Raw genomic sequence first — 52,478 nt, 5'->3', positions numbered from 1 at the left:
ACCAACGGGCTGACGCTGCCCGACCACGTCGAGGCCATCGCACGGTTCAATGTCGATCACGTCACGATCACCATCAACATGGTCGATCCCGAGATCGGCGCGAAGATCTATCCCTGGATCTTCTACAAGCACAAACGCTACACCGGCTACGAGGCCGCCAAGATCCTCACCGACCGCCAGCTCCAGGGCCTGGAGATGCTCACCGAGCGCGGCATTCTCTGCAAGATCAACTCGGTGATGATCCCCGGCATCAACGACCAGCACCTGGTGGAGGTCAACAGGGCCGTGAAGTCGCGCGGCGCTTTCCTGCACAACATCATGCCGCTGATCTCCTCGCCCGAACACGGCACGGTATTCGGCCTCAACGGACAGCGCGGCCCGAGCGCGCAGGAGCTGAAGGCGCTCCAGGACTCATGCGAAGGCGAGATGAACATGATGCGGCACTGTCGTCAGTGTCGCGCCGACGCGGTCGGTCTGCTCGGCGAGGACCGCAGCGCCGAGTTCACCACTGACAAGATCATGGCGATGGACGTCAAATACGACGCCGAGACCCGCAAGGCGTATCAGGAGAAGGTCGAGGAGGAGCGCGTCGCCAAAGTCGCGGCCAAGCAGGAGGAGCTTGCAGAGCTCGCCGGTGCGTCCAGCGACATCAAGGTGCTGGCTGCGGTCGCGACCAAGGGCTCCGGTCTGATCAACGAGCATTTCGGCCATGCCAAGGAGTTCCAGGTCTACGAACTCTCCACGGCGGGCGCGAAATTCGTCGGCCATCGCCGCGTCGATCTCTACTGCCAGGGCGGCTATGGCGAGGAGGATAGCCTCGAGACCATCATCCGCGCCATCAACGATTGCCATGCGGTGTTCGTGGCCAAGATCGGCGGCTGCCCGAAGGGCGACCTGATCAAGGCCGGCATCGAGCCGGTCGATCAATACGCTCACGAGTATATCGAGAAGTCCGCGATCGCCTGGTTCAAGGCCTATCTCGACAAGGTCAACAGCGGCGAGATCGAGCATGTGGAGCGCGGCGATGCCGCCATCCGCCAGGGTGCTCTGATTTCGGCAGCCTGAGGAGAGATCGATGCCGTTCAAGATCATCGCCTCGCAGTGTACGAGCTGCTCGGCCTGCGAGCCGGAATGCCCGAATGTCGCGATCCGCGAAAAGGGCGGGACGTTCGTGATCGATCCGAAGAAGTGTACCGAGTGCCTGGGCCATTTCGACGAACCGCAATGCGTGGCGGTCTGCCCGGTCGACAACACCTGCGTCGTCGACACGTCGTTGCCGCGCTACCAGGCACCGGCCTGAGGGAGGAGAGAAATGAATTTCACGATCACACCGGCGGCGCAGAAATTCATGCGCATGATGCTGCGCGCCGACGGCGGCGCGGGCAGCGGCTTTCGCCTCGCGGTCAGCCCGGGCGGCTGCTCGGGTCTTGCCGCCGACATCAGCGTCCGTACTGAACCGCAGGCCGGAGATGCAGTGGTCGAGCGTGGGGGCGTCAAGCTGTTCCTGCCGGCCGAGAGCCGGCTGCTGCTCGACGGTGTCACCATCGATTTCGCGGATACGCCGACCCAGACCGGGCTCGTGTTCCACGATCCGAAGCAGGTCTCCTGCGGACATCACTGAGCAGGCGCAAACGATGCCGGACACGTTCGTCAGCCCGCAGGTCGAGATCAACGAGGCGCTCGTCACTGGCGCCTTGCTCGGGCGCGGGCTGCCGAGCGAGGCGGAACATCATTTGTGGGAAGCGGGTCTGTCCTATCACCTCGATGACATCGCGGAACGTCACTTACGTGAAGCCGAGGCGCTTGCCCCCGGTCACGCCGCCGTGCTGATTGGCCTCTATCGACTTTATTTCTACAAGGGCCGTCTCGCCGAGGCGCTCGATGTCGCACGGTGTTGCCTGCTCAAGGCGGCCGAGGAGAACGATCTTCCCGCCGATTGGCGCAGCGTGCGTGCGAGCGACGCCGAGTTCGGCCGCTACGAGAACATCCTTGCGCGCTTCTTCCTGTTCTCGCTGAAGGGCTACGCCTATTTGCAGATGCGTCTCGGCGAGACCGAGGAGGGGCGGCTCGCGGTCCTGAAGCTGCTGGAGCTTGATCCCACCGACAAGATCGGCGCCAAGGTGCTGCTGGGCGTGCTCGAGCGGATGGGGCAAGACGATGACTGACGACATCGACGAAGCCCGCGACTGGCAGGGCAACCAAGTCGACTGCACCGGCTGCACGCATCTGGCGCTCAACGGCGTCGGCGGCTGCCGGATCAGGCATGCCTGCGTCAACGATCGCTACGCGCGCCGCATCGACCGCTTCTTCAACTGGAATCCCGGCCTTGCCGATTTCTATCTCGGGCATCCGCATTTCGAGGTGCGAGCAATTGCTGCAAGGTCTGCGAATCTGTTCCTGCTTCCGTCGCTGCTCGGCGACGCCGACGAAACCGTGCGCTGGAATGCGGTCCGCCGCCTGCCCAGGCGCTATGCGTTGCAATTGCGCGCGGATCCTCATCGCGAGGTGAGGATGCGGGTTGCCACCCTGATCGACGGCGACGATCTGCTGCCAATGACATCCGACGAGGATTACTACGTCCGTCTCGTCGTCGCGCGCAGGCTGGCCCCGCTGCTGCTCGGCCGGATGATCAATGACGGGGAGGCGGAGGTCCGACGCGTCGTGGCCCGCCGTGTTCCCGATGAATGGCTGCTCGGCATGATCGCCGACAGCGATGCTGCCGTGCGGCTCGAGGTCGCGCAGCGCCTGTCGCCGGAGCCGCTGGCGCGGATGCGCCGTGATCCCGATTGGCGCATTCGATACGAGGTCGCAAGCCGGGCGGCGGCCGGCGAGCTCATGGGGCTCGTCGAGGACCAGGACGGGCTGGTGCGCGAAGTCGCGCGGTCGCGGGTCGCCGTGAGGCTGGAGCGAGGAACGGGAGCCTCCCTATGAGCAACATCGTGCGCGACAGCGACGTCGTCGAGCTGACGGCCCCGCCGTTCTTCTCCTTCGGGGAGAAAGTGCGGGCCAAACGCACCATCCGCAACGACGGCACCTATGCCGGCAAGGAGATCGGCGACATCCTCGCCCGGAAGGGCGAGATCGGCTACGTCGTCTCGATCGGCACCTTCCTGCAGCAATTCTACATCTATGGCGTCGAATTCCTCGACAGCGGCAACCGCGTCGGGATGAAGCGCAAGGAGCTCGACCCTGTCAGCCCGCGCGATGCGGTCGAGGATATTCCGCTGCCGGAGGCTGCATCATGATGTTCGAACCAAAATTGCCTAGATATCAATGGGGCCAGCGTGTGAAGGCGGCGGTGGACCTGCACAATGACGGCTCGTTTCCCGATACGCCGGCCGAAGGCCTGCTCGTCGGTGTCGGCCACACCGGAGAGATCGTCCAGGTCGGCCGGCATACCGAGGCGAACTTGCCGGTCTATCTCGTCGAGTTCGGCGAGCGGCTGGTGGTCGGATGCCTCGAAGAAGAAATCAGCCCGCTATAGGGGGTGCCACGATGAATGCCGCGGTCCTGAGACAGCCAGATGCGCGCTTGCCCGCGCATCCCAACGAGCTCGATCGCAGGCGGATCGAGCGCGCGCTCGGAACACGCAGGCGCTATCGCTACGTCTCGCCGGTCGTCAAGGGCGTGACCGGCGGCTATCTCGTCGAAAGTCCCTGCTGTTCGCGCAAGATCGACGCGGAGGGTGGCGTCATCGACGTCGCGTTGCTCCATCACGATGCGGCGAGTGCGAGCTGGAAGCTGTTTCGCAAGGATCACGCGACCGGCGCCTGGGAGCTGCATGGGGTGCATCAGCGGTTGGCATCGGCGACCGATGTCCTGAACGCCGATCCCGAGCGCGTGTTCTGGCAATAGCAGGAGTTGGGAAGATGGCGCTGGCGGCAACCGAATTGAGCGAAATCGAGCAGGCGCTGGCGTCGTCAGACGCGGCGCCGCAGGCCTATATCGAGCTGCGGCAGAAATTTCCGCATCTCACCTGGGTTCGCTGCGATGCCTCCGACGTGACGGAAACGCCGTACCGCAGTTTCGGCCTCTTCGACCTGCACCTGCTCGACAGCGCCGATCATTGCGCCGCGATCACCGACGATCCGGCACGCGCGACCGGCATCGTGCTGGCCAAGCGGGCGGCTGCGTCATGACGGAGCCTGCTCTCGCCTATGATGGAGTTGCCGACGCCGGCGAGTTGCCGGTCGAGGCCGGCCACGACTTCATTCCGCTCTCCGACCCCGACGTCACGCTGGCGGAGATCGGGGCGGTGGATGCCGTCCTGCGCTCGCCGCGGCTCTCCAGCGGCCGGCTGGCGGAGGAATTCGAGGCGGAATTTGCCGCTTATATCGGCCGGGCATATGCGATTGCGGTACCGAGCGGCACCATTGGCCTCATGCTCGCGCTGAAGGCGTACGGCGTCGGCGCAGGCGACGAGGTCATCGCCTCGTCCTATTCGTTCCGCGAGACCGCGCATGCGATCAGCCTCGCCGGCGCACGACCCGTGTTCGCCGACATCGACTATTGGTCGGGGACGCTGGCGCCGCAGAAGGTGGAAGAGCGCATCACGCCTGCGACGCGGGCCATTCTCGCAGCCAACACCAACGGCCACCCGGCGCCCTGGTCGGCGCTGCGCGATGTCGCGGCCCGGCACGGCATCGTCCTGCTGGAGGATTCCACCGAGGCGATCGGCTCGCGCTACAAGGACAGGCTGGTCGGCAGCTTCGGCGACATCGCCGTGTTCGATTTCGCGCAGCCCTCGCTGCTGACCTGCGGGGAGGGCGGCATGGTCGTCACCGACGACATCGACCTCGCGGTGACCTTGCGCCGCCATCGCTCGCGCCGGCTGAGCGAGCGATCTTCCGTCGTGGTGGGCTCAACGGCGTCCCATCAGGCCGGGATCAGCGATCTCGCGGCCGCGCTCGGGCTGGCCCAGCTCAGGCGTATCGACGAGATCATCGAGCGCCGCCGGCTGGTCGAGCAGCTCTATGCGACCCATGTGCAGTCGTTCGAAGGCATCAAGCCGCCCTATGTCGCGGCCGACGTGACCGAGGTGAATTGGTTCCTCTATGTCGTTCATCTCGGCACGCGCTTCACCCGCTCCAGCCGCGACGCCATCGCCGAGGATCTCCGGGTCGAGCAGATCGAGGCTGCGGCCTACAGCCAACCGCTGCATTTGCAGCGTCACTATTTCGATCTCGGCTGTCGCCGCGGTGATCTGCTGGTGACCGAAAAGATCGCCGATCGCGCCATCGCGCTGCCGTTCCATACCCATCTCACCGACGGCCAGATCGAATTCATCGTGGAGACCATGAAGGACGCCTCGATCAATGTGGGCGCGGGCGCGGCGATCTACTGAACCATGAATCCGTACAACTGAAAGGATTGAGATCATGACCACACTGACCGTCATGCCTGAGGGCAAGACCATCGAGGTTTCGGAAGGAACGACACTCCTGGCCGCGCTGCTCGGCGCCGAGATCGCGATTCCGCACAAATGCGAGGGCCAGGCCAAATGCGGCTCGTGCCATATCTTCGTGCACGAGGGGCGCAAGGGCCTGTCGAAGATCGCGCGGCTCGAGAACGAGAAGCTCGACACCATCGTCGGCGTCAGCTCGAAGTCGCGGCTCGCCTGCCAGGCGGCCGTGCTCGGCACCGAGGACGTCAAGATCGAGCTGCTCGGCTTCTCGTCGGGTCTGTGAGCGGGAGCGGAATGATGGAGACGCACAACGTCATTCTTCACGCCCGGTTTGCTCCGAACGGCACCGTGGTCGAGATCGGCGAGCGGCCCGAAGGTGTCACGCCGCAGGCCTGGTTCGATTTCCTCAGCGACAAGGCCGGCGACGTCTACCAGACGTTCGCAGGCGGGCGGGGCGTGTTCCGGCTGACGGGCGCCGAGCTCACGGCGCTGAAGCAGGCGGCCGCGCCGGCGGCGGCCTGATCGGCGAGGAGCCATGAGCTTGGAAGAGATCGACGTGTTCGTCATATGCGCGAGCGACGAGATCGAGCGCGGCAGCGCCAGGGCGTTCAACCTGTCGCGCATCGACGGGTCGGGCGAGGGCCGGCCATTCCCGATCGTCGTGATCCGGACCCATGGCAACGATTATGTCGGCTACGTCAATGCCTGCCCGCATGACGGGGTCTGGCTCAACATCGGCAGCGGCGACTTCTTCACGCAGGATCGCGCGTTCCTGAAATGCGGCCGCCACGGCGCCGCCTTCGAGATCGATAGCGGACTTTGCATCGACGGTCCCTGCAACGGCAAGAGTCTCCAGCCCATTGCGCTGGCGATGATTGACGGTGAAGTCTGCTTGTTCGGCGAGCAGCTGGTCGAGGACGATCGCCCGTTCGGCACGTTCGACGACCATGACGAGACCATGGACATCATGATCCATCCGGATTAGCGGAGGACTAGCCGTGACCGTCGCCCAATTGCTCGATCGACTGAAGGGATTGCCGGAGGACGCCGTGGTGCTGATGGAGAGCGGCGACGGACTATCGCGTGTGTCCACGCTGGAATTTGTCGCCGATCAAGGCCCCGGCGCGCCGGCGGAGGTTATCCTGTCTCCAAGCATGGACGAGTAGACGCGTGCAGCAGAAGGGACAGGCATGAGCGATACCTTAATCACTGTTTCAATGTTCGAGCGGATCGGCGGTTCGGTCGTCATCGACCGCCTCGTGGAGAGCTTCTATCGCCGGATGGATGCGTTGCCCGAAGCCGCCGGCATTCGCGCCATGCACGCGGACGACCTCGCATCGACCAAGCAGGTGTTGAAGCGCTATCTCTCCGAATGGACCGGCGGGCCGAAGCTCTATTCGCCGGAGAAGGGCCATCCGCGGCTGCGCCAGCGCCATATGGGCTTTCCGATCGGCAGAGCCGAGCGCGATGCGTGGCTGCTCTGCATGCGTGGCGCGCTGGCGGAGACCGTTGCCGACGAAGCGGCGCGCGGCGAGCTCGATGCCGCACTGACCAAGCTCGCCGATTGGATGCGCAACCAGGCGGGCAATCCGCACGATGCGCGCGGGAGGCAGGGCTGAGGCGGCCCGCCGTCAATCCGATAGCGGCAGGCCGAAGAACTCCTCGTCCGCGGCGCCCCACGCCTTATGCAAGGCGAGGCCGCTCCGCCACCGTCTCAACTCCGCGTCGTTAGCCAGCCGGTGCGCGATCTTGCCCTCGGGCTTCTCGGCCAGCAGAAAGCTCCTGCCGTTACGGATGAAGCGGTTGAGGTCCTTGGCGTCGGTTGGCCGTACGACGCAGCGCGGCGCGTCGTCGACGAGGATGGTGGTCGGCAGCATCTCGCGCGGGTCTCCCTGAATTTGCTAAAGCAGCGTGGCTTTAGGTTGAATCGATGGCCGCGGGTGGTTCACCTCTCCCGCTTGCGGAAGAGGTCGGCGCGAAGCGCCGGGAGAGGGCTTTCTCCGCTTGGGGATTGTCCCACTGAGGATACACCCTCTCCCCAGCCCTCTCCCGCGAGCGGGAGAGGGAGCGCACCTTCGTCGTAGCAGCGATCAAGCCTCATCCCATCGTGCTTAGAGTCCGTCGTGCTCGGAGATGGGCGTTCCATCGCTGTCGATCAGCTCGATCATCTGCATCTTCTCATCGGCGTGATCCTGACCATGCTTGCTAGAAGAGGCCGAGCTCGAGCTTGACCTCGTCGGTCATCCGCGACGAGTCCCAGGGCGGATCGAACACCAGCCGCACCGCCACCTTCTCGACGCCGCCGACCTCGAGCACGGCCTTCTCCACCCAGGTCAGCATCTCGCCGGCGACCGGACAGCCTGGCGCAGTCAGCGTCATGTCGACCTCGACCAGGCCGTCGTCGTTCGGCTCGATCCGGTAGATCAGGCCGAGGTCGTAGATGTTCACGGGGATTTCCGGGTCGTGAACGGTTCGCAGCGCCGCGATGATGCCCGCGATCAGCGTATCGGTGTCGGCAAGCTCGGTTGTCGTCATCGCCACCTCACTGGAGCCCCTCAGCGAGTGCCGCAACGACCGGCCAGCCGACGGCGCCCGCAGGATCGAGCCGGCGCAGGGCGGCGAGCAGTTCGCGCGCCTGCTCTTGTTCGTCCTTGCGCAGATGGATGAAGGCGAGCGCCTTCAGCGTGTAGAGCGCGAAGCGGCCGGCGCCATCGGGCAGTTCGGCCTGCGGCTGCCAGCTTCGCCAATTGGGGCTCCAGCCGGCCTGATGCGCGGCCTCGCGCAGGCCGCGCTCGGCGATGTCCTGGGCCTCGTCGAGCCGGCCGCGATAGGTGTGGGTCTTATAGAGACAGAAATAGACGGCGAGCTCCGTCGGCGCTGCATCCAGAGCCTGGCGGAAGATGCGGTCGGCTTCGAGAGGGTCGCGGCGATAGCTGACCACACCTTGCTGCAGCAGCGAGTCGATTTCGGGTGCGAGCTCACCGAAATTGATGCCGTCGGAATCGACAAGGACGGCTGTCATGCGCCGCTCGCCATCGTCGGGACGCGGCATCGATTGCCATATCTGCTGCAATCTGTGTGGGACAATTCGAGTTCCTCGCTGGCGTATCGGAATACGGGTGCTGTCCTTGCAAAGCAAAAGCCGGGCCGGACGAGAGATGCCGCGAAAGCGCATGGTTTCGAGGCGCTGCGAGGCGACGTCCCTGCGCCCGGAGCGGGGCGCGTCGTGTTCGTCACGTCGTCGACACGCACGGACGCGGCGTTGTCGCAAGTCGGACATCGCGGCGGTGTCAGGCGCCCAAGTCCCTCTGAACGCACGTGTTGCGGAACTGGTTTGACGCTTGCATGGAGTGGGGAGCGGAGCAGGAGTGCGCAACATGGCAATGGCGGGACCGGACATTGAGCAACTGATCAGAGAGGCGTTTCCGGACGCCCATGTGATCGTGACCGACCTCGCCGGCGACGGCGATCATTACGGCGCGCGCGTGGTCTCGCAGGCGTTTGCGGGCAAGAGCCGGATCCAGCAGCACCAGATGGTTTACGCCGCCCTGAAGGGACAAATGGGCGAGGCGCTGCATGCGCTCTCGCTCGAAACGGCAGTGCCGAAATGAATGTGGAAGGATGAAAGCATGAGTGAACCGACCGAACAACGCATCAAGGACATCATCGCCGGCAGCGACGTCGTGCTGTTCATGAAGGGCGTTCCGGCGGCGCCGCAATGCGGCTTCTCCGGAGCCGTCGTGCAGATCTTGAACGGTCTTGGCGTGCCGTTCGTCGGCATTAACGTGCTCGCCGACCCCGACATCCGCGAGGGCATCAAATCGTTCTCGAACTGGCCGACCATTCCCCAGCTCTACGTCAAGGACGAGTTTCTCGGTGGCTGCGACATCGTCCGCGAGATGTTCAAGCTGGGTGAGCTGGCCGCGGTGCTGAACGACAAGGGCGTTGCGGTGGCTGTGTCATGAGCGACGGTATGACCGAGCAGTTCGAGCTGCCGCAGCTCTATCGCCATCACGTCTTCGCCTGCCACACCCAGCGGCCGCCAGGCCATCCGCGCGGAAGCTGCGGCGCGGCCGGCGGCGGGCCGTTGTGGGAGCGGCTCGGCAAGGCGATCGAGGCGAAGGGGCTCACGGACGTCGGCTTCACCGCATCGGGCTGTCTCGGCTTCTGCGGGGCCGGCCCGCTGATGGTCGTCTATCCCGATGGCGTCTGGTACCGGCCGACGATGCCGGAGGACATCGACGAGATCGTCCATGAGCATCTGGCGCACGGCCGGCGCGTCGATCGCCTGGTGATGGTGCTGGCGCGGAGCTGAGCTTCATGGCTCCGCGCAGCGCGGCATCGCCTCCGGCCGCGTGCAGCCTTGAAGGTCGCTTCGCGCGCCGCCGAGCAGCGAGGGAACCGGCTCGCGGTCGAAGCCGGCGCATCTGGCGCCGTCAACGTCGATCAGCGGGCGCCGGATCAGCAGGGGATCGTCGAGCATCAACGCGATCGCGTTCGCTGCGTCGATCTCTGCCGGCTTCACTTCGCCGGACTTGATCCGCGGCGCCGCCGGGTTGAACCAGGACGCGACCGGCGTCTCGCCGAAGAAGCCGCGCAGCTCCTGGGCGGTCCATGGCTCGGTCAAGAGGCTCTTCGCGAGGACCTGGTGGCCGGCCGCCTCCAGCGCGCGGATCTGCCGGGCGTTGGTGCCGCAGCCCGGCTTCTGGAAGAACAGCACTGTCGCCACGCCGGCAGTCCTATTTCATCATGCTGAGCTGGACCAGCGGCGCGGCGCCGCCACGGCCGAGGATCGTGTCGACCTTCTTGCGAACGCCTTCCAGCGTCAGCGGCTTGACCACGGCACCGTGCGCGCCGGCCTTCATTGCCTCGACCGCAATGGTCTCGTCCGATCTGTCGGTGACGATGAGAATGCGTACGCCTGGAAATCTCATGCCGAGCTCGGCGATCAAGTCCACCCCTCGGGTCTTCAGGAAAGAGACCCCGAGCAGCACCACGTCGGGCTTCAGCCAATCCACGCCCTTGGCGTAGGCCTCTTCCGGCGTGGCGAGTTCGTGCGTTTCGATCTCGTCATGCAGCATGAACTGGAGCGCCGCGCGCGTGATCTCGTCCTCATCGACCACGAACACGCGTCGCTGGTCGACGGCCTTGGCTGTCTCGACGCCGATCTGCATCTGTCGTTCTCCTCTTATCGCCTCACGTCGCGCATGAGCAATTTCCGTTCCGCATCCGCGCCGGGTCATCGCGGTGCATTCACACCGTCATCGCTTCGATCCTTGTCCGGTTTCTGACAGAGGCCCTACCTCTGTAGGGTTCGACACAGCTTCTGTCGGCCGCTCGCGTCGAAATATTTTGCGAGCGCGATCAGCGCCTTAAGTCGCGCGAAGCGAATGGCACGCCAGTTGCTATTTGGATGCAGCAACAACGAGTGAGGGCTGAGAGCACGCCGACGCCGATGGCGAGCGATGTTCTCCTTCCCGAACCCCGCGGGCCCAGGCTTCTGAGAGAGAAGCAATCTCGCGCGAGACGCGCGGAGTCATTGGCAATCGGTTGATGGAGAGCAACATGTCTTCACTGAGACAAATCGCGTTTTACGGCAAGGGTGGTATCGGCAAATCGACGACGTCGCAGAACACGCTCGCGGCGCTTGCCGAGATGGGTCACAAGATCCTGATCGTCGGCTGCGATCCCAAGGCGGACTCGACCCGCCTGATCCTGCACGCCAAGGCGCAGGACACTATTCTGAGCCTCGCGGCGAACGCCGGCAGCGTCGAGGACCTCGAGATCGAGGACGTGATGAAGGTCGGCTACCGGGACATCCGCTGCGTCGAGTCCGGCGGTCCGGAGCCCGGCGTCGGCTGCGCCGGACGTGGCGTCATCACCTCGATCAACTTCCTGGAGGAGAACGGCGCCTATGAGGACATCGACTACGTGTCCTACGACGTGCTCGGCGACGTCGTCTGCGGCGGCTTCGCGATGCCGATCCGCGAGAACAAGGCGCAGGAAATCTACATCGTGATGTCCGGCGAGATGATGGCGATGTATGCCGCCAACAACATCTCCAAGGGCATCTTGAAGTATGCAAATTCCGGCGGCGTGCGTCTCGGCGGCCTGGTCTGCAATGAACGGCAGACCGACAAGGAGCTGGAGCTGGCGGAAGCCATGGCCAAGAAGCTCGGCACCCAGCTGATCTACTTCGTGCCGCGCGACAACATCGTCCAGCATGCGGAACTGCGCCGCATGACGGTGCTGGAATATGCGCCGGAGTCTCAGCAAGCCGAGCACTATCGCAAGCTTGCCTACAAGATCCACAACAACGCGGGCAAGGGTATCATCCCGACCCCGATCACGATGGACGAGCTCGAGGACATGCTGATGGAGCACGGCATCATGAAGCCGGTCGATGAGACCGTCGTCGGCAAGACCGCTGCCGAGCTCGCAGCAATGTCGGCCTGACCATCGTGCCGGCCTTCCTGAACGGGGAGGCCGGCACCTTTCGGCACCACCGGCGGAGCCCCTCCGTGATTGAAGCGCAAGTGAGGACGATCGAAACGACATCGCCGTCGGGCCCCAACGCCGACGGTGCGCATGCCGGAATAGAAGTTTATCGCCTGCTGACCGGGAGCGATCCGGTCGACGCCGACATTCATGACGACGACGATTTCGATCGCCACGTGCTCGCTTCGATCCTGGCGGCTGCCGTCATGGATGGTGGCCCCGTCGCGGAGCGGATTGGCCTGTCCGAACGGGACCTCGATGCGCTCTTGACGCAATGTTTCCCATCCGCGCCGGTCCGGGCGTTTGCCTGGATAGGCGGGTGCGACACGAGCGTCGACGACGAGACCGTTATGGTGCGCGATCTTCTGCTCGCGCAGCGTTCGACCGACGGCGAGGTCGGCCATTGGCTGGCGGCGATGGTGGCGCGGCGCGCGATGGAGCCGAACCATCTCTGGGAAGATCTCGGATTGCGTGAGCGGCCGGAACTGTCGCGCCTCCTGACGCGTCATTTCGCGCCGCTGGCGACCCGCAATACCAGGAACATGCGCTGGAAGCGCTTCTTCTACCGCATGCTCTGCGAGGACGACGGCTTCGTGATGTGCGCGACGCCGGTCTGCACCCAGTGCAACGATTTCGATCTCTGCTTCGGCGAAGAGAGCGGCGAGAGCCGCATGGCCGAACGCCGGCGGGAATTTTTGCGCGGCGGCGGCGATCAGGCCGACGTCGGCAACCGGCCAGCATGAGGTGATCATGGACGCGTATCCGGAAGTCTCCTTCATCGACGCATTGGACGCGGAGCCGTCTGCGCAACGCGACCTCCGGGACGTCGAATGCTCTGCGTTCCGCCGCTTGCGCGATGCGGGCCTGAGGCCGACGCGCCAGCGCATGTTGCTGGGAGAGCTGCTGTTCGGCCAGGGCGACCGGCATGTCACCGCCGAGATGCTCTTTGCCGAGGCGTCGGCAGCCAACATCCAGCTCTCATTGGCGACGGTCTACAACACGTTGAACCAGTTCACCCAGGCGGGGCTGCTGCGCCGCATTGGACCGGATGGCTCGCGCTCGTTCTTCGACACCAACACGACGGTCCATCCGCATTTCTACCTTCACGGCGAGGATATGTTGATCGACGTGCCGGAGACACTCGTCCTCCAGCAGCTGCCCGATCCCTTGCCGGGCCACGAAATCTCACGGCTCGACATCATCATCCACATCCGCCGCAAACCCGCCGAGATCTGACACGCCAGTCTGGCGCTGTCGCATTTGCGACAAAGCGAGCGGTGCCGATAAGTCCATCAATTTCAGATGCTTGGCAATCGTTCTGGCGATGGCACGAGGGTTGCTGAACCTGGTCGAAATAGATGATTGGAGTGCTCGGATGGCGCTTTCCGGCTCAACGACTCGATCGGACGGGGTTCTACCCCGACCCATCGTTCTCAACGACACCACCTTGCGCGATGGCGAACAGGCCCCCGGCGTCGCTTTTACCTCTGCCGAGAAAGTCTCGATTGCCCGCGCGTTGGCCTCTGCCGGCGTCACCGAGATCGAGGCCGGCACGCCTGCGATGGGCCATGACGAGGTGAGCGCGATCCGGGCCATCGTCGAGGCAGGCCTGCCGGTGACGGCGATTGGCTGGTGCAGGATGCGGTCGTCGGATGTCGATGCGGCCATCGCGGCTGGCGTCTCCATGGTGAATGTCTCGATCCCCACCTCCGACGTCCAGCTTGCGGCCAAGCTCGGCGGCGGCCGGGGGGTGGCGCTGGAGCAGGTAAGGCGGGTGGTCGGCTACGCCCGCGACAAGGGCCTCGACGTTGCGGTCGGCGGCGAGGACTCCTCGCGCGCCGACGTGGACTTCCTGATCGAGTTGATCGCAACCGCCAAGGCGGCCGGCGCGCGGCGTTTCCGTATTGCCGACACGCTGAGCGTGCTCGATCCCGACGCCTCCTTCGCCCTGATCGCAGCACTTCGCGCCTCCACCGATCTCGAGCTCGAATTCCACGGCCATGACGATCTGGGTCTGGCGACGGCCAATACGCTCGCCGCGATCAAGGCCGGTGCGACGCATGCCTCTGTCACCGTGATCGGCCTTGGCGAGCGGGCCGGCAACGCTCCGCTCGAGGAGGTCGCGGTCGCGCTCAAGCAGCTCTATGGCTGCGATACCGGCGTGGTGCTGTCCGAGCTGGAGAAAGTGGCATCCGTGGTCGCGGCTGCGGCCGCACGTGCCATTCCGCTCAACAAGGCGATCGTCGGCGAGCACGTCTTCACCCACGAATCGGGCATTCATGTTGACGGCCTGTTGAAGGATCAGCGCACCTATCAGGCGCTGGATCCGCGCCTGCTCGGCCGTTCCAATCGCATCGTGATCGGCAAGCATTCCGGACTTGCCGCGATCACCGCGCTACTCGCCGAACTCGGATTGTCCGTCAGCGCGGAGGAGGCGAAGTTGGTTCTCGCCCGCGTCCGCCAGCATGCCGTTGCGCACAAGGGCGCGGTCGCGCGCGAGACGGTGACGGCGATCTGGCGCGAGGTACGCGAACGCTCGCTTCTCGACTGTGCATGAGGGTTGCCATGGCCTGTGTCGTCGACATTCCGCTCGCTGAACCGTCCCCTCCGGGACCGGTCAAGCCGTCTCTGCTCAAGTTGATCCGTGAGGATATCGGCTGCGTGCGCCAGCGCGATCCTGCCGCGCGTGGCCAGCTCGAGACGCTCCTGACCTATCCCGGCATCCATGCCGTGATCTGGTACCGGATCGCCAACCGGCTGTGGACCGGCGGCTGGCGCTTTGCGGCACGGCTTTTGTCCTGGCTCGGGCGCTTCGCGAGCAATGTCGACATCCATCCCGGCGCGCGCATCGGCCGGCGCTTCTTCATCGACCACGGCGCCTGTGTCGTCATCGGCGAGACCGCGGAGATTGGCGACGACGTCACGCTCTATCACGGCGTCACGCTCGGCGGCACGTCGTGGTTTCCGGGCAAGCGCCATCCGACGTTGGAAGATCGCGTCGTGGTCGGAGCGGGCGCGAAAATCCTCGGGCCGATCACGGTGGGCGCCGGCTCGCGCGTCGGAGCCAATTCGGTGGTGATCGACAGCACGCCCCCCGACGTCACCGTGGTCGGCATTCCCGCGCGCGTCGTGCGCCCGCAGCTCGGCCATCGCCGTATCGTCGGCCGGATCGATCTCGACCATCATCTGATGCCAGATCCAGTCGGAGATGCCATCGCCGTGCTGCTCGACCGCGTCGAGTTCCTCGAGGCGCGCATGACGCACATGCAGAGGCGCATTCGGGATGCCGGAGCGCCCGCAACGCCGCTCGCGACCCGTGCGGTGCGGCAGAGCTCCACGGAGATCGACAATGGCTGATGGAATCCTGGCACAACTCAACAAGGCATCTGCGGCCGAAGAGTTCTTCACGCTGCTCGGCGTCGACTACGACCCGAGGATCGTCAACGTGGCACGGCTGCATATCCTGCGGCGCATGGGCCAGTACCTCGCCGGGGAGGACTTTGCCGACGCGACCGACGAGGCCGTGGCGGAACGGTGCAAGACCGTGCTGGAGCGCGCCTATGCGGACTTCGTCGCGTCCTCGCCGATCGACCAGCGCGTCTTCAAGGTCCTGAAAGACGCCGTCGCGCCGCAACCGAAGCAGCCGCCGGCATTGGTGCAGATCGGCACGCTGAAGTGAAGCTGAGCTCTGTCGCATTTGCGACGAATGTCGCAGCAGCATTGTCGGCCCCACTGCCCGAAGCGACCGTCGTGTTCCTAAGTCGCTGTATCGCCATCTGATTTTCATCGTTCGCGGACTTGGTACGACACTTGCTGCTCTTCCCCGTGAACAAAGTCCTGGAGACGCACATGCATATCGTCGTCTGCATCAAGCAGGTCCCCGATTCCGCGCAGATCCGCGTGCATCCCGTGACCAACACCATCATGCGCCAGGGGGTGCCGACCATCATCAACCCCTACGACCTTTTCGCGCTGGAGGCCGCGCTCGAGCTGCGCGACCAGTTCGGCGGCGAGGTCACGGTGCTGACCATGGGGCCGCCGTCTGCGGAGGACAGTCTTCGCAAGGCGCTGACCTTCGGTGCCGACCGCGCCGTGCTGCTGACCGATCGCTTCTTTGCCGGCGCCGATACCCTGGCTACCACCTACGCGCTCGCCACCGCGATCCGCAAGATCTCCACCGAGTTCGGAGCGCCCGATCTCGTCTTCACCGGCAAGCAGACCATCGACGGCGACACCGCGCAGGTCGGCCCCGGCATCGCCAAGCGGCTCGGCCTGTTGCAGCTCACCTATGTCGCCAGGATCAGCGCGCTGGATCTGGAGGCGCGCACCATTGACGCGGAGCGGCGCTCCGAAGGCGGCGTGCAGCTCCTGCGCACCAGGCTGCCGTGCCTCGTCACCATGCTGGAGGCGACCAACCAGATCCGCCGCGGCGCGATGGCTGACGCCCTGCGGGCCGCGCGCGCGCCGATCGTGAAATGGAGCGCGCAGGATGCCGGCGTCGAGGACATCTCGAAATGCGGCCTGCGCGGCTCGCCCACCATCGTCAAGCGGGTGTTCGCGCCGGCCGCGCGCAGCGAGAAGGCGGTGCTGATCGAGCCCGGCGAACAGCCGGCGGAGGTGCTGATCGACGCCATCTTCAAGCGTCAGCCGGCGCTCGAGACTGAGCTTGCGGCGCTGGCGCGCGGCTATTGAGGCGAGGGGAACAAGCACCATGAGCACCGCACCAAAGACCGCCGCTTCCGCATCCGGCCGTGCTGCGACCAAGAAGGAGCTGCCCGAGCATTTCAAGGCTTACAAGCACGTCTGGGTTTTCATCGAGCAGGAGCGCGGCCAGGTTCATCCGGTGTCCTGGGAGCTGATGGGGGCGGGCCGCAAGCTCGCCGACAAGCTCAAGGTCGATCTTGCCGCGGTGGTGATCGGGCCGGCGGGCGAGGCGACGCAGGCCGCCGCCGCCGAGGCCTTCTGCTACGGCGCCGATCTCGTCTATCTGGTCGCCGACGATCTGCTCGCCGACTATCGCAACGAGTCCTACACCAAGGCGCTGACGGACGTCGTCAACACCTACAAGCCCGAGATCCTCCTGCTTGGCGCCACCACGCTCGGCCGCGACCTCGCGGGCTCGGTAGCAACGACCCTCCTGACGGGACTGACCGCCGATTGCACCGAGCTCGACGTCGATGCCGACGGCTCGCTGGCGGCGACGCGCCCGACCTTCGGCGGCTCGCTGCTCTGCACGATCTACACGCTCAACTACCGGCCGCAGATGGCGACGGTGCGCCCGCGGGTGATGCCGATGCCGGAGCGCGTCTCGCGTCCGGTCGGCCGCATCGTCAGCCATCCGCTCGGACTCGTCGAGGACGACATCGTGACGAAGGTGCTGTCGTTCCTCCCGGACCGCGACTCCGCGAAATCCAATCTTGCCTATGCGGACGTCGTCGTCGCCGGTGGGCTCGGGCTGGGTTCGCCGGAGAACTTCCAGCTGGTACGCCAGCTCGCCACCGTGCTTGGAGCCGAATATGGCTGCTCGCGGCCGCTGGTGCAGAAGGGCTGGATCACCTCCGACCGGCAGATCGGCCAGACCGGCAAGACCATCCGGCCGAAACTCTACATCGCCGCGGGCATTTCCGGCGCGATCCAGCATCGCGTGGGCGTCGAGAGCGCCGACCTCATCGTCGCCATCAACACCGACAGGAACGCGCCGATCTTCGATTTCGCCCATATGGGCATCGTCACCGATGCCATCCGGCTGCTTCCGGCTCTGACGGCGGCATTCCGCGCGCGGCTGTCGCCGCATTCGCGCGACCGGATCGCGAGCTGAGATAGGAGTACGTCATGATCGAAGAAAAATTCGATGCCATCGTCGTGGGCGCCGGCATGGCGGGCAATGCGGCGGCGCTCACGCTGGCCCAGCGCGGCCTCAAGGTGCTTCAGCTCGAGCGCGGCGAGTATTCCGGCTCGAAGAACGTGCAGGGCGCGATTCTCTATGCCGACATGCTGGAGAAGCTGATCCCCGATTTCCGCGAGGACGCCCCGCTGGAGCGACATTTGGTCGAGCAGCGCTTCTGGATGATGGACGACCGCTCACACACCGGCCTGCACTACCGCTCCGACGACTTCAATGAGGAGAAGCCGAACCGCTACACCATCATCCGTGCGCAGTTCGACAAATGGTTCTCGCAGAAGGTCCGCGAGGCCGGCGCCACCGTGCTGTGCGAGACGACGGTGACCGAGCTGGCGCAGGATGCCTATGGCAAGGTGATCGGCGTGCGCACCGATCGCGCGGACGGCGAGATCCATGCCGACGTCGTCGTGCTGGCCGAAGGCGTCAACGGCCTGCTCGGGACCCGTGCGGGGCTGCGCGAGCGGCCCAAGCCCGACAAGGTCGCCCTTGCCGTGAAGGAGATGCACTTCCTGCCACGCGAGACCATCGAGGCCCGCTTCAATCTCAGGGGCGACGAAGGCATGGTGATCGAGGCCGTCGGCACCATTTCCCGCGGCATGACCGGCATGGGCTTCATCTACGCCAACAAGGAGTGCATCTCGCTCGGCATCGGCTGCCTGGTTGCCGACTTCCAGCGCACCGGCGAGACGCCGTATGGCCTGCTCGACCGTTTCAAGCGGCATCCCTCGGTCGCCCCGTTGATCGAAGGCTCGGAGGTGAAGGAATATGCCGCGCACCTCATCCCCGAAGGCGGCTTCAAGGCGATCCCGCAGCTCTATGGCGAGGGCTGGGTCGTGGTCGGCGACGCCGCCCAGCTCAACAATGCCATTCATCGCGAAGGATCGAACCTCGCAATGACCTCGGGCCGGATCGCCGCGGAAGCGATCTTCCAGGTCAAGTCGCGCAAGGATCCGATGACGGCCGAAAACCTCGCGCTCTACAAGAAGATGCTCGACGAGTCCTTCGTCATCAAGGACCTGAAGAAGTACAAGGACATGCCGGCGCTGATGCACACCCAGTCGCAGAACTTCTTCCTGACCTATCCCGAGCTCGTCTCCAAGGCGATGCAGAACTTTCTGCGCGTCGACGGCACGCCGAAGGTCGAGAAGGAGAAGACGACGTTCAAATCGTTCATCAAGGCGCGGTCGTGGGGCGGGCTGTTCGGCGACGCTTTCCGCCTCGCGCGCGCCTGGCGGTGACAGGAAACGCAACACCAGCGATGGAGACTTAAACCATGTCGATCGAACCATCCGTGCGTGTCGAGGACAAGCTGTTCTACAACCGTTATCTGGTCGATGCCGGGCGGGCTCATATCAAGGTGCGGCCGCACACCACGCCGTCGCCGGAGCTCCTCAGCATGCTGAAGGCCTGTCCGGCGCGCTGCTACGAGCTCAACGGCAATGGCCAGGTCGAGATCACCGTCGACGGCTGCATCGAGTGCGGCACCTGCCGGGTGATCTGCGAGGAAAGCGGCGACATCGAGTGGAGCTATCCGCGCGGTGGTTACGGCGTGCTGTTCAAGTTCGGCTGACCCGCTCGGCTACGCGCGAAGCGACGCCGACCATCGCGGTCGGAAGCGCATGGCTTCGCGACACGGTGACTTGAGCGCAAGGCGCCTTGCGGTAGCATCGCATGGCCGGAGCGCAAGGAACAGAAAATGAAACTGAGTGCACGCAATATTCTTCCAGGCAAAGTTATCGCCGTCACCAAGGGCACGACGACGGCCCATGTGAAGATCGAGCTCGCGCCGGGGCTGGTCGTGTTCTCGGCGATCACCAACGAAGCGGTGGACGACCTCGCCTTGAAGGTGGGCGATGCCGTCTCGGCCGTGATCAAGTCATCCGACGTGATGATCGGCAAGTAGCGCCGCAGGTGCATCGGCGGGCAGGCGCGCTGCGCGGGCCCGCTTGATGCGCGACGACAGGTCCTGCCACCAGCCTTCGATCGCTCCGCGGTCGCAGAGCAGGGTGGTGCCGATCCCGCCGGTAAAGTCGTTCCATGCGTCCAGGCATTTTTCGGGCACGGCCGTGAGCACGGGGATACCGGCGGCGATGGCGTCGGCCAGCTCGTCGCGCAGGCCTTCGCCAGCCGCCTCCTGCTTGGAGAACTTGTTGATCACGACGAGATCGACATCCGCTGCGATCGCGTGGGTGACCACGACTGCCGCTTCGGCCAGTCCCGCAGCGTCGAGCTTGCAAGCCATCGCGCCCGAGCCGAGCGGCTGGCAGATCGAGATCTCGCGGCCGGTCATAAGGTCGACCGCCTCCATGCCGACCTGGCAGCCGGCGCCGTCCTCTATGTTGCGCTGGACGATCCCGCCGATCCGTTCGCCCGATCGTACCAGAGTCTCGGCGAAGTCCGCGAGCAAGGTGTCGACGTCGTCCTGCGAGCGGTAGAGGATCGCGGCGACGCGGTTCGGGTCGATGTCGTGGAAGTCGATCGGCATGAGAGTCATCCTCGCCGGTTTTCCTACGCTCTTCCGTCGATCCGAGCAATCTCCGTGCCGGTCACGAAGAGCGGCTGGTGGCGCCTGACGGAGGCTCTGCAGCGGACCGATGCCGATGACGCGGCCCTGTTCCATCAGCACCAGATGGTCGGCAAAACGTTCGATCTCGGTCATGTCATGGCTGATGTAAAGCACCGGAAGCGACAGTCTTTCATGCACCCGCTCGAGGAACGGCAGGATCTCGTTCCTGGTGGCGTGGTCGAGCGCAGCCAGCGGCTCGTCCATGAGAAGAAGCTTGGGCTGCGACAGCAGCGCGCGGCCAATCGCAACGCGCTGTCGCTCGCCGCCGGAGAGGCCGTATGGCGAGCGGTCGAGCAGGGCGGCAAGGCCAAGCAGCTCCACGACCTCGTCGAACGCGATCTGCGCGTCCGCGGCCTTCGGCGCGCCGAACAGCAGGTTTCGACGTACCGACAGATGCGGAAACAGGCTGGCTTCCTGGAACACGTAGCCGATCGGCCGCCGGTGCACGGGCCGGAACGATTGCCGGTCCTGCCAGGCTTCGCCATCCACCGCGCAAAAACCGTCGGCCATGCGCTGCAGGCCGGCGATGCAGCGTGCCACGGTGGTCTTGCCGCAACCGGAAGGGCCGAAGATCGCGGTGACGCCGGTGGCGGGCACGCTGAGCTCGGCATCGAGCGTGAAATTGCCGAGCCTGCCGCGGAAGGCCGCGTTGATGCGGCCGGGTTCGGCCGTTCTCATGCCGCAGCCCTCGCTGCGCGCTTGTCGACGAGCGTCATGGTCAGGATCACCGCGAAGGCGAACATCACCATGAGGCCGGCGAGGACGCTCGCCTCGCGCCAGCGCGAGGTCTCGACATAGTCGAAGATCGCGACCGACAGCACCTTGGTGCGACCGGGAATGTTGCCGCCGATCATCAGGACGAGACCGAATTCGCCGACTGTGTGCGCGAAACCGAGCACCGCGCCGGTCAGGAAGCCGGGCCGCGCCAGCGGCACCGCGACGGTCCAGAACGTGCACAGGGGCGAGGCGCGCAAGGTGGCAGCGACTTCGAGCGGCCGCTCGCCCATCGCGGCGAAGGCGTTCCGGATCGGCTGCACCACGAAAGGCATTGAATACACCACCGAGCCGATGATCAGGCCCTCGAAGGTGAAGGCAAGCGTGCGACCGCCCCACAGGCTTGCGATCCATCCGCCCGGCCCGTCGGGGCCGAGCAGCACCAGCAGATAAAAGCCGAGCACGGTCGGCGGCAGCACCAGAGGCAGCGCAACCACGCTCGCGATGATCTCGGTCCACCAGCTCTTCGCGCGCGCCAGCCACCAGGCAAGCGGCGTTGCCAGCACCAGCAGGATCACGGTCGAGATCGCGGCGAGCTCGATCGTCAGCAGAACCGACTGGCGGATCTCCGTCGACCAGATCTCCATGCGCGTCAGCTCTGCCCGTCCAGCACGTAGCCGTATTTCTCGATGATGGCGCGTGCCTCGGGTCCCCTGAGGAAGCCGATGAATGCGCCGGCGGCCTCGTTTCCGGCGCCGGTCTTCAGCAGCACGGCGTCCTGGCGGATCGGACTATAGAGCGCCTGCGGAACCACCCAGCGCGAACCGACATCGCTGCCGGTCAGTTGCGACAGCGCAACGAAGCCGACCTCGGCGTTGCCGGTCTCGACGAACTGGTAGGCCTGGGTGATGGTCGCGCCTTCCACCAGCTTCGGCTTCAGGGCATCGTAAAGCTTCAGCGACTTCATGGTTTCGACGGCGGCGAGACCGTAAGGCGCTGCGGCCGGATTGCAGATCGAAAGTTTGGCGAAGGATGCAGCCTTCAAGGTCTCCTCGCCCGTCACGGCTCCGGACGATTTGCTCCACAGCACGAGCTTGCCGATGGCGTAGGTGAAGCGGCTGTCCGCAACCGCAAGCCCGTCCTCGACCAGCTTCCTCGGCCGAGAATCGTCGGCGGACAGGAATACCTGAAACGGGGCGCCCTGCGTGATCTGGGTGTAGAACTGTCCGCTCGCGCCGAAGCTCAGCACCGCCTCGTGACCGGTCTTCTGCTTGAAGAGGGCGGCAATCTCCTTGGCGGCATCGGTGAAGTTGGCGGCCACGGCGACGTTGGTCTGTGCTGCCTGCGCCTCGGCGAATGCGAGCAGCAGCCCTGCGGCGGTGGCGATTGTGCGAAACAGCTTCATGATGAACTCCAGCGGACGGCAGCCGCCTCCGCGCGAGCCCGATTGCTGCGAGGCGCCGGCCAGGGAGAGCTCAGCAATTGGCGTGCCGGATGGAGCGGTGAAATCTGGTGTGCGCCTTGCAGGAATGAGCGTCAAAGGATGGGCGTTCCCGCTCCTTGCGGCGGCGGGACCGGCGATCCGTGTCGGGTTTGCGACAAAGTCGTCGGCAAGCCCACACCTGTGAAAGGAAGCACGCCATGGCAAGTGTTGCATCGCGCGCCGAGCTCGAGCGTCTGCTGGAAGACGATGTGCCTTATGGCGACCTCACCACCGAGGCACTCGGGATCGGCACGACCCGAGGCATCATGCAGTTTGCTGCGCGCTCGCCGATGGTGCTGGCGCTCGCCGAGGATGCTGCCGCGATCATCGCGCTCGCCGGCTGCGAGGTCGAGCTGTTCGCCACATCCGGCGCGGCGCTGGAGCAGGGCGCGCCGATCCTCGAGGCGCGCGGCCCGGCTGCCGGCCTGCTGCGGAGCTGGAAGGTCGCGCAGACCTTGATCGAGATCTGGTCCGGTGTCGCCAGCGAGACCCGCGCCATCGTCGGCGCGGCGAGGGCGGTCGCCCCGCAAATTCCGGTTGCCTGCACGCGCAAGAACGTGCCGGGCACCAAGCGATTTGCAGTGGCGGCCGTAAAGGCGGGTGGTGCCGCGATGCATCGGCTCGGCCTGTCCGAGACCGTGCTGGTGTTTCCCGAGCACCGCGTCTTTCTCGGCGAGCTGCCGCTGTTTCAGGCGGTCGAACGCTTGCGGCGGGCGGCACCGGAGAAGAAACTGGTGGTCGAGGTCAAGACGGCCGATGCTGCACTTGCCGCGGCAGTCGCCGGCTTCGACGTGATTCAGGCCGAGAAGTTTTCGCCGGCCGAGGTCGCCGCCCTGGTCAAGCGCATCGCGGCCATGGCCTACACCCGCGCCCGTCCGATCATTGCAGTGGCTGGTGGAGTCAATGCGGCGAATGCTGCGGCTTATGCCGAGGCCGGCGCCGATGTCCTGGTCACGTCGTCGCCCTATCTGGCAAAACCCCGGGACGTGCAGGTGCGGATCGTGGCGAGCGACGCAGTTGTGGTCCGGTCATGCCAATCGAACCGCTTAGAGCGGGGAGCGTCCATGGGCGGCCGTCACTCAAATGGCGCGACGGACGAAGATGCCTGTCTTTCGGAGAAGGCTGACTGATACTTTCTCCGCTGCACGACTTCTCGGCCGCGTTCAAAACCTCAGTCCGGTCGCCGCCTGAACTGCGTCTCACTTCCACTGCTTGAATCTGCGGCGGCATGATCGGTCGTGGGACACGAGGTCACGGCCATCGAGACCGCTGATATCGCCGTCGCGAACAGCGCAATCTGCGCGCGGCGGGATGGGGTCACGCGGATGTTCTAGGAACCATCGCATCGCGGACGAGTTGGCCGGTCGGGCAGGACCGAAAGTCACACGAGGCCGACCGTGCAGCAAGACGTGCGCGTGCGCACCACCGCGCAGATCGCGGGTCATCCCATTCATCCGATGCTGGTGCCGATACCGATCGCGTGCTTCGTCGGGGCGCTGCTGACCGACATCGCCTATGTCGCCAGCGCCGAGATCATGTGGGCGGATTTTTCCGCCTGGCTTCTGCTCGCCGGCGTCATCTTCGGCGTGCTGGCGGCGATCGCGGGCCTGATTGATTTCCTCGGCAACCGCCTGGTGCGGGCGCAGACGCCGGCGTGGCCGCATCTGATCGGAAACGCCCTGGCGCTGGTCCTCGCCATCGTCAACGCGCTGATCCATACCCGCGATGCCTGGACCTCGGTGTGGCCGACCGGGCTCGTTCTGTCCGTGATCACCGTGCTGATCCTGCCCGTCACAGGCTGGCTCGGCTGGGCCATGGTCTATCGCCACGGCGTGGGAGTTGCGCGATGATGGTCTCAATTGCCCGCGCGCTGCTGTGCTCTTCGCTGCTGCTTTTGGCCGCTTGCGATGACGGCAGCGGTGACCCCAAGGCGCAAATCGGGGCCAACCCAAAACTTCCCGACATCCAGCAATATCTGCTGCCGCCGGTGCACATCGCCCGCATCGTCGGCTGGAAGAAGGACGAGACGCCGGCTGTGGCGGAGGGGCTGCAGATCAAGGCCTTCGCGACCGGCCTGCAGCATCCGCGTTTCCTCTACGTGCTGCCCAATGGCGACGTGCTGGTGGCGGAATCCAAGGCGCCGAAGGGGGCCGGAATCAAGCGACCCAAGGAGATCGTCATGGGATATATCGAGTCCTGGGCGACCTCGGGCGGCAACGACACCGGGCCGGGCAACCGCATCACGCTGCTGCGCGACAGCAATGGCGACGGCGTGCCGGATACGCAAAGCGTCTTCCTGGACCATCTCAATTCGCCGTTCGGTATCGCGCTGGTCGGCAACGACCTCTATGTCGCCAATACCGATGCGATCGTCAGATATCCTTACACGGAAGGTGATACCAAGATCACCGCGCCGGGCACGGTGCTGACGCCGCTGCCGGGCGGGCCGATCAACCATCACTGGACCAAGAGCCTGATCGCCAGTCCCGACGGCTCGAAGCTCTATGCCGGCGTCGGCTCCAACAGCAACATCACCGAGAACGGCATGGAGGCCGAGCACAATCGCGCCGCCATCCTCGAGGTCGACCGCGCCAGCGGCCGCTGGCGCGTGTTTGCAAGCGGCCTGCGTAATCCCAACGGTCTCAGCTTCGAGCCGCAGACCGGCGCGCTGTGGACGGTGGTGAACGAGCGCGACGAACTCGGTCCTGATCTCGTGCCCGACTACATGACCTCGGTGAAGGACGGCGGCTTTTACGGCTGGCCCTACAGCTATTACGGCCAGCACGTCGATCCTCGCGTCAAGCCGCAGCGGCCGGATCTCGTCGCCAAGGCGATCATGCCGGATTATGCGCTGAGCTCGCATGTCGCTCCGCTCGGGATGGTGTTCAATACCGGATCCAGCCTGCCGGCCGCTTATCGCGGCGGCGCCTTCGTCGGTGAGCACGGCAGTTGGAACAGGCGGGTGCTCAACGGCTACAAGGTCGTGTTCGTGCCGTTCGCGGATGGCAAGCCGAGCGGACCGGCGCAGGACGTCGTCACCGGCTTCCTGAACAGCGCCAACCAGGCGCGCGGCCGCCCCGTCGGCGTTGCCATTGACAAGTCCGGCGCCTTGCTGGTCGCAGACGACAGCGGCAACACGGTGTGGCGGGTGAGTGCGACCCATCCGCAACTGACGCAACGTTAAGGCTGCCAGCGCGTTATTGGGCAGACGGTTTCTGAAACCCAATTTAGGAGTTGGACAATGGGCCTTGCTCAATATGCCATCGTGCCGGTGCAGGACGAATGGGGCGTGCTGCACGACGGCGACGTCAAGAGCAAATACGCCACCAAGGAAGCTGCATTCGAGTCGGCGGTCGCCGCAGCATCCCTCGCGCTGCGTGAGGGACATGAAGTCCACGTCAGCGTGCCCGGCCGCGAAGCCGGCGACAACGCGCTCGGCGTCTAGGACCGAAACGCGGAACAGCGTTTGGGAAGGAAGCCGCGATGACCAAGCCCCGTGAGCCCAACGGCGTCGAGCCATCCCGCTCCGAGGACGACATCCAGCGCGACCAGCTGGGTCCCCGCGGCGTGCCCGGTGCGCCTGATCCGGCCAAGATGACCCCGCAGCGCGACAAGAAGACGCCGAAGCAGGTCGATCCCGGCCACACCGCGTGATTGCGGCGGGCGAGCTCTCAGCTCTTTGAATCCGGCGCGCAAGACACCGCAGCGCTTCACGCTCGACTTACACTGCCGCGGTAATATCAGTCTGTGCAAAGTCATCGCCGACATAGAGCAGCGCGCAGCCATTCTCCTTTGCGACATCGTAAGCGAAGCAGTCGCCAAAGTTGAGGCCGGCAGGGTGGATTCCTCGGCCCCAACGTGAGTAGATCTGCGCTACGCGCTCAGCGGAGGCTCTGGTCACCGAGATCACGTTGAAGCCGAGATTTGCGATCAGGTTCTGCATCTCTTCTTGCACGCCGCGGCGCGCAGCGACGATCAGGCTCTCGGCAGCGGTGGCGGCCGAGATCAGGATTTCGTCAGCGCTCTCCAGAGCAGCGATGCAGGCATTGGCTTGCGGCTCGTCGAGCACGATTGCCATGAGTGCCGACGTATCGACCGCGATCATTCCGGCAGTCCGTCGTCACCAAAAAGAAAGTCCTGACTGTGGGCCGCATCCGGGCCGGGAAGAGCTTTGGCTGCGCCGTTCTTGCGCGCAGCCTCGAGCACTGCGCGGCGCGTCGTAAGGTCCGGCGGAAGCTTGATCGGAACGAGCCGCACCGCAGGATGTCCGTGTCGCGTCAAGATCACCTCGTCGCCGGCTTCTGCACGGCGGACGAGATCGGTCAATTGTCCCTTGGCCTCGGTGACGGAGACTCGCATCTCATTGTCCCTTTTTGAGTTTCCACAAAATGGACCAGAGAATAGTCCGTGTCAATCGGACGGGGCTTCTTCGGCTCTGCGAATGCGGCTTCTTACCATTCGGAACTTACATTCCTCGATCCCGCGATCTGCCGCTAAGAGATGTGAGCCGGCGCGATCTGCGCCTGGCAGGCAGGCGAACGTTTGGAATGCGCTTCTTGAAATCTGACAGCAGGCTGATCGGCGTCCTGCTGGTGCTCGCGATCACGCAACTGATCGGATGGGGCACGATCGGGCTTCCTGCCATCGTCGGGCGCGATCTCGCCGCCGATCTCGGCATGAGCCTGCCGGCGGTATTCGCCGGGACATCCGTTCTCTATGTCTCGATGGGCCTCTGCGCGCCGTGGCTCGCCAGATCGTTTGCACGACATGGCGCACGGACAGTCATGATGGTCGGCACAATCGTCACCGCGCCGGGCTTCGTGCTGCTGTCCCTCGCGCGCGAGCCGATGCTCTATTTCGCGGCCTGGATCGTTCTAGGCGTCGCCGGCAGCGCCACGCTGTCGACCGGCGCCTATATCATGCTGAACGAGATCGCCGGGCGGCAGGCCAAGAACGCGATCGGGGCCTTGATGCTGGTGACGGGCCTGTCCAGCAGCATCTTCTGGCCGACGACTTCGTTCCTGAGCGGTCACCTCGGCTGGCGGGGGACGTGCCTGGTCTATGCCGCGATGATGCTCGTCGTCAGCCTGCCGCTTTATGCGTTCCTCGCGCCACGCCGGAAGGTCGTGGGGGATGGTGCGGGCGAGCCGGTCAAGTCGCCGCCGCCGCCCGCGATTCCGAGGAGCACCTTCGGCCTCGTCGTCGCCGCGATCACGCTGAACGCCTTCGTCAATTTCGGCATCAGCGCCATCTTGATCGAGCTCTTGAGGGCGGAGGGGCTGGCGCCGGCGCAGGCACTGGCCTTCGGCTCGATGCTCGGCGTGATCCAGGTCAGCGCCCGCGGGCTGGATCTTCTCGGCGGCGGGCGGTGGGACGGAATCACGACCGGGCTCGTCGCCGGCACGGCGCTGCCATTGGCCATGCTGCTGCTGATGATGAGCGAGGGGGCGACCTGGGCGGTTGCGGTCTTCATCCTGCTCTATGGCGCCGGCAGCGGTGCGATGGCGGTGGCACGGGCCACCATCCCGCTCGTATTCTACGACCAGGCCGAGTTCGCCAAGGCGATGTCGATGATCGCGCTGCCGCTCAATCTCGCCTCCGCGATCTCGCCGCCGCTCCTGGTCGGCCTGCTCACCGAATTCGGCAGCCGCGGCGCGCTCGGTCTCACGCTGCTGTTCTCCTGCGCGACCGTGCTGATCCTGGTCTTGCTCGGACGGCGACGGCCGCGGGTGGTGGCGGCGACCGTGACTTTGAGCCGATGAGCCAATATTCGCGGCGCGGAAAGTACTGATGGGCAATGTCCTCTGTGCCCAGTAGGAAATGGCCGTATGCCGCCAGTGCAGTGCTCAGCGCGCCAAAATGGTGGTATCGGCAGGGGCGCGGGCCGCTTCGAGCCGCCGCGCCAAAATCAACTCCAAGATCAGTTCCCCGGAGGAAATCGATATGTCGGCCTTGCCGCTCTCAGGCATCAAGATCCTTGACCTCACCCGCGTGCTGGCCGGGCCTTTGTCGGCCCAGATGCTGGGCGATCTCGGCGCGGAGGTGATCAAGATCGAGCGGCCGGGCACCGGCGACGACGCGCGCGCCTTCGGGCCGCCTTACCTGACCGATCCCGAAGGAAAGGCCAACAACAACAATTCCTTTTACCTCTGCGCCAACCGCAACAAGAAGTCGGTCACCGTCAACATCGCCAAGCCCGAGGGGCAGGCGATCATCCGCGAGCTCGCCAAGGACGTCGACGTCTTCATGGAGAACTACAAGGTCGGCGATCTCAAGCGCTACGGCCTCGACTACGAGACGATCAAGGCGGTCAACCCCGGCATCATCTATTGCTCGGTGACCGGCTTCGGCCAGACCGGACCCTACGCGCCGCGCGCCGGCTATGACGCCATCCTGCAGGCGATGGGCGGCCTGATGAGCGTCACCGGCCATATGGATGGCGAGCCGGGCGAGGGCCCGATGAAGGTCGGTCCGTCCATCGTCGACTACATGACCGGCATGAACACGTCGATCGGAATTCTCTCCGCGCTCTACCATCGCGACGTCAATGAGGGGCAGGGCCAGCACATCGACGTCTGCCTGTTCGACACCGTGATCGCGTCGCTTTCGCACTGGCTGCAGATCTACCTCGTCAACGGCAAGACGCCGCCGCGGCGCGGCACCTGGGGCAATGGCGGCATGCCGGCCGGCGTGTTTCGCTGCACCGACGGCGAATTGATGCTGGTGGTCGGCAATGACGGCCAGTTCCAGCGCACCTGCGCCGTGCTCGGCGAGCCGGATCTGGCGAACGATCCGCGCTTCCTCAGGAACAACGACCGCGTCGTGCACGGCAAGGAGATCATGGCGATCTTCGCCGGCCTGTTCCTGAAGAAGCCGGTGGCCTACTGGTTGGAAAAGCTGGAGGAGGCCGGCGTGCCCTCAGGCCCGATCAACAATTTCGAGCAGGTGTTTTCCGATCCGCACGTGCAGTCGCGCGGCATGCGGGTCAAGACCCAGCACAAGTTCGAGCCCGAGCTCTCGCTGATCCGCAACGCACTCACCCTCTCGGGCACCCCCATCATCGAATACCGCGCCCCGCCGCTGCTCGGCGAGCACACAAATGAGGTGCTCGGCGGCAAGCTCGGCTATGATGCCGGCAAGATCGAGGAGCTGAAGCAGCAGGGGATCATCTAGGCGTTGCGAAGCGGCGAGCGCGCCCTTACCCTCTTCCGTTGCGGGAGAGGGTGGCTCGCCGCAAAGCGGCGGCCGACGAAGACGCGCGGGCGATGCTCGACCTTGCCTGAGGCTTGCGCGCAATCCCCAGATAATCACGGACCGTAGTCGCACAGGCTTCCGTTCCGCCCGAGACTCTGATTCGATCTCTGCACTTGAGTTCGGGGAGGGAAGTAAATGTCCTACACGATCGGGTTCCAGGCGAAGGACCAGAAGGCCATTCTGGCGACCGAGGCGGCCACCGCCAATCAGGCTGTCGCCATCATTGCCGCGCTGCGGCAAAGTGCCGACGAGATCAAGTTCATCCGCTCGCCGCAGGAAGGCGAGATGGGCATCGAGATGCTGCTGCTGCTCGCCAAGGAAGAGGCCGAGGAGATGCCGCAGCGGGCCTAACCCGCCGTTCCAACCACACTTCGGTCAGAAGCGAAACATGCCGGCTGCGATATGATGTAAGTCAGCCGGCAGTTTCGCTCGAACCGAAGGTGCCGCCATGAAGCGCGAAGCGCTCCGCGTCGAACCGATCTCGTCCTTTCTCGATCGCGTGAAGGCGCCGACTTCGCCGGTGACACGTGCCGGCAATATGATCTTCGTCGCCGGCCTGCCGCCGTTCGACCCCGAGACGGGCGAGATCCGCGGGATGGGCATCGAGCGGCAGAGCGAGCTCATCATGGAGCAGATGAAGCTGTGCCTCGAGGCGGCCGGCGCCTCGCTCGACGACGTCATGAAGTGCAACGTCTACTGCACCTCGACAAAACACTTCGCCACGTTCAACGCGGTCTACGCCCGCTATTTCCCGACAGATCCGCCGGCGCGGATCTTCATCTGCACGCCGGAATGGTTCGGCCCCTTCGACGTCGAGATCGACTGCATCGCGATGATGTGAGGTTAGCGCGCGGCCACCCGTGCCGCTGTCTTCGTCTCCGCTTTGCCCGCCGTCAGCGCCATCGTCGCCACGCTGACCACGCGCGCGACGACGTCCTCGACGTCGTCGAGATCGCATTTGCCTTCCGACAGTTTTGTCAGCCGCTCGCTCTCGCGGATGGTGTGGTGCGCCATCGCGAGCGCGAAGTTGAGGCCCCAGTAAATATCGACGTCGCTGCGCTCGGGCAGGGCGCGGCGCATCGCGCCGGCGAATTTCCGCAAATGGTCGATCTCGCGGTTCTTGATGCGGCGGATCGGCGGCACGGATTCGATCGAGGCGCGGATCATGAAGCGTGCCGCGGTCGACCGCTGGTTCTCTGGGCCCAGGCAGCCACGCAATGTCGGCCCGACCAGGGCGCGCAGGATCACCTCGATCGGTGCGCGGCCGCCGCCTTGCTCCTCCGCCGCCTTCAATTCACGCAGGCGCTCGCGGTTGGTGGCGATCGAGCGGGTGACAAATAATTCCGCGATCAACTCGTCCTTCGAGCCGAAATGATAGTTCACCGCCGCCAGGTTGACGCCTGCCTCCGCGACGATGTCGCGCAGCGTCACGTCACTGAAACCGCGATCGGCATAGAGCCGTTCGGCGGCGGTCAGAATGGCAGATCTCGTATGATCGCTGGCCATGAATGTCCCGAAGGGAGGGAGTTGCAATTCAAACAGTTGTATGAAACTATCGTTTGAAGGCCGGAGATGTCAATCCGCAATCAGGACTCGTTCGCAACTCGAGGGTGGTTCCGAAACGTCCGCCAGCCCGCGCTTGCGGGCTGCACGCAGCGGATGGACAGTCCGGCGAAAAACAGGCCCACGAAGCCAACAGGTTCGCAAGAGAGAGAGAGACGAGGAGCGTCCCATGGATTTCGATCTGTCCCCCAAGCAGAAGGAATGGCTCGACCGCGTGCGGTCCTTCATGGCCAAGCACGTGCGCCCGGCGGTGCCGATCTACGACCAGCAGGATCACGCCGGCGAGCGCTGGAAGGTGATCCCGATCCTTGAGGACCTCAAGAAGAAGGCGAAGGCCGAAGGCCTCTGGAACATGTTCATGCCGCCGTCCGAGCATGAGGACGATGAATTCCGCGGCGCGGGACTGACCAATCTCGAATACGCGCTGCTGTCGGAAGAGATGGGCCGCGTCACCTGGGCCTCGGAAGTGTTCAACTGTTCCGCGCCCGACACTGGCAACATGGAAGTGTTCATCCGCTACGGCACCAAGGAGCAGAAGCGCAAATGGCTGCGCCCGCTGATGGACGGCGAGATCCGCTCGGCCTTCCTGATGACGGAACCGGCGGTGGCTTCGTCGGACGCCACCAATATCGAGACCCGCATCGAGCGCGACGGTGACCACTACGTCATCAACGGCCGCAAATGGTGGTCGTCCGGCGTCGGCGATCCCCGCTGCAAGATCGCGATCCTGATGGGCAAGACCGATTTCAAGGCGGCCAAGCACCAGCAGCAGTCGCAGATCCTGGTTCCGCTCGACACCCCCGGCATCAAGGTCGAGAAGATGCTGCCGGTGTTCGGCTTCGACGACGCGCCGCACGGGCACGCCCAGGTTCTGCTCGACAACGTGCGGGTGCCCAAGGAAAACATCCTGCTCGGCGAAGGCCGCGGCTTCGAGATCGCGCAGGGACGCCTCGGACCCGGCCGCATCCATCACTGCATGCGCACCATCGGCAAGGCCGAGGAGGCGCTGGAGAAGATGGTGAAGCGTCTGTCCTCGCGCACCGCCTTCGGCAAGAAGATCGTCGAGCACTCGGTGTGGGAACAGCGCATCGGCGAAGCCCGCACCAACATCGAGATGACGCGTCTTCTGTGCCTCAAGGCCGCCGACATGATGGACAAGGTCGGCAACAAGACCGCGCAGGCCGAGATCGCCATGATCAAGGTCGCAGCGCCCAATATGGCGCTCAAGATCATCGACGAGGCGATCCAGGCCTTTGGCGGCGCCGGTGTGTCGGACGAGGCCGGTCTTGCCAAGGACTACGCCCACATCCGCACGCTCCGTCTCGCCGACGGTCCGGACGAGGTGCACAACCGCGCCATTGCCAGACTTGAGGTTCGGAAGTATGCAAATTCCTCCAGTCACTAAAAGGGAGGGCCGCGCGGCGCTCCCGACTTAAGAAACGACAGGGCATGATCCGTGATCGGATGACCGCTTGACGCAAGTGCAAGAGCGGTTACCGATTAGGATCATGTTCGGACTGAAGAGGGAGCGTCACCGTGGCTGACGGCGTCAGGAAAGACGAAGAGTTCTCGGGCACCAAGCCGGTCGAGGAGCGTCATCGCATCGACGAGATGCGGCTCGAGGCCTGGCTGCGCGACAACGTCGAAGGCTATGAGGGACCGCTGGTCGTCCTCCAGTTCAAGGGCGGCCAGTCCAATCCGACCTACCGGCTCAACACGCCGAACCGTTCCTACGTGATGCGCCGAAAGCCGTTCGGCAAATTGCTGCCGTCGGCGCATGCGGTCGATCGCGAATATCGCGTGATCGCGGCCCTTGGAAAGCAGGGCTTTCCGGTCGCGCACGCCTATGCGCTGTGCCAGGACGACAGCGTCATCGGCGCCGCCTTCTACATCATGTCGATGGAGGAGGGCCGGGTGTTCTGGGATCCGACGCTGCCGAGCCAGTCGCCGGAAGATCGCCGCAAGATCTTCACCAGCAAGATCGAGACGCTGGCGAAGCTCCACATGTACGATCCCACGGCGATCGGCCTCGGCGACTTCGGCAAACCAGGCAATTATTTCGCGCGCCAGATCGACCGCTGGACCAAGCAGTATCGCGCATCCGAGACGCAGCACATTCCCGAGTTCGAGAAGGTCGCCGAATGGCTGCCGAAGACCGTGCCGGAACAGGCGCGCGTCTCGATCGTCCACGGCGACTATCGCCTCGACAACATGATTTTCCACGCGACGGAACCGCGGGTGCAGGCCGTGCTGGACTGGGAGCTGTCGACGCTCGGCGATCCCATGGCGGACTTCACCTATCTGTTGATGCAGTGGATCATGCCGGGCCTTGAGGGCGCCGATCTCAAGGCGCTCAACATCCCGAGCCTGGAAGAGGCGGCGCAGATCTATTGCGACGTCACCAAGATGACGGTGCCCGATCTCAACTGGTACTTCGCCTACAATCTGTTCCGTCTCGCCGGCATCACGCAAGGCATCGCCGGCCGCGTCCGCGACGGCACCGCCGCGAATGCAAAAGCGCTCGAATCAGCCAAGCGCACCGTGCCGCTGTCAAAGGCGTCATGGGACTACGCGCAGAAGGCGGGCGCGGTGTAGGAAATGCGTAGGCGCGGCCGCTGGCCGCGCTTTTTTGTTTAGGGGGCACGCTAATATAGTCCCGCTCCGTCTCGTGTCCCGGACGCGGTGCAGCACGAAGTGCTGCTCCGCAGAGCCGGGACCCAGTCATGTTGCCAAGGTATTCAGCTCATCCGTGAGATCGCGCCAATCCGGATTGAGCTGTTCGATCAGCTTGAGCTTCCAAGCGCGCCGCCAGCGCTTCAGCGAGTGTTCGCGCGAGCGTGCTTCGAGCACGGACTCGCAGGTCTCAAAATAGACCAGCAGAGTAACGTCGTATTGCTGCGTGAAGCCGGTATGAGTTTGGACTTGTGCTGGCTTATCCGGCGAGGGAGATCGTTCGTCACTCCGACATAAAGGGTGCCGTTTCGTTTGCTCGCGAGGATGTAAACGAAGAAGGGCATGTCTATGCAATCTATGCGTAGGAGTATTGCTACGTAAGATTGCACAATTCGACTATGTCGCCAAGGGTTCTGGGTCCCGGCTCTGCGGAGCGTCACTTCGTGCCGCACCGCGTCCGGGACACGAGACTCGAGCTTACGGCGTGTCCCGGACGGTGCAGCGTGTAACGCTGCGCTGCAGAGCCGGGACCCAGACTCTTTAGCGGATGCCGGTTACGACGCTGCACAATGCGCGATCAGTCTCTCCACGAACCCTGCGCATTTCTCCAGTTCCGCCATCTCCACGAACTCATCCGGCGTATGCGCCTGCGCGATCGACCCCGGGCCGATCACGACCGATGGGATATCAGCCATGCTCGCGAACAGGCTGGCTTCGGTGCCGAAGGCGACCTTGGCGTGGTCGTTGCGCCCCGCAAGGCTCTTGGCCAGCGTGACGATCGCCGCGTCAGGGGCGGTGTCGAGGGCGGGATAGTCGAGGATTTCCTCAAAGCCGATGCCGCAATCCGGATGCCGCGCCTTCATCGCCGGCTCGAGCTCGGCCTTGGCCCAGGCGACGATCGCATCCGTCACCTCGCGCGATTCGGTGATGCCGATGCCGCGGCATTCGAACTCGACGGTGCAGGTATCAGGCACGATGTTCAGCGCCGCGCCGCCATGCACGATGCTGGTGAGCAGCGTCGAATGCGGCACGTCGTAGAGGCTGCCCGTCGCGCGCGCGGCCGCGAGCGCCACGGCGCGGCGGCGGATCTCGACGATCAGCTCGGCCGCATATTCGATCGCGTTGACGCCGTCGGGCTCGATCGAGGAATGGCGGGCGAGCCCGCGAAAGGTCGCGCGCACGCCGTGCTTGCCCTTGTGGCCGATGATCACCTTCATCTCGGTCGGCTCACCGATGAAGGCGCCGAGCGGTTTGATCTTCTTTTTCGCGACCTCGCGTAGCATCGGCCGCACGCCGACGCAGCCGATCTCCTCGTCATAGGAGATCGCCAGATGAATCGGCGTTGCGAGCCTGGCCTCCTTCATCTCCGGCACCATGGCAAGGCACACCGCGACAAAGCCCTTCATGTCGGTGGTGCCGCGGCCGTAGAGCTTGCCGTCGCGCTCGATCAGCCTAAACGGATCATGGCTCCAGTCCTGGCCCACGACGGGCACCACGTCGGTATGGCCCGATAGCACGAAGCCGGGACGGTCGTCGGGGCCGATCGTGACCCACAGCGAGGCCTTTTGCCCGGTCGCATCGACGATGCGCTCGCCCTTGACGCCGTGTGCGGCCAGGTAGCTCTCGATATGGGCAATCAGCGGCAGGTTGGTGCGGTCGCTGACGGTGTCGAAGGCCACGAGGTCGGCGAGGAGGTTTCGGATGCGGTCGGGTCTTGAGCTCTGCATTTTCACGTTCTTGTCAGGATTTATGGAAGCTGAGGTTGCTTGCATGAACCATACCAACGTGGCGGCTGGTAGGGCAAATCGAGATCCGGCCCCTATTCCCTTGCGTTGCCCGACGGGCAAAACACGCCAGCGGTGGGTCAATGCTCGCCGTCAAAAATATTCCACTTTACCGAAATTCGGAAATGACGTATGTGTCGCGCAACCCGGCCCAAGGAAGAGGGGCGTATCGCGATCGTCACGAACGCGGGCCGGGCGGCGGTGGACGCCGATTGCATCGGCGCGAAGGGTTTTTGCAGGGCGGAGAGCCGTGAGCGAAAGACCTCGCGCACACGACCGGTGTGACTGGCGTACGGCAAAATCGTGTGGTCCTGACGCCCGGGGTCTGTGCGTCAAGTCTTGCGGTGATGTCGCGGCCCGACCGGGACGCGCATCAGTCATCCGATGAGGCGACGGGGGCAATAGTGCATCGCTCCCCGGGGAGAGCACGACATAAGCCGTAAAACCACTGCGCAGGGAAGGCCGGTTGCTTGGCTTCACCTGTATGCCGCTGTGCAAATTCTTGTTGCCACCTTCGCACAGTGGACCGTGGGTGCCCGGCTGGCACCCGGTCTTCCCTGCGCCCTCTTTCAATTGGGGCGAAGAGATCAAGCAAAGCTCGGGCGAAACGCGCCGCGAGGATGCGAAGACGTGTCTGCAATCGAGATGTCAGCTGCAGCGTCAATCCGAGGTCACTTGTTCTGTCATTGCGAGCGCAGCGAAGCAATCCAGAGTCTCCCCGCGGAGGGATTCTGGAGATGCAGATGTGCGCGGATACTCCGCTCTCGTGCCCCGGACGCAGCGCAGCGTCTCCCCGGCGATGCGAAGCATCGTCCGGTTCGACGGTGCGCTGCAGAGCCGGGGCCCATGTGGCAGCGAGCTGCGTGGCTTGCTGGGTCCCGGCTCTGCGCCGCAACGCAAGAACGTTGCAGCGCGTCCGGGACCACGGCAGAGTCAAACCGGCTTGCCCGTATACGGCATCGAGGCCGTCAGGCCACCGTCCACCGGGAACGCCTGGCCGTTCACATACGAGGCCTCGTCGCTCGCCAAAAACAGACCCATCGCCGCGAGCTCGTGCGGTTGGCCGGGGCGCTTGAGCGGGTTGAGCTGGCCGATCTTGTCCTGGGTGCCGCGCTCCTTGGCGCGGTCGAAGATCGGCTTGGTCATGCCGGTCTCGATCAGGCCCGGGCACACCGCGTTGATGCGCACGCCGGTGCCGGTGAGCGAATAGGCGGTGGTCTGTACCAGGCTGATCACGCCCGCCTTGCTCGCCGCGTAGGGATGCCCGCTGGCGCCGGCCTTGAGGCCGGCGACGGATGCAGTCAGCACGATGGCGCCGGACTGCTGCTTCACCATGTGCGGCATCGCATGCTTCACCGCGAGGAACGGCCCGATCAGATTGACGCGCAGCACCTCTTGCCAATGCTCCACGGTCTGCTCGGGAATCGGAACGAGTCCGCCGGAGATTCCGGCATTGGCCCAGACCACGTCGAGCCGGCCGTGGGTCGTCACCGCCTTGTCGATGACGGCCATGACGTCCTTTTCGGAGCCCGCATCCGCCAGCATGGCCTCGGCGACACCGCCGGCTTTCTTGATCTCCTCGACCGTCTCCTTCACTGCCTCGGTGCGATCGACCGCGATCAGCTTGGCGCCTTCCCTGGTGAAGAGGTGCGCTGCCGCACGGCCGATGCCGCTGCCGGCGCCGGTGATGATGACGGATTTGCCTTGCAGGCGGCCCATGCGTTTCTCCCTTGGTGCCCCGCGCGACGCTTGCCGCGCGACGGAATTTCAAACAAGATTTCAAACGGTAAAGTGTCTTGAGACACGTTCGCTACTGACGTACAGCGACATCAAACGGGATGGAAGGGTTTCGATGGCAGGTGCAGACAAGCCCAATGTGGTCGTCACGCGATGGTGGTGGGTCCGCCATGCGCCGGTGCGCAACGACGGCGGCAACATCTACGGACAGAGCGACATCGCCTGCGACACCAGCGATACCTATGTGTTCAACGCTGTTGCCAAGGTGCTGCCACGCACCGCAATCTGGTATTCGAGCAATCTGATGCGCACGCACCAGACCGCGGAAGCGATCTGGGCGGCCGGTTTTCCGCGGCCAGCGTCGATGAAATGGGAGGCGGACCTCGCCGAACAGAATCTCGGCCGCTGGCAGGGCATGAACCGCGTCCAGTTCATTGCCAGCCGTCCCGTTGGTGCAAGCTGGTTCGCCGACATCAACGAGCCCGCACCCGGCGGCGAAAGCTTCATGGATCTCTACCACCGCACGCGCCGTACCATCGAGCGGATCAACAATGAGGCCGCCGGGCAGGACATCATCGCAGTCGCCCATGGCGGCACCATCAAGGCCGCGCTGGGGCTCGCGCTCGACGGCCAGCCGGAGCGGGGGCTCGCCTTCGATATCGACAACGTCTCGGTGACGCGGCTCGATCATTTCGCAAGTCCCGAACGCAGCGTCTGGCGCTTGCCGATGGTGAACCAGCAACCGTGGATCGCGGATGACGCGCACGCGGCGATGCACCAGCCGGCGGGGCCGGAAGTCAAGAAGCTGGCCTGAGGAAGCTGTCATTCCGGGACGATGCAAAGCATCGAACCCGGAATCTCGAGATTCCGGGTTCGGTCCTGCGGACCGCCCCGGAATGACATTAAGCACGAAGATCAATCTGGGAGAGAGACATGACCTTGTTCGACATGAAGGGGAAAGTCGCCGTCATCACCGGCTCGACGCGCGGCATCGGGCTCGCGATCGCCGAGCGCATGGCCGAGCACGGCGCCAAGGTCGTAATCTCATCGCGCAAGGCCGATGTGTGCGAGCAGGTCGCCAAGGGCATCAACGACAAGTTCGGCAAAGGCACCGCGGTCGCGGTCGCCGCGAACATCTCGTCGAAGGAGAATCTGCAAAACCTCGTCGATGAGAGCAACCGCGCCTTCGGCAAGATCGACGTGCTGGTCTGCAATGCCGCCTCGAACCCGTATTACGGCCCGCTCGCCGGCATCTCCGACGATCAGTTCAGGAAGATCCTCGACAACAACATCGTCGCCAACAACTGGCTGATCTCGATGGTGGTGCCGCAGATGATCGAGCGCAAGGACGGCTCCATCATCATCGTCTCCTCGATCGGCGGCCTCAAGGGCTCGACCATCCTCGGCGCCTACGCGATCTCGAAAGCCGCCGACATGCAGCTCGCGCGCAATCTCGCCTGCGAATACGGCAAGGACAACATCCGCGTGAACTGCATCGCACCCGGCCTGATCAAGACCGACTTTGCGAAAGCGCTGTGGGACAATCCCGAGAACCTGAAGGCCTCGACCGCGCGCTCGCCGCTGCTCCGCATCGGCATTCCCGACGAGATCGCGGGCGCGGCGGTGTTCCTGGGCTCGAAGGCCGGCGACTTCATGACCGGTCAGACCATGGTGATCGACGGCGGCGCGACGATCAGCTGAGACGTTGCGAGGGAAGGGGTGGTTAGGGCGACTACGCCGCCCCAACATCCGGTGTCATCGCCCGCGAAGGCGGGCGATCCAGTATCCCAGAGGCCCGCCTTGGAGAGCTGGCTCTCACCACATCCGCCGCGGAGTACTGGATGCCCCGGTCAAGCCGGGGCATGACAGTGAGTGTGGGGATGCGGTGTCGCGACTGGTGAGGCGCTGCGCGACAGAGCAACGTCACTCCACCGCCGCGTAAACCAGATCCCGCACCAGGGTTCGCGTGTAGTCGCGCTGGCCCGGCCCCTGGCTCATGAACACCGCGAACAGGTCTTCCTTCGGGTCGATCCAGAAGAAGGTGCCGGCGATGCCGCTCCAGAAATACTGGCCGACGCTGCCGGGGAAGGGCGCGATGCCGGCCTCGCGGCGCACGGCGAAGCCGAGACCAAAACCGTGGCCGGGCGAGAGCAGGGTGCCGTTGATCTGAACGTGCGGCCCGAGGTGATCCGACGCCATCAGCTCCAGCGTCTTGCGACCGATGATCCTGTTGCCGTCGAGCGTGCCGCCATTGCGCAGCATCAGGCAGAAGCGGGCATAGTCCATCGTGGTCGAGACCAGGCCGCCGCCGCCGGACTCCATCGCCGGCTGCTCGAGCATATTGAAGAGCGCGACCTTGTCGCCGGTCCAGGGATCGGCCGCGAACGGCTCGGCGAGCCTGCCCGCATTGGCTTCGGACGTCGAAAAGCCGGTCTCGGCCATCTGCAGCGGGGCAAGCACGCGCTCGGTGAGAAATGCGCCGAGCGACTGGCCGCTGACGACCTCGATGATGCGGCCGAGGATGTCGGTGGAGCGGCTGTAGTTGAACTCCGCGCCGGGCTGGCAGACCAGCGGGAAGCTCGCCACCAGTGCGGCATGCTCGGCGTTGGTGATCTTGCGGCTGCGGACGCGGGACTCCTGATAGAGCTTGTGCACGGGGCCGTCGCCCTGGTGCTCGTAAGTGAGGCCCGAGGTGTGGCGGAGCAGGTCCTGTACGGTCATCGGCCGCGCCGGGGGCACCAGCTCAAGCTTGCCGTCCTTGACGATGCCGACCTGCTGGCTGGCGAATTCCGGGATGAATTTGGCGACGGCGTCGCTGAGCAGGAGATGGCCGTCCTCGACCAGCGCCATGACGCCGACCGAGACGATCGGCTTGGTCATCGAGAAGATCCGGAAGATCGAATCACGGGCCATAGGCGCGGCGGCCGCCGGGCTCTGCTTGCCGAGCGCCTCGAACCAGCCGACCTGGCCGCCTCTCGCCACCAGCACGGTGATTCCGGGAACGGTTCCCTTGTCGATCTCGCGCTTGAAGGCATCCGACATGGCCTGGAGGCGTGGACGCGACAGCCCGAGGGTCTCCGGGCGGGCCTCCGGCAAGGGCGGGGTCTGGGCTGCGATCGTGGCCTGTGGGGCGGCGGTAGCGGTCGCTGTAGTGGTCATGGGCGCTCCCAATTGTTCTTCGTTGTTGGAAAGCGACTGTGGCCCAGAAACCCCATTACAAACAAGCGAAGCCGGCGCGGTTCACCCTTGCAATCCGGCCGCTCTCTGTGCTTGAAAGCGCGCCTGATCCTAAGGCGACGCAGGGTCTGTAGGAGTGTAGCTCAATTGGTAGAGCACCGGTCTCCAAAACCGGGGGTCGCAGGTTCGAGCCCTGCCACTCCTGCCAGTAAAATCAATCGCTTAGATCAGATGCTGGCGGGATAGGGACAAGGCGTCCCACGGACGAATCCCCAACGACCGGCCCATACCGTTGATGTCCAGCTGTAGGCCCGGCGAGGCGTCGCCTAACGCGCGGCGGCCCGTTCCGTGTCTGTCGGAACCCGGCTGAGATCGACGTCCCGGATGGGAACGCGGCGCAGCAGCGAGACGATGGTGCCACCGAGCTCGAAATAGGTATGCAGCCGCAGTGCACGGGATGAGCCCTTCAGCTCCGCGTTCAGGCTCACGGGCACCTGCACGTAGGTGAGTCCGAGCTGCAGCAGCGAGATCAACGCGCAGATCTGATAGCCGTAGCCGTCGGTCTTCACCGCGATCTGGCGCAGCCATTTCACGGGGTAAACGATCATGCTGTGGTAGTCGGACAGCCAGAAGCCGAACAGGCAGTTCAGGATGAAGCGCAGCGAATGCGACTGCAGCGAGCGATTGACGGAGCGGTCCGACTGATTGTCGCGATAGGTAATGACGAGGTCGGCGGCGCCCGCCGCCTTGAACATCCGGGCAATACCTTCGTTCTGGAAGGCGTGATCTCCGGGAATGAGCGTGATGGCATCGAATTTCGCGCGCGACAGGGCGTATTCGAAGCCGGCGCCGACACCCCGCCGTTCGGCATTGTGCTGCACGATGATGCGCGGCTCGTCGGCCGCGAACTCGTCCATGATCGCGCCGGTGGCGTCGGTGCTGCCGTCGTCGATCAGGAAAATCTCGAAATCGTCGAGCAGCTCGCGCGCGAGCGGCAGCACGCCGCCAATGGTGTCGGCGATCTTGTCCTGCTCGTTCAGAGCAGGAATGACGATCGTAAGCCTCTTTGCCGCCCTGGAAGGTGTCATCTCAAGCTGCCGTTGACCGACCACTCTTTACTGGTGGAACCCTCGTGCGAGTCTAGGTCATCTGAGCCGAGCGAACAATAAGAGGCCCGCAGATCGGGTCCCCACAATCGGCATGAAACCGGGGATATGTGTGTGTTCGGCGCAACTAGTCGGGAAAATCGTAGAGGCTGGTGTCGCCGATACCGAAGACCCGGCGCAGCCATCCGACGCGACCTGCCATTGTCCGGCCCGCCGCCGTCGCCTCGAAATGTGAGCCGGCCGGCCTGACCAGCCCGCCGTCGATCAGGCCCCTAATTCGTCCCTGGAACAGATCTGGAACCTGCCGCTCGACAATATCCGGAAGCGGAGCCCGCCGCTCGGGTCGGTCGACGAGGCCAAGCAGAATGTCCAGGGAGACCGATTTGTACACCGAGCCAAAAGCAAAAACGTAGGCCATGACGCAAAACCCGAAAATCGATGCGGCGTCCCAATACTGAAATTGCGGGACGACGCGGATGCCGAGCGTCACGCCGAGACCATGCGAGACAACCGCGGCGATCGCGAGCAGGGTCACGGGTCCAAGCGACCAGCTGCGAGCGCGGGCCAGGTGTTGCAAGGCAGGCGCCATCAGAACGAAGACGGCGACGGCGAGTAGTCCGACAACGAAGGACATCGCGGCCGCTCACCCAAGCCCGGTCGACAGACGAACAAGTTTGACGAGACGTGCGACCGCCACCCCCCTTGGGGTCGGGGTCAGCCTGCCATCCGCGGTGATCACCATCCCCGCGCCGACCAGGAGTTTCAGGCGGTTGTGCGTGAAGGTGCCGAGATCGCCGCCCTGCATGTAGGCCACGGCCCACTGCTCCAGGGTGAGGGGGCGCTCGGCTTTGACGAGTGACGTGAGCAGCGTCAGCGTAAAGCCCCAGGCCAGCAGGCTGAAAAGGACGTAGCAAAGCATCATCGCCGTCGCCAACAGAAAGATACCGCCAAGCACGTCGTCGAGATGGCGTTCACCGGGAAGTGCGATACAGGCGATCGCATAAAGAGTGACGACGCTGACGCAGCCGAGCCGGAAGCGGCGGCCGGATCCGCCAGTGGCGGCAATGCGCGCATAGCCCAGCAACAGTAGCGGCAGCGCGATACTGAGACCAATCGCAGCGGCTTGCGCCGGGCCCGGTAGCATGTTCATTGCGGAAAATCGTCCCGGACGCCCCTCAGGCCCAGCCAGAGCGAAAGTCTATAGGAGGTCGTATTTTTCGGGTCAAGGGAGCCCTCATCCCGCCCTTGCGGACGTCAGGTGGGCGTGCGAAGCCTTGCCGGCGCCGTCCCTCTGTGCGAGATGCCCCCCAATTGCTGCGTGCGATAGTCGTCCTCCTCATTGTGTTGCTGGCTGCGCATGCGCCGATGCTCCTAAACGACGGCCTCTTCATGGACGACTGGCTGGTGCTCAAGCCGCGTCCCGACTATTTCATCGATATCGGCTTCCTGCTGAACGGCGCCGGTCATCCGATCTTCTACAGTTACGACATGCTGGCGAACTGGACGGGCGCGCCAGTGGCCGTGATGGTATCGCTGGCCTTTGCCGGAATCGTCTTCGGCGCGGCCTGTCTGGTGCTGACGGCAACGCGGCTCGGTTTGCTCGATCGCGCCGAAGCGGTCGGCTTCGCGCTGATCGTCTGGACGTATCCCGGCTATCAGCTTTGGGCGGGCAAGGCCAACGCCGTCTACGTTTTCAGCTTTGGGCTGCTGTTCGTTGGCGCTTGGTTGTTGGCCCTCGCTTTCAGCGCCCGAGGCTGGCGGCTTGTGTCGCTTCGCGTCGCTTGTGCGTTCGTGTTCCTTCTCAGCTTCGCGCTCAACTCGACGGTCGTGCTCTATGCCTGCGTCGTGCTTGGGCTGTTCGTCGCGAAATGGCAGAGCGGAAAGATCGGGGAGGGCTTCCTTCGTCGCACCTGGCACGCAGCCTGGCGTTGCGCTCTGGGCTATCCGGAATTGATCGTGCTTCCTCTGGTGTATGCGGCGGCGCTCAGTATCTGGTTCAAACGGATTGGTCTCTATGCGCAGCACTATGGCGCCCATCTCCCCACGCTCGGCGAAATGGCGAATGGATGGCGGGCGTTCTTCGGCGCCGGCTACAGGGATGTCGTGACCCACGCCTTTCAGGCGGCCTCCCAGAGTCCGGCCCCCTTCGTCGTCGCTGCGGTCCTCGTCGCCGTCACTGTGCTGCCGCTGCGTCCCGGCAAGGAGCCGCCTGCATCAAGACGCGTGATCGTTTTGCCGTTCGCGCTCGCCGTGGTTCTGTTCCTCGCCTTGTCGTCGCCCTATCTGATCGCCGGCCTGCGACCCTCTTCCACACATTTTTACGAGAGCCGTCACCTGTTGCTGTTCGGTGTTCCGGCGGCGCTGACGCTGCTCGCGCTCAAGCGTCTGGCCGACCATTGGATCGGCTCTGGCGTTGCCTTCGCGATCCTGTTCGGATCGGGAACGATGCTGTGGATCGGCATGTTGTGGAACGACTACGTCTTCCTGCAGGCGAGAACGCTGAAGCAGGAGGCTCTGACGAGCAGCCTTGCCAACCGGGTGCAGCCCGCGGCCACCGTCTACGCGCTCGACGACCACTTTTTCGACCGTCCGTCGCGAGACGTGCCGTTCGGCCTAGCCGAGGTCACGGGCATGCTCCGTCTCGCCTGGGGCAATCAGCCTTTCTTCGGGTTTGCCTTGCGTGCCGAGCGGCCCGATATTCTCTACGAGATGGCCGAGAAGCGGGTTGCTCCGGGAACTGCATTCCGTCACTTCGATCCGTCGGGGCCTCAGGCTACGATCTTGTTGCGCGCGGCCTCTGGGACTGCGTCGGATCGGGCGTTGGTGCGAAAGTACTACACATGCCGTTTGCTGGCGCGCTGCGATGCTGCAGAGCTTCTGGCTCAACTTGCCGAGGTCACGATCAAGGTGGGCCCGATCGCCGGAATCATCCCGCTCAACGGCGCCAACGACGCCGCCGCATCTAGCCGATAGCTCGCTTCCAGACGGCTTCTGCAAGCGCGATATCGACCACAGAGTCCTCACCGGAGGCGAGGGGTATCCGCCGCTCCGCAACATCGGAGACAAAGGCGTCGGCCTGACGTCGAAATGCCCAACTGGTTGCACGCTCCAGCCGTCTGCGTTCGCCGCCGTGATCAAGGATGACCTGCGCCTCCTCTTCGGCGAAGGGAGCGGGCAATTCGATGGTCAGCATGCCGCGCTCGAAATCAATCGCCAGTCCCTCGCGCCAGGTGCCCTTGGATCCGTTCATGAGATCGAGGGGGCATGCGATGCCGTCGAAGTCGAGCATGATGCGCGCGGCGCTCGAGGTCTGCACGGTGCTTTCGGCAAGCCTCGGGGACTGGCCGAGCACGTAACGCGCCAGATTGATGATATGGCTGAAGACGTTCAGAAAATTGTCGTAGCCGGGGCGCATCGTGCCCGGCATCCAGTCGGGGCCATCCTGCCAGAGTTCGAGCCCGTCCGGCCGTGCTTCGCCGGTCATGGCGAAATTGTCCTGCGCTCGGCCGGTGTCGCCGCCGAAGCACCAGCCTCGCGCCGCGACGATGCGCCCGAGCGACTGGTCTGCGCGGATACGCGCCAGCTCGGCCAGCGCGCGTGCCACGCCGGCGTCGTGCCGTTTCATGTAACCGATGCTGTAGATGAGATCCTGTCGCCGCGCCGCTTCGACCAGCAACGCGGCCTGAGCCGTCGTGTAGGCCATCGGCTTTTCCGACAGCACGTGCCGGCCGCTGTTCAGTGCATCCAGGACAATCGGCCCGGTGGCGCGCCGCTTCGTCACGACGACCACGGCGGACACGTCGCTGTCCGCAAGCAGCTCCCGGTGCGTGCCGTAGACCCGCGAGATGCCGAACTTCTGCGCCGCGGCTGCCGCGAGATCCGGCCTGAGATCGGCGATCGCGACGACGCGGCAGGCGGGATTGGCAGCGAAATTGGCGAGGTGGCACATCTGGCCGACCATACCCGTTCCGATGATGCCAATACCTGGCCTCACTGACTATGATCCTCCGAAGCGTTTCCGGATGACGAGGAAGTGCGCTGGCTGTCCCCAGGTGTTGATGAACGCAGGATCCGTCTGGGTGAGGGCGGCGACGGCGGCCGCATCACGTCGCCCGATCGCGCCAAAGATGCGATGGAAACTGTCGAGCGTCGCGATGATCGCTTCGAGGTCGGCAGCATCGTCGGCGAGAATGTCTGCCGTTCGGATCGTCTCGCGCAGGGACGCGAGACCCGCGATCACGCGCGGCAGGCTCTCGGCGAAGGGATCGTCAATCATCGCATCGACGTCGAGAACCAACGCCTCGATCGATGCCGAGATCGCTTGCACGGCATCGGCCTCGCCGACAAGGTAGAGCTTTCGTCCGCCGAGGAAGCTCAGGCGGCTGCGGTCGAGATGGCGGGCCGCGCGCTGCAGCTTCTCGTCGTCGGACAGGACCTTCTTATGCCAGTAGACGTCCAGACTGTCGCGATAGGCTGGCCAAGCCGAATGGATGTCGAATCCCTGTTCATGGGCCGCCGTGCACAAGGTCGCCGCGTCGAGGAAGTAGCGATGCCGAACGAAAGGGTTTTCCAGCACGTCCATCAGCCAGGATTCGAAGCTGCGGGTGTGCGGGATGCTGTTCCACTTCGGCTCGAACAGCATCTTCGCCGTTTCGAGCGCGGCGCGACCGGTCAGTGCCTTGCCGGCCGCATGGATCGCCTTGAGCGCGAGCTCGAAGAAGCCGCCATATCGCTCGTAATAGGACACGACGGCGTAACCGTCGGGATTGAGTAGGCGATGGAATATGCCGAGCCATTTTTTGCTCGGCTGCACGGTGTAGATGAAGCCCTCGGCATCGATGATGTCAAAACGGCGGTCGCTGCGGAATCCCTCGACATCGGCCAGTGCGAGCTCGCGGAGACGTTGGGTCAGCCCGAAATGCGCGAAGTAGGCCTCGATTTTCGGATGCGCGAGCCGGTTCGGTTCGGCGAGCGTCATGCTGGCTCCCCAGCCGGCAAACGCCAGCGCATTCTCGCCGGAATCGGGGCCGAACTCGAGCACGTCGGCATCGCGGAACAGCCGGGGCGGCAGTGCCAGCTTGTCCGAAAATAGCTCGCGCCGCTGGCTGGCGTAGGCCTCAAGCTCGGTGGACGATTTGAAATTGCCGAACGTCGGCAGAACGTCCTGGCGTTCGTAATAGTTGAAGAGCTTTTCGTCAGCCATGCCTCGACCCTGCGGCCGTCTCGAGACGATCGAGCTCGCTCCAGATGTCGGATGGCGCGAAGATCGAGACGATCTGCAGCGGACGCTTCACGGTCTCGCGCAACCGGCTGCTGACTTTCGCTTCGTTTTCCTGGTTTACGGCCAAAAGACAGACGAGCGGACCCGACTTGCCGGCGAGGTCCTCGGGCGCACGGATCGGAATGCCGGTGCCCGGCAGGAACAGCCCCTGACGCTCTTTCTGATCGTCGACCGAGAGGTCGACGAGGTCCGCCAGCTCGTGGGCGTTGGTGAAGGTGCAGGCGCGGCAGCCGGCGCCGTAGATGGCGATCTCCGCACCGTTGGCGCGGGCTTTCGCCAGAATCGGGCGGAGACGTGCGCCATACTCTCTTGCGCGCTGACCGAATTTCTCGCCGACGCCGGATGGCGCGGGGGGCGGCGTCACGACGCCCGTGGCACGACGGGCTGCGATCGCGAGGCTGCCGCCGCTGAAATTGTATTTCTTCACCGACACCGCCTCGAAGCCGTGACGCGCCAGCAGCGCGAGCAGGGTCGGCTCGGTGAAATAGCTGACGTGCTCTTCCCATAGGACGGAGAGGTCACCCGCCGCCGATCCGGGGGCAAAATCAGGCACGTCGATGAACAGCAGTCCGTCGTCGCTAAGCGCGATCTTGACGCAGTCGAAGAAGTTCTCGAAATCGACGATGTGCTCCAGCACCTGGCGCGAGACCACGAGATCGAACTTGCCGGCCTGTGCGACCGCGTCGTGACACAGCGCCGGGCTGATCATGTCGGAATAGACCTTGATGCCGCGCTCACGGGCGATCTTGCCCGACACGGGATTTGGCTCCACGCCCACCAAGGTCTTCGCACCCCGTTCGCGCAGCTTGTCCATGAACAGGCCGTCGTTGCATCCGATCTCGAACACGGACTGATGCTTGGAGAATTTCGCGATGGTGTCGAGCTCGTCCGCCTGATGCGGTTCCGGTTTCCAACTGCTGAAATTGTAGTTGAACTGGCGATACAGAATTTCTGGATCGATCGGCTTGACGATCTGAGGCAGGCCGCAATCGCCGCAGGCGAGTACTTCAAATGGATACCGTTCGTCCTGCTCGTTTCGGCTATGCCGAAGCCGATGCGCTATCGGCATCAATCCGAGGTCGATGACCGGACGCAGGTTGGTCGAATGGCAAAGGCGGCAATGGTCGGTCACTGGTCTGGCTCTTTGCAGGAACAACATGGGGACACAGCCCCCGGGTGAAACGCCGAACTAGCTGAAGCCTATATAGTGGCTCAGCCTGCGCCACAATTCCTAAGTTGCCTTGTCCCTGCGCCACCAGCGGCGGGAACAGCGCCGCACCAGCACGGTCGCCTTTGATCAATGGCATCCGGCTTGTCCGGTTACCGCGGCAATCCGGTGCGGTGCACCTCATTCAGGTTCGCTCAATTACCGCTGATGGAGCGGTGTTGCAGTATCATCCGGTTCGGCGCCGTAAGTCGCACGCTCCGGCGCAAGCAGCCACACCGCGCCCCCGATGACGCCGACGATGAGATTGCCGAGCCCGAGCAAGATCGATATCGCGAGCGCCTTGTCGGATGCGATGCCGACGAGCCCGAGCGCACCGACCATCGCCCCCTCACGAATCCCCCATCCTCCGATGGAAAGCGGGACGGCGGCCGCCATGATCACCAGCGGCACAAGGACGAATGCGTCGAGTGCGGACAACCCGGCGTCCAGCCCGATCGCAAGAGCATAAGACGCCATAATGGTCAGAAGATGAACAACAATAGCCGAACTGAACAAGGCTTTACGTCCCGCTCTCACGCGTAGCGGAGCTTCGAGAAGCGCCGCAAACTGCATAATCCGGACGGGAAGAACTGCAGTCACCCGGGCCGACAACCGATTCAACGTCAGGAGGACGATTGCGCCGAAATATGCGGCAGCGATGATAGCTGCGACGGCGAACAGCAAGACATCATCATGGATGCGCGAGATCAAGAACGGCATTCCCGCCAAAATGAGGAAGCCGAGGGCCAGAAGGCCGATGAACCGATCTGCGACAATGCTGCTCAAGGTCTGCGACCAAATTGCTCCATGCCGCCGCAACATCCATATACGGACCGCTTCACCGCCGGAGGGCAACACCTGATTAAACCATGCGCTGGCAAGAAGAATGCGCCATCCCGCCACCCAATCCAGAGATACGCCGATCGCGCGGAGAATCAAAATCCAGCGGTTGCACAGGGCGAACGTCTGCGCGAACAGCAGCAACACCGCTAGCGCGAGCATGTGTAATTTGACAGCGAGAAGGTCGGCCTTGAGCGACCAAAGATCCAGGTCGCGTGCGACCAGAACGATGATGCCGGCCGAGACAATGAGCTTGGTCAGGACAATGATTGTCTTCCTGCCGGAGAGCATCAGCAGCCCGTTCTACTCATCATTAAGCAAATTCCTCCAGTGCCTGTTGATGCGTGCCGACATCGCAATGCGGGATCTATCGAGCCTTTGAAGGGTCGCAGGCCGGCGCCGGGAGTGCCAGCAGCCAAGCTGAGCCGGGTACTCCCGTCCGGTGGCAAGGGGGACGGTATTCTGCTCTGGCCAATGGAATCGGCAGATCGTCTTTCAATTGCATGAGCTCGCCGCGGCCTTGCATGGCTGACGGCGCATCCCTAAGCACGGCACTCATCAGCTCGAGGAATCCAATGTCGTTGAGCTGCGCAATTCCCGGCGCCGCGCGGTAGCGCCAAGTCTCCCGACGTGGCGGGCAGGGAAGAAATTCAAGATATGAAATGGTGCACTTGCCGCTCAAGAGCGTGCTGGGATTCTGAAAATCCCCGCAATAATCAGTATAGACGAACGACCGTTCCCGACTTTCATCGCGCAACATTATGTGGGCAACGTTCATGTCACTGGCGCCAAGACACCGGGAGCGAAATGACAGGAGGTGACTGTTCTCGACTTGGAGCTTCACAACCTTCGGCTCGGGATCTGCAAGTAAGGCTGCCCGAACTTGCCGCTGCAGGTCAGCGCTGATCAGGCCGTCGTACAGCAGCCATTTGGAATCCTGCGCCATCGCTAGTGCGAACACCGCGATAAGACCGCCGGCCATCCCTGCGCGGAGCCGCGATCCGGGAATCATCTGCAGGGTAGCGGCCGTAAATATCAATACGCCGATTTGCGAGGCGAAGAGCAGCCTTGATTCGCCCCTTGTCACGTCGCCATAGGTCCCCGTCAGGGCGAAAGGCAATGCACCAAGGATGACAATGGCGGCTCCGGCCAGGAGCAACACCAGCACCCGTTTTATCGAGCTGCGGCCCTCGAGCGCCCAAGGGGTCCACAATGCTCGGGACGGGAGGAGAGCGAACCCGATGACTCCCAGCAACGTCAGCACCGTCCAGACGGAAGGGCCCACCAGGGCGCTCCCTTGGGAAAAGGCATAGGACAGGCCTTTCGGAAAAGCCATGAGGTGCTCGAGCAGCGAGTTGCCTATCACGGTGTGGTCGCGCACGAAGCTATACTGTCCGGCGTAGTGACCGCTCTTTCCCAGGATGGTGAGGCGCAGCACGATGACGGCCGCAATTACCAGCCAGAACGGGGCAAGGCGCGCGAGCCTGCGCTTCCACGGTTCGAGAGTGGACCAGGTCAGCACGACGCGGAGCGGTTCAAGCGCGATCAGACTTTCAAGCGACAACGAGAAAAACAGAGTGAGCGGCGCCGCCCATCGGAGTGCCCGCACCTTCGAATACGACAACGCGTAGGACAGCAGATAGAAGAGCAGAAAAAAGTCGTAGACGGCGTTGAGTGTCAGGCGAAGTGCATAGAACGGGCTGAGCAGGAACAGAGCCGCGACGAGTGCGGCGATCCGTCTTGTATGAGGTGATCGCGACAGGATGGAATGGAGCAATAAGCCGTTGACCAGATGGCAGCCCAGTCCGGCGATCCGTGCAGCGACATCGGGCGTATCGTTGAAGAGCGCCACGAACAGCGTCATCGGAATGGCGAAGCCGGCATGTGCCGACTCCCGCAGCACGCGAGCTAACCCTGCTGGACCTTGGGTCCAGTAGATATAGTACACAGTCCAATCATCGCCAAAGACCTCGCGCGCAAACAGCGCGGGCACGCTCGTCATGAAGGCGAGAGCCAGAGCCACGTAGACATATCCAGCGCCCGCTCGCTCCCGTTCTCGGAGAGCCGCAGTTTTTGGGCCTGCATTCATTCGAGGATTATCGAACCCGGCGAAGCTGGCCATGGCCCTACGCTTTGACTCGCTTGTTCAGATGCGTCATGGCGAGCGTACCGGTTCTTGTGACGTAGTCCTGGACCGCGGCGGCGTCGCCGCCATCGGGAGCCCAGTCCGGAAAAACCGTCCGCGAGGGATCGAACGGGCCAGCGGTGGTCTCGTGGAATACCAGCCACTCCGACGTGATCAGGATCGAGTGAAAGACCTTTTCCGGCATGCGGTAGTAGCAGCGCTTGCCCTGGCCGTAGGGCGCCATCTCGAGCACTTCGAGAATACGGCCGTCATCCTCGAAGATCACGACCTGCGCGGTGCCCTCGATGACGTGAAACGATTCAGGTTTGCCAAGATGCTTGTGGGGCCGCACATAGGCCTCCCGGTGGTGCACGATCAGCATCTCGTGCAGGCCGGACGAGGGATCCGGATGCGTGCACAGGCGGCTGCGCAGACGCGGGTTGCCGGCGGCGATGCGTTTCAGCTCCGCGATCGTGGCGTCATCCGCCGTGACGATGGCGTCGTCCGAATAATAGACTTCGGGATTTTGCGCGCGCAGTGAGGTCGGCCGACGCAGGCCCGTTGCCTCATTCGAAGAAGATGAACCCATGGTCGCCCCGGTACCCGCATTTGTCGTAGATCCACGCCCAGGTTTCGGGGCCGTGGAAGCTCAGGCAGGTGAGCTGCCAGTAGAGCAGGTTGGCCTTCTCGCGCTCGTTGCGGAAGGATTCCACCATCAGATATTTCGAGGTGCCGCGTCCGACGCGCTCGATCTCGGGCACCGCGCGGAACACGTCCTCGAGCGGAAGGTTGTGCAGCACGCCGAGCGACACCACGAGATCGAAGCTGTGATCGGGGTAGGGGAGCTCGACGGCGCTGCCGACCTGCAACAGCGACCGAACCTCCTCCTTGGCGTTGGCGATGCCGTAGTCGGAGATGTCGATGCCGGCGATCCTGAGGTCGGGGACGAGCTGGGTGAACTCGTAGAGCAGGTAGCCCTTGCCGCAGCCGACGTCGAGCACGCTCATTCCGGGCTTGATGCCGTAGCGAGCGATCAGGGTCTGGGCGAGCGGACGCCAGCGGCCGTCATAGCGATAGCCGCCATAGCCGTAGCGCCGATCGCCGTCCCAGTAGTCGCGGCCCCATTGCCGCGCCACAGTGGCGGATTCCGCCTTGTCGTGCTCG

The 52,478-nt window shown here is 64.2% G+C and carries 67 protein-coding genes, 1 tRNA gene and 2 pseudogenes (2 of these 70 only partly in view); 44 read left to right on the top strand and 26 right to left on the bottom strand.

What is annotated here, in order from left to right; all coding sequences use genetic code 11:
- The 15 genes in view from nifB to UNPA324_RS08290 are tightly spaced (at most 34 nt apart) and all read left to right on the top strand, a layout consistent with a single transcriptional unit that may run on beyond the window.
- Positions 1-1,065, top strand: partial view of a nitrogenase cofactor biosynthesis protein NifB gene (nifB, locus tag UNPA324_RS08355; RefSeq protein WP_141934375.1) — the 3' portion only. Its footprint begins 498 nt before the window's first position; the window shows 1,065 of its 1,563 coding nt (coding positions 499-1,563); the start codon falls outside the window, past its left edge; its stop codon occupies positions 1,063-1,065.
- Between the two features lie 10 nt (positions 1,066-1,075).
- Positions 1,076-1,300 carry a 4Fe-4S binding protein gene (locus tag UNPA324_RS08350; RefSeq protein ID WP_092184534.1) on the top strand — a complete coding sequence of 75 codons (225 nt, stop codon included), beginning with the start codon at positions 1,076-1,078 and terminating at the stop codon, positions 1,298-1,300.
- A 12-nt stretch (positions 1,301-1,312) separates the two neighbouring features.
- Positions 1,313-1,621 (top strand): HesB/IscA family protein, encoded by a 309-nt coding sequence (locus UNPA324_RS08345; RefSeq protein ID WP_141934374.1) that lies wholly within the window; start codon positions 1,313-1,315, stop codon positions 1,619-1,621.
- Positions 1,622-1,634: 13 nt separating this feature from the next.
- Positions 1,635-2,165: a tetratricopeptide repeat protein gene (locus UNPA324_RS08340; protein WP_141934373.1), complete on the top strand. Its 531-nt coding sequence runs from the start codon at positions 1,635-1,637 to the stop codon at positions 2,163-2,165.
- Entirely contained in the window at positions 2,158-2,931 is a 774-nt protein-coding gene (locus UNPA324_RS08335) for a 4Fe4S-binding leucine-rich repeat protein (RefSeq protein WP_141934372.1), read from the top strand. The genes UNPA324_RS08340 and UNPA324_RS08335 overlap by 8 nt, the downstream gene beginning before the upstream one ends.
- Positions 2,928-3,245: a nitrogen fixation protein NifZ gene (locus tag UNPA324_RS08330; protein WP_141934371.1), complete on the top strand. Its 318-nt coding sequence runs from the start codon at positions 2,928-2,930 to the stop codon at positions 3,243-3,245. The genes UNPA324_RS08335 and UNPA324_RS08330 overlap by 4 nt, the downstream gene beginning before the upstream one ends.
- On the top strand, positions 3,245-3,484 hold the full coding sequence (locus UNPA324_RS08325) for a nitrogen fixation protein NifZ (protein ID WP_141938755.1): 240 nt from the start codon (positions 3,245-3,247) through the stop codon (positions 3,482-3,484). The genes UNPA324_RS08330 and UNPA324_RS08325 overlap by 1 nt, the downstream gene beginning before the upstream one ends.
- Positions 3,485-3,495: 11 nt before the next feature.
- The gene (locus UNPA324_RS08320; RefSeq protein ID WP_141934370.1) at positions 3,496-3,855 is read left to right on the top strand and encodes a DUF3024 domain-containing protein; all 360 of its coding nucleotides are present in this window, start codon (positions 3,496-3,498) and stop codon (positions 3,853-3,855) included.
- A gap of 14 nt (positions 3,856-3,869) precedes the next feature.
- The gene (locus UNPA324_RS08315) at positions 3,870-4,139 is read left to right on the top strand and encodes a DUF6129 family protein (RefSeq protein WP_141934369.1); all 270 of its coding nucleotides are present in this window, start codon (positions 3,870-3,872) and stop codon (positions 4,137-4,139) included.
- Positions 4,136-5,344 (top strand): DegT/DnrJ/EryC1/StrS family aminotransferase, encoded by a 1,209-nt coding sequence (locus tag UNPA324_RS08310; RefSeq protein WP_141934368.1) that lies wholly within the window; start codon positions 4,136-4,138, stop codon positions 5,342-5,344. The genes UNPA324_RS08315 and UNPA324_RS08310 overlap by 4 nt, the downstream gene beginning before the upstream one ends.
- Positions 5,345-5,378: 34 nt before the next feature.
- Positions 5,379-5,687 (top strand): 2Fe-2S iron-sulfur cluster-binding protein, encoded by a 309-nt coding sequence (locus UNPA324_RS08305; protein ID WP_141934367.1) that lies wholly within the window; start codon positions 5,379-5,381, stop codon positions 5,685-5,687.
- A gap of 14 nt (positions 5,688-5,701) precedes the next feature.
- Positions 5,702-5,926 carry a hypothetical protein gene (locus UNPA324_RS08300; protein ID WP_141938753.1) on the top strand — a complete coding sequence of 75 codons (225 nt, stop codon included), beginning with the start codon at positions 5,702-5,704 and terminating at the stop codon, positions 5,924-5,926.
- Between the two features lie 13 nt (positions 5,927-5,939).
- Positions 5,940-6,389, top strand: coding sequence for a Rieske (2Fe-2S) protein (locus tag UNPA324_RS08295; RefSeq protein WP_141934366.1), 450 nt, complete (start codon positions 5,940-5,942; stop codon positions 6,387-6,389).
- A 13-nt stretch (positions 6,390-6,402) separates the two neighbouring features.
- Positions 6,403-6,570 (top strand): hypothetical protein, encoded by a 168-nt coding sequence (locus tag UNPA324_RS35065; RefSeq protein WP_181769333.1) that lies wholly within the window; start codon positions 6,403-6,405, stop codon positions 6,568-6,570.
- Positions 6,571-6,594: 24 nt separating this feature from the next.
- Complete coding sequence (locus UNPA324_RS08290; protein WP_141934365.1) at positions 6,595-7,023, top strand: group II truncated hemoglobin; 429 nt, start codon at positions 6,595-6,597, stop codon at positions 7,021-7,023.
- 12 nt (positions 7,024-7,035) lie between these two features.
- On the opposite strand, the gene UNPA324_RS08285 is transcribed toward UNPA324_RS08290, so the two are convergent.
- The 3 genes from UNPA324_RS08285 to UNPA324_RS08275 form a co-directional block, all read right to left on the bottom strand.
- Positions 7,036-7,281 carry a hypothetical protein gene (locus UNPA324_RS08285; protein WP_141934364.1) on the bottom strand — a complete coding sequence of 82 codons (246 nt, stop codon included), beginning with the start codon at positions 7,279-7,281 and terminating at the stop codon, positions 7,036-7,038.
- A 328-nt stretch (positions 7,282-7,609) separates the two neighbouring features.
- The gene (locus UNPA324_RS08280) at positions 7,610-7,939 is read right to left on the bottom strand and encodes a DUF59 domain-containing protein (protein WP_141934363.1); all 330 of its coding nucleotides are present in this window, start codon (positions 7,937-7,939) and stop codon (positions 7,610-7,612) included.
- Positions 7,940-7,946: 7 nt separating this feature from the next.
- Positions 7,947-8,426 carry a hypothetical protein gene (locus tag UNPA324_RS08275; protein ID WP_181769332.1) on the bottom strand — a complete coding sequence of 160 codons (480 nt, stop codon included), beginning with the start codon at positions 8,424-8,426 and terminating at the stop codon, positions 7,947-7,949.
- Between the two features lie 355 nt (positions 8,427-8,781).
- On the opposite strand from UNPA324_RS08275, the gene UNPA324_RS08270 reads away from it, so the two are divergent.
- The 3 genes from UNPA324_RS08270 to UNPA324_RS08260 are packed head-to-tail and all read left to right on the top strand — an operon-like array spanning position 8,782 to position 9,719.
- The gene (locus UNPA324_RS08270; RefSeq protein ID WP_141934361.1) at positions 8,782-9,015 is read left to right on the top strand and encodes a BolA family protein; all 234 of its coding nucleotides are present in this window, start codon (positions 8,782-8,784) and stop codon (positions 9,013-9,015) included.
- A gap of 18 nt (positions 9,016-9,033) precedes the next feature.
- Entirely contained in the window at positions 9,034-9,369 is a 336-nt protein-coding gene (grxD, locus tag UNPA324_RS08265) for a Grx4 family monothiol glutaredoxin (RefSeq protein WP_141934360.1), read from the top strand.
- On the top strand, positions 9,366-9,719 hold the full coding sequence (locus UNPA324_RS08260; protein WP_141934359.1) for a (2Fe-2S) ferredoxin domain-containing protein: 354 nt from the start codon (positions 9,366-9,368) through the stop codon (positions 9,717-9,719). Before grxD ends, UNPA324_RS08260 begins: the two co-directional genes overlap by 4 nt.
- Positions 9,720-9,722: 3 nt before the next feature.
- Here UNPA324_RS08260 and UNPA324_RS08255 read toward each other — a convergent pair whose 3' ends face one another.
- Positions 9,723-10,133 carry an ArsC/Spx/MgsR family protein gene (locus tag UNPA324_RS08255; protein WP_141934358.1) on the bottom strand — a complete coding sequence of 137 codons (411 nt, stop codon included), beginning with the start codon at positions 10,131-10,133 and terminating at the stop codon, positions 9,723-9,725.
- A 10-nt stretch (positions 10,134-10,143) separates the two neighbouring features.
- The gene (locus UNPA324_RS08250; RefSeq protein WP_141934357.1) at positions 10,144-10,578 is read right to left on the bottom strand and encodes a response regulator; all 435 of its coding nucleotides are present in this window, start codon (positions 10,576-10,578) and stop codon (positions 10,144-10,146) included.
- A gap of 391 nt (positions 10,579-10,969) precedes the next feature.
- On the opposite strand from UNPA324_RS08250, the gene nifH reads away from it, so the two are divergent.
- The 11 genes from nifH to UNPA324_RS08195 all read left to right on the top strand — a co-directional run bounded on the left by nifH (position 10,970) and on the right by UNPA324_RS08195 (position 19,707).
- A complete protein-coding gene (gene nifH, locus UNPA324_RS08245) occupies positions 10,970-11,860 on the top strand; it encodes a nitrogenase iron protein (protein ID WP_141934356.1) in 891 nt (296 codons plus the stop codon).
- Positions 11,861-11,925: 65 nt separating this feature from the next.
- Complete coding sequence (locus tag UNPA324_RS08240) at positions 11,926-12,645, top strand: nitrogen fixation protein NifQ (RefSeq protein ID WP_141934355.1); 720 nt, start codon at positions 11,926-11,928, stop codon at positions 12,643-12,645.
- A 4-nt stretch (positions 12,646-12,649) separates the two neighbouring features.
- Positions 12,650-13,138, top strand: coding sequence for a Fur family transcriptional regulator Irr (gene irr, locus UNPA324_RS08235; RefSeq protein WP_502705462.1), 489 nt, complete (start codon positions 12,650-12,652; stop codon positions 13,136-13,138).
- A 139-nt stretch (positions 13,139-13,277) separates the two neighbouring features.
- The gene (gene nifV, locus UNPA324_RS08230; RefSeq protein ID WP_141934353.1) at positions 13,278-14,459 is read left to right on the top strand and encodes a homocitrate synthase; all 1,182 of its coding nucleotides are present in this window, start codon (positions 13,278-13,280) and stop codon (positions 14,457-14,459) included.
- Between the two features lie 8 nt (positions 14,460-14,467).
- Positions 14,468-15,259 carry a serine O-acetyltransferase gene (cysE, locus tag UNPA324_RS08225; RefSeq protein ID WP_141934352.1) on the top strand — a complete coding sequence of 264 codons (792 nt, stop codon included), beginning with the start codon at positions 14,468-14,470 and terminating at the stop codon, positions 15,257-15,259.
- Positions 15,252-15,581, top strand: coding sequence for a nitrogenase stabilizing/protective protein NifW (gene nifW, locus UNPA324_RS08220; RefSeq protein ID WP_141934351.1), 330 nt, complete (start codon positions 15,252-15,254; stop codon positions 15,579-15,581). Before cysE ends, nifW begins: the two co-directional genes overlap by 8 nt.
- 170 nt (positions 15,582-15,751) lie before the next feature.
- A complete protein-coding gene (locus UNPA324_RS08215; protein WP_141934350.1) occupies positions 15,752-16,594 on the top strand; it encodes an electron transfer flavoprotein subunit beta/FixA family protein in 843 nt (280 codons plus the stop codon).
- 19 nt (positions 16,595-16,613) lie between these two features.
- Positions 16,614-17,720, top strand: coding sequence for an electron transfer flavoprotein subunit alpha/FixB family protein (locus UNPA324_RS08210; RefSeq protein WP_141934349.1), 1,107 nt, complete (start codon positions 16,614-16,616; stop codon positions 17,718-17,720).
- A gap of 14 nt (positions 17,721-17,734) precedes the next feature.
- Positions 17,735-19,042: an FAD-dependent oxidoreductase gene (locus UNPA324_RS08205; RefSeq protein ID WP_141934348.1), complete on the top strand. Its 1,308-nt coding sequence runs from the start codon at positions 17,735-17,737 to the stop codon at positions 19,040-19,042.
- 35 nt (positions 19,043-19,077) lie between these two features.
- Positions 19,078-19,374 carry a ferredoxin family protein gene (locus UNPA324_RS08200; RefSeq protein ID WP_141934347.1) on the top strand — a complete coding sequence of 99 codons (297 nt, stop codon included), beginning with the start codon at positions 19,078-19,080 and terminating at the stop codon, positions 19,372-19,374.
- Positions 19,375-19,500: 126 nt separating this feature from the next.
- A complete protein-coding gene (locus UNPA324_RS08195) occupies positions 19,501-19,707 on the top strand; it encodes a TOBE domain-containing protein (RefSeq protein WP_100178705.1) in 207 nt (68 codons plus the stop codon).
- On the opposite strand, the gene UNPA324_RS36140 is transcribed toward UNPA324_RS08195, so the two are convergent.
- From UNPA324_RS36140 to modA, 4 genes and pseudogenes are all read right to left on the bottom strand, one after another.
- A complete protein-coding gene (locus UNPA324_RS36140) occupies positions 19,681-20,289 on the bottom strand; it encodes a DUF2478 domain-containing protein (protein WP_210246779.1) in 609 nt (202 codons plus the stop codon). The two genes, UNPA324_RS08195 and UNPA324_RS36140, sit on opposite strands and share 27 nt — an antisense overlap.
- 66 nt (positions 20,290-20,355) lie before the next feature.
- Positions 20,356-21,048 (bottom strand): annotated as a pseudogene (gene modC, locus UNPA324_RS36135) (molybdenum ABC transporter ATP-binding protein); the annotation flags it as partial.
- Positions 21,045-21,731 (bottom strand): molybdate ABC transporter permease subunit, encoded by a 687-nt coding sequence (gene modB / locus UNPA324_RS08185; protein WP_141934345.1) that lies wholly within the window; start codon positions 21,729-21,731, stop codon positions 21,045-21,047. The pseudogene modC and the gene modB, both read right to left, overlap by 4 nt.
- 5 nt (positions 21,732-21,736) lie before the next feature.
- Positions 21,737-22,489, bottom strand: coding sequence for a molybdate ABC transporter substrate-binding protein (modA, locus tag UNPA324_RS08180; RefSeq protein WP_141934344.1), 753 nt, complete (start codon positions 22,487-22,489; stop codon positions 21,737-21,739).
- Positions 22,490-22,725: 236 nt separating this feature from the next.
- On the opposite strand from modA, the gene modD reads away from it, so the two are divergent.
- The 5 genes from modD to UNPA324_RS35060 all read left to right on the top strand — a co-directional run bounded on the left by modD (position 22,726) and on the right by UNPA324_RS35060 (position 26,221).
- The gene (gene modD / locus UNPA324_RS08175; RefSeq protein ID WP_181769331.1) at positions 22,726-23,697 is read left to right on the top strand and encodes a ModD protein; all 972 of its coding nucleotides are present in this window, start codon (positions 22,726-22,728) and stop codon (positions 23,695-23,697) included.
- Between the two features lie 267 nt (positions 23,698-23,964).
- Positions 23,965-24,417, top strand: a complete 453-nt coding sequence (locus UNPA324_RS08170; protein ID WP_128919589.1) for a DUF2231 domain-containing protein — start codon at positions 23,965-23,967, stop codon at positions 24,415-24,417.
- Entirely contained in the window at positions 24,414-25,751 is a 1,338-nt protein-coding gene (locus tag UNPA324_RS08165; protein ID WP_141934342.1) for a PQQ-dependent sugar dehydrogenase, read from the top strand. The genes UNPA324_RS08170 and UNPA324_RS08165 overlap by 4 nt, the downstream gene beginning before the upstream one ends.
- A gap of 57 nt (positions 25,752-25,808) precedes the next feature.
- Complete coding sequence (locus UNPA324_RS08160) at positions 25,809-26,012, top strand: hypothetical protein (RefSeq protein WP_128919591.1); 204 nt, start codon at positions 25,809-25,811, stop codon at positions 26,010-26,012.
- Between the two features lie 38 nt (positions 26,013-26,050).
- A complete protein-coding gene (locus UNPA324_RS35060; protein ID WP_164936275.1) occupies positions 26,051-26,221 on the top strand; it encodes a hypothetical protein in 171 nt (56 codons plus the stop codon).
- 67 nt (positions 26,222-26,288) lie between these two features.
- Here the strand turns inward: UNPA324_RS35060 and UNPA324_RS08155 are convergent, their stop codons facing one another.
- A complete protein-coding gene (locus UNPA324_RS08155; protein WP_141934341.1) occupies positions 26,289-26,672 on the bottom strand; it encodes a type II toxin-antitoxin system VapC family toxin in 384 nt (127 codons plus the stop codon).
- Complete coding sequence (locus UNPA324_RS08150; protein ID WP_128919593.1) at positions 26,669-26,926, bottom strand: type II toxin-antitoxin system Phd/YefM family antitoxin; 258 nt, start codon at positions 26,924-26,926, stop codon at positions 26,669-26,671. Before UNPA324_RS08150 ends, UNPA324_RS08155 begins: the two co-directional genes overlap by 4 nt.
- Before the next feature lie 188 nt (positions 26,927-27,114).
- Between UNPA324_RS08150 and UNPA324_RS08145 the strand changes: the two genes are divergently transcribed.
- The 4 genes from UNPA324_RS08145 (at position 27,115) to UNPA324_RS08130 (ending at position 30,662) form a co-directional block, all read left to right on the top strand.
- Entirely contained in the window at positions 27,115-28,329 is a 1,215-nt protein-coding gene (locus UNPA324_RS08145; protein ID WP_141934340.1) for an MFS transporter, read from the top strand.
- A 181-nt stretch (positions 28,330-28,510) separates the two neighbouring features.
- Positions 28,511-29,740 carry a CaiB/BaiF CoA transferase family protein gene (locus UNPA324_RS08140; RefSeq protein WP_141934339.1) on the top strand — a complete coding sequence of 410 codons (1,230 nt, stop codon included), beginning with the start codon at positions 28,511-28,513 and terminating at the stop codon, positions 29,738-29,740.
- 216 nt (positions 29,741-29,956) lie between these two features.
- Positions 29,957-30,172: a hypothetical protein gene (locus UNPA324_RS08135; RefSeq protein WP_036010888.1), complete on the top strand. Its 216-nt coding sequence runs from the start codon at positions 29,957-29,959 to the stop codon at positions 30,170-30,172.
- Between the two features lie 97 nt (positions 30,173-30,269).
- Entirely contained in the window at positions 30,270-30,662 is a 393-nt protein-coding gene (locus tag UNPA324_RS08130) for a RidA family protein (RefSeq protein WP_141934338.1), read from the top strand.
- A gap of 2 nt (positions 30,663-30,664) precedes the next feature.
- Here the strand turns inward: UNPA324_RS08130 and UNPA324_RS08125 are convergent, their stop codons facing one another.
- Complete coding sequence (locus tag UNPA324_RS08125) at positions 30,665-31,327, bottom strand: TetR/AcrR family transcriptional regulator (RefSeq protein WP_141934337.1); 663 nt, start codon at positions 31,325-31,327, stop codon at positions 30,665-30,667.
- Positions 31,328-31,553: 226 nt separating this feature from the next.
- Between UNPA324_RS08125 and UNPA324_RS08120 the strand changes: the two genes are divergently transcribed.
- Both UNPA324_RS08120 and UNPA324_RS08115 read left to right on the top strand, forming a co-directional pair.
- Complete coding sequence (locus UNPA324_RS08120; protein ID WP_128919598.1) at positions 31,554-32,789, top strand: acyl-CoA dehydrogenase family protein; 1,236 nt, start codon at positions 31,554-31,556, stop codon at positions 32,787-32,789.
- Between the two features lie 131 nt (positions 32,790-32,920).
- The gene (locus tag UNPA324_RS08115; protein ID WP_141934336.1) at positions 32,921-33,979 is read left to right on the top strand and encodes a phosphotransferase family protein; all 1,059 of its coding nucleotides are present in this window, start codon (positions 32,921-32,923) and stop codon (positions 33,977-33,979) included.
- Positions 33,980-34,105: 126 nt separating this feature from the next.
- On the opposite strand, the pseudogene UNPA324_RS08110 reads toward UNPA324_RS08115, so the two are convergent.
- From UNPA324_RS08110 to UNPA324_RS08095, 3 genes and pseudogenes are all read right to left on the bottom strand, one after another.
- Positions 34,106-34,401, bottom strand: a pseudogene (locus UNPA324_RS08110) (GIY-YIG nuclease family protein).
- A 210-nt stretch (positions 34,402-34,611) separates the two neighbouring features.
- On the bottom strand, positions 34,612-35,784 hold the full coding sequence (gene argE, locus UNPA324_RS08105; RefSeq protein WP_141934335.1) for an acetylornithine deacetylase: 1,173 nt from the start codon (positions 35,782-35,784) through the stop codon (positions 34,612-34,614).
- 990 nt (positions 35,785-36,774) lie between these two features.
- Positions 36,775-37,560: an SDR family NAD(P)-dependent oxidoreductase gene (locus tag UNPA324_RS08095; RefSeq protein ID WP_128919601.1), complete on the bottom strand. Its 786-nt coding sequence runs from the start codon at positions 37,558-37,560 to the stop codon at positions 36,775-36,777.
- A 133-nt stretch (positions 37,561-37,693) separates the two neighbouring features.
- On the opposite strand from UNPA324_RS08095, the gene UNPA324_RS08090 reads away from it, so the two are divergent.
- Together UNPA324_RS08090 and UNPA324_RS08080 are read left to right on the top strand one after the other, a co-directional pair.
- Positions 37,694-38,392 carry a histidine phosphatase family protein gene (locus UNPA324_RS08090; RefSeq protein ID WP_181769330.1) on the top strand — a complete coding sequence of 233 codons (699 nt, stop codon included), beginning with the start codon at positions 37,694-37,696 and terminating at the stop codon, positions 38,390-38,392.
- Positions 38,393-38,511: 119 nt separating this feature from the next.
- Positions 38,512-39,279, top strand: coding sequence for an SDR family NAD(P)-dependent oxidoreductase (locus tag UNPA324_RS08080; RefSeq protein ID WP_141934334.1), 768 nt, complete (start codon positions 38,512-38,514; stop codon positions 39,277-39,279).
- A gap of 222 nt (positions 39,280-39,501) precedes the next feature.
- Here UNPA324_RS08080 and UNPA324_RS08075 read toward each other — a convergent pair whose 3' ends face one another.
- Complete coding sequence (locus UNPA324_RS08075; RefSeq protein ID WP_141934333.1) at positions 39,502-40,737, bottom strand: serine hydrolase domain-containing protein; 1,236 nt, start codon at positions 40,735-40,737, stop codon at positions 39,502-39,504.
- A 150-nt stretch (positions 40,738-40,887) separates the two neighbouring features.
- On the opposite strand from UNPA324_RS08075, the gene UNPA324_RS08070 reads away from it, so the two are divergent.
- Positions 40,888-40,963: transfer RNA gene (locus UNPA324_RS08070), tRNA-Trp, on the top strand.
- A 118-nt stretch (positions 40,964-41,081) separates the two neighbouring features.
- On the opposite strand, the gene UNPA324_RS08065 is transcribed toward UNPA324_RS08070, so the two are convergent.
- The 3 genes from UNPA324_RS08065 to UNPA324_RS08055 form a co-directional block, all read right to left on the bottom strand.
- Entirely contained in the window at positions 41,082-41,843 is a 762-nt protein-coding gene (locus UNPA324_RS08065) for a glycosyltransferase family 2 protein (protein ID WP_141934332.1), read from the bottom strand.
- A gap of 145 nt (positions 41,844-41,988) precedes the next feature.
- Positions 41,989-42,495, bottom strand: coding sequence for a hypothetical protein (locus UNPA324_RS08060; RefSeq protein WP_141934331.1), 507 nt, complete (start codon positions 42,493-42,495; stop codon positions 41,989-41,991).
- 9 nt (positions 42,496-42,504) lie between these two features.
- The gene (locus UNPA324_RS08055) at positions 42,505-43,011 is read right to left on the bottom strand and encodes a hypothetical protein (RefSeq protein ID WP_141934330.1); all 507 of its coding nucleotides are present in this window, start codon (positions 43,009-43,011) and stop codon (positions 42,505-42,507) included.
- 239 nt (positions 43,012-43,250) lie between these two features.
- On the opposite strand from UNPA324_RS08055, the gene UNPA324_RS08050 reads away from it, so the two are divergent.
- Complete coding sequence (locus tag UNPA324_RS08050) at positions 43,251-44,834, top strand: hypothetical protein (protein WP_246667139.1); 1,584 nt, start codon at positions 43,251-43,253, stop codon at positions 44,832-44,834.
- Here the strand turns inward: UNPA324_RS08050 and UNPA324_RS08045 are convergent.
- The 7 genes from UNPA324_RS08045 to UNPA324_RS08015 all read right to left on the bottom strand — a co-directional run.
- Positions 44,824-45,855 (bottom strand): Gfo/Idh/MocA family protein, encoded by a 1,032-nt coding sequence (locus UNPA324_RS08045; protein WP_141934328.1) that lies wholly within the window; start codon positions 45,853-45,855, stop codon positions 44,824-44,826. The two genes, UNPA324_RS08050 and UNPA324_RS08045, sit on opposite strands and share 11 nt — an antisense overlap.
- Positions 45,856-45,858: 3 nt before the next feature.
- A complete protein-coding gene (locus UNPA324_RS08040; RefSeq protein WP_141934327.1) occupies positions 45,859-47,064 on the bottom strand; it encodes a class I SAM-dependent methyltransferase in 1,206 nt (401 codons plus the stop codon).
- Positions 47,057-48,274, bottom strand: coding sequence for a class I SAM-dependent methyltransferase (locus UNPA324_RS08035; RefSeq protein ID WP_181769329.1), 1,218 nt, complete (start codon positions 48,272-48,274; stop codon positions 47,057-47,059). Before UNPA324_RS08035 ends, UNPA324_RS08040 begins: the two co-directional genes overlap by 8 nt.
- A gap of 234 nt (positions 48,275-48,508) precedes the next feature.
- Positions 48,509-49,480: a lysylphosphatidylglycerol synthase transmembrane domain-containing protein gene (locus tag UNPA324_RS08030; protein ID WP_141934325.1), complete on the bottom strand. Its 972-nt coding sequence runs from the start codon at positions 49,478-49,480 to the stop codon at positions 48,509-48,511.
- A gap of 76 nt (positions 49,481-49,556) precedes the next feature.
- Positions 49,557-51,212: a hypothetical protein gene (locus tag UNPA324_RS08025; protein ID WP_141934324.1), complete on the bottom strand. Its 1,656-nt coding sequence runs from the start codon at positions 51,210-51,212 to the stop codon at positions 49,557-49,559.
- 103 nt (positions 51,213-51,315) lie between these two features.
- Positions 51,316-51,903: a WbuC family cupin fold metalloprotein gene (locus tag UNPA324_RS08020; RefSeq protein ID WP_141934323.1), complete on the bottom strand. Its 588-nt coding sequence runs from the start codon at positions 51,901-51,903 to the stop codon at positions 51,316-51,318.
- Positions 51,881-52,478: the 3' portion of a class I SAM-dependent methyltransferase gene (locus tag UNPA324_RS08015; RefSeq protein ID WP_141934322.1), read on the bottom strand. The gene runs 68 nt beyond the window's last position; only the last 598 of its 666 coding nucleotides appear in the window; the start codon falls outside the window, past its right edge; it ends in the stop codon at positions 51,881-51,883. Before UNPA324_RS08015 ends, UNPA324_RS08020 begins: the two co-directional genes overlap by 23 nt.

This window comes from Bradyrhizobium sp. UNPA324, from assembly GCF_006658635.1.
Lineage (GTDB): Bacteria > Pseudomonadota > Alphaproteobacteria > Rhizobiales > Xanthobacteraceae > Bradyrhizobium > Bradyrhizobium nanningense.
This window is presented reverse-complemented; position numbering and strand designations above follow the sequence as displayed.

Coding starts and splice junctions, on each gene's coding strand:
- UNPA324_RS08350 (WP_092184534.1), top strand. CDS start 1,076: ATGCCGTTCAAGATCATCGCCTCGCAGTGTACGAGCTGCTCGGCCTGC.
- UNPA324_RS08345 (WP_141934374.1), top strand. CDS start 1,313: ATGAATTTCACGATCACACCGGCGGCGCAGAAATTCATGCGCATGATG.
- UNPA324_RS08340 (WP_141934373.1), top strand. CDS start 1,635: ATGCCGGACACGTTCGTCAGCCCGCAGGTCGAGATCAACGAGGCGCTC.
- UNPA324_RS08335 (WP_141934372.1), top strand. CDS start 2,158: ATGACTGACGACATCGACGAAGCCCGCGACTGGCAGGGCAACCAAGTC.
- UNPA324_RS08330 (WP_141934371.1), top strand. CDS start 2,928: ATGAGCAACATCGTGCGCGACAGCGACGTCGTCGAGCTGACGGCCCCG.
- UNPA324_RS08325 (WP_141938755.1), top strand. CDS start 3,245: ATGTTCGAACCAAAATTGCCTAGATATCAATGGGGCCAGCGTGTGAAG.
- UNPA324_RS08320 (WP_141934370.1), top strand. CDS start 3,496: ATGAATGCCGCGGTCCTGAGACAGCCAGATGCGCGCTTGCCCGCGCAT.
- UNPA324_RS08315 (WP_141934369.1), top strand. CDS start 3,870: ATGGCGCTGGCGGCAACCGAATTGAGCGAAATCGAGCAGGCGCTGGCG.
- UNPA324_RS08310 (WP_141934368.1), top strand. CDS start 4,136: ATGACGGAGCCTGCTCTCGCCTATGATGGAGTTGCCGACGCCGGCGAG.
- UNPA324_RS08305 (WP_141934367.1), top strand. CDS start 5,379: ATGACCACACTGACCGTCATGCCTGAGGGCAAGACCATCGAGGTTTCG.
- UNPA324_RS08300 (WP_141938753.1), top strand. CDS start 5,702: ATGGAGACGCACAACGTCATTCTTCACGCCCGGTTTGCTCCGAACGGC.
- UNPA324_RS08295 (WP_141934366.1), top strand. CDS start 5,940: ATGAGCTTGGAAGAGATCGACGTGTTCGTCATATGCGCGAGCGACGAG.
- UNPA324_RS08290 (WP_141934365.1), top strand. CDS start 6,595: ATGAGCGATACCTTAATCACTGTTTCAATGTTCGAGCGGATCGGCGGT.
- UNPA324_RS08285 (WP_141934364.1), bottom strand. CDS start 7,281: ATGCTGCCGACCACCATCCTCGTCGACGACGCGCCGCGCTGCGTCGTA.
- UNPA324_RS08280 (WP_141934363.1), bottom strand. CDS start 7,939: ATGACGACAACCGAGCTTGCCGACACCGATACGCTGATCGCGGGCATC.
- UNPA324_RS08275 (WP_181769332.1), bottom strand. CDS start 8,426: ATGACAGCCGTCCTTGTCGATTCCGACGGCATCAATTTCGGTGAGCTC.
- UNPA324_RS08270 (WP_141934361.1), top strand. CDS start 8,782: ATGGCAATGGCGGGACCGGACATTGAGCAACTGATCAGAGAGGCGTTT.
- grxD (WP_141934360.1), top strand. CDS start 9,034: ATGAGTGAACCGACCGAACAACGCATCAAGGACATCATCGCCGGCAGC.
- UNPA324_RS08260 (WP_141934359.1), top strand. CDS start 9,366: ATGAGCGACGGTATGACCGAGCAGTTCGAGCTGCCGCAGCTCTATCGC.
- UNPA324_RS08250 (WP_141934357.1), bottom strand. CDS start 10,578: ATGCAGATCGGCGTCGAGACAGCCAAGGCCGTCGACCAGCGACGCGTG.
- nifH (WP_141934356.1), top strand. CDS start 10,970: ATGTCTTCACTGAGACAAATCGCGTTTTACGGCAAGGGTGGTATCGGC.
- nifV (WP_141934353.1), top strand. CDS start 13,278: ATGGCGCTTTCCGGCTCAACGACTCGATCGGACGGGGTTCTACCCCGA.
- cysE (WP_141934352.1), top strand. CDS start 14,468: ATGGCCTGTGTCGTCGACATTCCGCTCGCTGAACCGTCCCCTCCGGGA.
- nifW (WP_141934351.1), top strand. CDS start 15,252: ATGGCTGATGGAATCCTGGCACAACTCAACAAGGCATCTGCGGCCGAA.
- UNPA324_RS08215 (WP_141934350.1), top strand. CDS start 15,752: ATGCATATCGTCGTCTGCATCAAGCAGGTCCCCGATTCCGCGCAGATC.
- UNPA324_RS08210 (WP_141934349.1), top strand. CDS start 16,614: ATGAGCACCGCACCAAAGACCGCCGCTTCCGCATCCGGCCGTGCTGCG.
- UNPA324_RS08205 (WP_141934348.1), top strand. CDS start 17,735: ATGATCGAAGAAAAATTCGATGCCATCGTCGTGGGCGCCGGCATGGCG.
- UNPA324_RS08200 (WP_141934347.1), top strand. CDS start 19,078: ATGTCGATCGAACCATCCGTGCGTGTCGAGGACAAGCTGTTCTACAAC.
- UNPA324_RS08195 (WP_100178705.1), top strand. CDS start 19,501: ATGAAACTGAGTGCACGCAATATTCTTCCAGGCAAAGTTATCGCCGTC.
- UNPA324_RS36140 (WP_210246779.1), bottom strand. CDS start 20,289: ATGCCGATCGACTTCCACGACATCGACCCGAACCGCGTCGCCGCGATC.
- modB (WP_141934345.1), bottom strand. CDS start 21,731: ATGGAGATCTGGTCGACGGAGATCCGCCAGTCGGTTCTGCTGACGATC.
- modA (WP_141934344.1), bottom strand. CDS start 22,489: ATGAAGCTGTTTCGCACAATCGCCACCGCCGCAGGGCTGCTGCTCGCA.
- modD (WP_181769331.1), top strand. CDS start 22,726: ATGGCAAGTGTTGCATCGCGCGCCGAGCTCGAGCGTCTGCTGGAAGAC.
- UNPA324_RS08165 (WP_141934342.1), top strand. CDS start 24,414: ATGATGGTCTCAATTGCCCGCGCGCTGCTGTGCTCTTCGCTGCTGCTT.
- UNPA324_RS08160 (WP_128919591.1), top strand. CDS start 25,809: ATGGGCCTTGCTCAATATGCCATCGTGCCGGTGCAGGACGAATGGGGC.
- UNPA324_RS35060 (WP_164936275.1), top strand. CDS start 26,051: ATGACCAAGCCCCGTGAGCCCAACGGCGTCGAGCCATCCCGCTCCGAG.
- UNPA324_RS08155 (WP_141934341.1), bottom strand. CDS start 26,672: ATGATCGCGGTCGATACGTCGGCACTCATGGCAATCGTGCTCGACGAG.
- UNPA324_RS08150 (WP_128919593.1), bottom strand. CDS start 26,926: ATGCGAGTCTCCGTCACCGAGGCCAAGGGACAATTGACCGATCTCGTC.
- UNPA324_RS08145 (WP_141934340.1), top strand. CDS start 27,115: ATGCGCTTCTTGAAATCTGACAGCAGGCTGATCGGCGTCCTGCTGGTG.
- UNPA324_RS08140 (WP_141934339.1), top strand. CDS start 28,511: ATGTCGGCCTTGCCGCTCTCAGGCATCAAGATCCTTGACCTCACCCGC.
- UNPA324_RS08135 (WP_036010888.1), top strand. CDS start 29,957: ATGTCCTACACGATCGGGTTCCAGGCGAAGGACCAGAAGGCCATTCTG.
- UNPA324_RS08130 (WP_141934338.1), top strand. CDS start 30,270: ATGAAGCGCGAAGCGCTCCGCGTCGAACCGATCTCGTCCTTTCTCGAT.
- UNPA324_RS08125 (WP_141934337.1), bottom strand. CDS start 31,327: ATGGCCAGCGATCATACGAGATCTGCCATTCTGACCGCCGCCGAACGG.
- UNPA324_RS08120 (WP_128919598.1), top strand. CDS start 31,554: ATGGATTTCGATCTGTCCCCCAAGCAGAAGGAATGGCTCGACCGCGTG.
- argE (WP_141934335.1), bottom strand. CDS start 35,784: ATGCAGAGCTCAAGACCCGACCGCATCCGAAACCTCCTCGCCGACCTC.
- UNPA324_RS08095 (WP_128919601.1), bottom strand. CDS start 37,560: ATGGGCCGCCTGCAAGGCAAATCCGTCATCATCACCGGCGCCGGCAGC.
- UNPA324_RS08090 (WP_181769330.1), top strand. CDS start 37,694: ATGGCAGGTGCAGACAAGCCCAATGTGGTCGTCACGCGATGGTGGTGG.
- UNPA324_RS08080 (WP_141934334.1), top strand. CDS start 38,512: ATGACCTTGTTCGACATGAAGGGGAAAGTCGCCGTCATCACCGGCTCG.
- UNPA324_RS08075 (WP_141934333.1), bottom strand. CDS start 40,737: ATGACCACTACAGCGACCGCTACCGCCGCCCCACAGGCCACGATCGCA.
- UNPA324_RS08065 (WP_141934332.1), bottom strand. CDS start 41,843: ATGACACCTTCCAGGGCGGCAAAGAGGCTTACGATCGTCATTCCTGCT.
- UNPA324_RS08060 (WP_141934331.1), bottom strand. CDS start 42,495: ATGTCCTTCGTTGTCGGACTACTCGCCGTCGCCGTCTTCGTTCTGATG.
- UNPA324_RS08055 (WP_141934330.1), bottom strand. CDS start 43,011: ATGAACATGCTACCGGGCCCGGCGCAAGCCGCTGCGATTGGTCTCAGT.
- UNPA324_RS08050 (WP_246667139.1), top strand. CDS start 43,251: ATGGACGACTGGCTGGTGCTCAAGCCGCGTCCCGACTATTTCATCGAT.
- UNPA324_RS08040 (WP_141934327.1), bottom strand. CDS start 47,064: ATGGCTGACGAAAAGCTCTTCAACTATTACGAACGCCAGGACGTTCTG.
- UNPA324_RS08030 (WP_141934325.1), bottom strand. CDS start 49,480: ATGCTCTCCGGCAGGAAGACAATCATTGTCCTGACCAAGCTCATTGTC.
- UNPA324_RS08020 (WP_141934323.1), bottom strand. CDS start 51,903: ATGGGTTCATCTTCTTCGAATGAGGCAACGGGCCTGCGTCGGCCGACC.